Consider the following 51633-nt stretch of genomic DNA (forward strand, 5'->3'; position numbering starts at 1 on the left):
GTTGCCCGGGATCTCCATGCCGGAGGCGGTGGGGGCTTACCTGGTCAGCAGCCTGATTATCTTTCTGGTCGGGGTGTCCGGGGCATTTGACCGGATCATTGGCAAACTGCCCGCGGCCATTGCGGCAGCGATGCTGGCGGGGATTCTGTTCAGCTTCGGCACCGGGTTGTTCGTCTCTTTGCAGGGCAAGCCGTTGCTGGTGCTGGCGATGTTTGCCACCTACCTGGTCTGCAAGCGGGTGATGCCGCGCTATGCGGTGCTGATGGTGCTGCTGGTGGGGTGTTCGCTCGCCTTTGTCGGCGGTGATCTGCGCCCTGACGCGCTGTTGATCGGTTTTGCCACGCCGGTGTGGATCACCCCGACGTTCAGCCTGAGCGCGACCCTGAACATTGCCTTGCCGTTGGTGATGGTGGCGCTGACCGGCCAGTTTGTTCCCGGCATGGCAGTGCTGCGAGCCAGCGGCTACTCGACGCCGGCCGGCCCGATCATCGCCAGCAGTGCGTTGGGCACGGCGCTTTTGGCACCGTTCGGTTGTCACGGGCTGAATCTGGCGGCGATCACCGCGGCCATATGCACCGGCCGCGAGGCCCATGAAAACCCCGGCAAGCGCTATGTGGCCGGGGTCGTGGGTGGCCTGTGTTACCTGGTGTTGGGGATCTTCGGTGCCACCCTGGTTTCACTGTTTTCGGCATTCCCCAGGGAACTGATCGCGGCCCTGGCCGGGCTGGCGCTGTTCGCCGCCATTGCCGGAGCGTTGGCCGGCGCCATGGCCGTGCCCAAGGATCGCGAAGCGGCGCTGGTGACCTTTCTCACCACCGCGTCGGGTATGTCGTTGTTGGGGTTATCCGCTGCATTTTGGGGGCTGATTTTCGGCATGGTCACCCACCTGCTGTTAAACGCCCGTCGTCCTGTTCCTCGCAGCGAAACCGCTGCAGCTGAAGCACTTCAACCTGCCGATCAATAAAAACAAGAGAAAAAACGATGAAACAGATTCTCCCAACAACCGGTTCCGTGTTGTCCATGGCTGTTGTCTCGAGTTTGTCCGCCGGTGCAATGGCCGCCGAAGGCGGCTTCATCGAAGACACCACGGCGACCTTGCAAGCGCGCAATTACTATTTCAGCCGGGACTTTTCCGACATCGTCGGCGCCAACCGGCAATCGAAGGCCGAAGAGTGGGCGCAGGGCTTCATCCTCAACGTCAAGTCCGGTTACACCCAGGGCCCGGTCGGTTTTGGTGTGGATGTCATCGGCTTGCTCGGTCTCAAACTCGACAGCAGCCCGGACCGGGTCAATACCGGTTTGCTGCCGGTGCAGGATGACGGACGTGCGGCGAATGATTACAGCCGTCTGGAAGGGGCACTGAAGGTGCGCTATTCCAAAACCGAGTTGAAGGTGGGAGAACTGCAACCGAACGTGCCGGTGCTGGCCTTCAGTGATATCCGGTTGCTGCCGCCCAGCTATCAGGGCGCAAGTATCAGCTCGAACGAGATCAATGGCCTGACCTTGCAAGGTGGCCACTTGAAGTCCACCAGCCTGCGCAACGAGGCCGGCGACGAGAAGATGCAAGCCATGCTCGGTCATGTGCCGCAGCGCCAGGTCAGCAGTGATGGCTTCAACTTCGCCGGCGCCGACTACGCCTTCAACGACAAGCGCAGCTCGGTCAGCGCCTGGTTCGGCCAACTGGAAGATATCTACAACCAGCGCTTTATCGGCCTCAAGCACAGCCAGCCGCTGGGCAACTGGACCCTGGGCGCCAACCTCGGTTATTACGATTCGCGCGAAGACGGCAAAAAGCTGCTGGGCAATATCGACAACCAGGCGTTCTTCTCCCTGCTGTCGGCCAAGCGCGGCGGCCACACGTTTTATCTGGGTTACCAGGGCATGTTCGGCGACAGCGCCTTCCCGCGGGTCTTTGCCAACATCTCACCCTTGGGCAATGAAGTGCCGACCTACGAATTTGCCTACACCGATGAGCGCTCCTGGCAGGCGCGTTACGACTACGATTTCGCGGCCCTCGGCGTGCCCGGGCTGACCAGCACTGTGCGCTACATCACCGGCAACAATGTCGACACCGGCCTGGGGTTTGAAGGCAAGGATCGCGAACGTGATCTCGATCTGGGCTATGTGCTGCAGAGCGGCAGCCTCAAGGGCCTCGGTATCCGCGTGCGCAATGTGATGGCGCGATCCAACTACCGCAGTGACATCGATGAGAACCGTTTGATCCTCAGCTATACGTGGACGTTGCTATGAAGCGGCGATCACAGATTGCTCATGCAGTTGCCCATCACTTGGTATGTCACGCGATGGGTCTGGCCCTGATGATCGATGTAGACCATAGTCGCCGGCACGACATCGCAGGCGGTTGCGGTGTCGGACACTGAAATCACTTCGGCAATGTCCAGTGGCTGCGCCGGGTTATATGGGGTGGCGGCTGGCTCGTTGCCGGCGGCCATGGCCGAGGTGGCGACAAGGGTCAGAAACAGGCTGATCAGGGTTTTCATTTTTCCGTGCTCCGTGTTGAATCCGATACCTGAATTCTAGTCTTTGCCCTCGCCTGATAAAGAGGCCGGCGCTTGATGCAGCCTTACAGGAAACGTAACAATCTTCGCCCTTGGAGGGCCCATGGATCTGCTCAATAACTTGCGGGTGTTCGTCCGCGTGGTGGATTGCGCAAGTTTTACCGCTGCCGCCGATGCGCTGGACCTGTCGACCGCGCAAGTATCGCGTCTGGTGGCCGATCTGGAGCAGCACGTGCAGGCGCGCTTGCTGCAACGCACCACGCGGCGGTTGAGCCTGACCGAGGCCGGAGAACGCTTCCTGCTGCGCAGTCGGCAAATACTCGAAGAAATGGAGGAGGCTACGGCAGAGGCGCGCGGCGCTCATCTCAAACCGAGCGGACGGCTGCGGGTGCACAGCATGAATGGCCTGGGCGTGTTGATCACGCCATTGATCGCCCGTTACAGCGAGCTTTACCCCGATGTGGTGTTCGAACTGACCCTGTCGCAGCGCAATCCCGATCCGCTGGAGGAAGGGCACGATGTGGTGATTTCGATCGCCCATGAACTGGCCGATTCGCAATTGGTCGCCCAGTCCATCGGACAGATCTACAGCGTGCCATGCGCCTCCCCGGCGTACCTGCAACGGCGTGGCGTGCCCCATACTCCGCTGGCGCTGAATGAGCATCAGTGCCTGCGCATGCTCGACCCGTTGTACGGCGATGAATGGGTCTTCCAGGACGAGCATGGCGAACAGGCGGTCACTCCGGCGAAGACCTTCCAGTGCAACGTCGCCGAATCGATGGTCAAGGCATCCGAGGCCGGCATGGGGATCAGCCTGATTCCGTTCTATATCGCATCGCGCCCTTTTAGCGATGGCACCTTGTTGCGTTTGCTGCCGGCCTGGCGCCCACGTCAACGCACGGTGTATGCGCTGTACCCGTCACGGCGTTTTCTCGATGCCAAGGTCCGGACCTGGGTGGACTTTCTCAAGGCCGAATTACCCAGACTGTTTGCCGAGCACGAGGCGGTGATGGACGACCCCCGGCATTGGGCCTGAATTCGAAGGGCGCGCGAAGGGCGGTGTAGACTGAGGGCCTGTTCTCTTCCGGCAAGACAAGGGAGTGTGCCCAGCCATGATCGGCGCCGAGTTGCTGTCACCTGAATCCCTCACAGTGGGGTGGTTGATCTATGTGCCAGTGCTGATCTGGGCCGTAGCGCGAGCGCCGTGGGTCGAGCTGTTCACTGACCGCCGCCGCCAGCATCTGCTGTTCGGCACGGTGTTCGCGCTGTTCATGTTGTGGCTGGTGCGACGGGATTTCGATACCGGCGTCTCCTACCACTTCATCGGCATGACCGCCGTGACCCTGTTGCTCGACTGGCCGTTGGCGCTTGTCGGCGGGCTAGTCGCGCAAGCGGGGCTGGTGCTGCTTGGCCGCCAGGATCTGGCGGCGATGGGGGTCAATGGTGCGCTGCTGATACTGCTGCCGGTGCTGGTCACCGAGTGCTGCGCGATCCTGGTGGAGCGAGCGCAGCCGCGAAATCCCTTTGTGTATATCTTCGTTTCCGGTTTTTTTGCGGCGGCGCTCTCGGCGTTGCTGTGTTTGCTGCTGGCGCTGTGGTTGCTGTGGTTCGACGAACGTTTCGCCATGCCCTACTGGCTGGAAGACTTTGTCGGTTACCTGTGGCTGATTATTTTTCCGGAAGCCTTTATCAACGGCATGGTGGTCAGCGCGCTGGTGGTGTTCTGTCCCGAGTGGCTGGAAACGTTCAACCGCACGCGCTACCTTTCGGCGCCGTGGAAAGACGACGATCCCAAATCTTGATCCACATCAAATCCAAAAATCGTTGACGAATCCATGCTTCGGAAAACCTTCAGGAGCATCGAAATGAGTGTCTACGAATGGGCAAGGCAGGAGTTACGCCAGAGTGTGAACGCGGCGCAAGAGGTGGGGTTTGATCCGGGGCTGAGCCTGCGCGCCTTGCTCAGTGCGGTGGTGCAGCAAAGCAAGGCGGTGCGCAGTGTCGAGGATCTGGCGGATGAGCTGCAGTTTCTCGCCGAAAACCTCGATGAGGATCGCGATTACGGCTTCATGCGTCCCTGATGCCCGGGATCAGTGACGCGGTTCGAAATCTTCGCTGAACATTTCGTCTTCGGCATCCGGGCTCACCGGAATCTTGTGTTCTTCCGACGCCCAGGCGCCCAGGTCGATCAGTTTGCACCGGTCCGAGCAGAATGGCCGGAATTTGCTTTCGGGGCTCCACTCGACAGGTGCGCCGCAGGTTGGGCAATCGACGGTTGGGGTTTGGCTCATGACTGGCCTCCACGCAATGTAAGGTAAAAGTGATGCAGGCGTTCGACCTCGCTGTGCAGCCAGGCGAGGTCGCGGTCGTTGACCACCACATCGTCGGCATGGCTCAGGCGATCCTGGCGGCTGGACTGGGCCTTGAGGATTGCCTGGACCTGTTGTTCGCTGGTCTGGTCGCGCTGCAGGGTGCGTTCGATCTGTAGCTGTTCGGGCGCATCGATCACCAGCACCCGTTGGGTCATGGCGTACTGACCCGACTCGATCAGCAACGGCGAAACCAGAATCGCGTAAGGCGATTGTGCCTTGGCCAGATGATCGGCGATTTCTTCGGCGATCAGCGGATGCAGCAGTGCTTCGAGCCAGCGGCGTTCATCCGGCACTTCGAAGATCAGCTTGCGCAACGCCGCGCGATCCAGTTGCCCGTCGGCTTGCAGCACGCCGGGGCCGAAGTGTTCGGCGATCTCCGCCAGGGCCGGGCGCCCCGGTTCCACCACCCAGCGCGCCGCATGGTCGGCGTCCACCAGGTGCACGCCCAGATCGATGAAGTGTTGGGCCGCCGCGCTTTTGCCGCTGCCGATGCCGCCGGTCAGGCCGAGAATCCAGGGTTTTTCCACAAGGGTATTCATTTCAAACCGACAAACTGCCAATAGAAGTCGGTTATTTGACCACCCCAGAGCAAGGCAATCCAGCCGGCAATCGCCAGATAGGGACCGAAAGGGATCGGCGTCGAGGTTTTCGCGTTGCGCATGCGCAGCAAGATCACGCCGATAACGGCGCCCACCAGGGATGACAACAAGATAGTCAGTGGCAGGATCTGCCAGCCGCCCCAGGCGCCGAGCAGCGCCAACAACTTGAAATCACCGTGGCCGATGCCGTCCTTGCCGGTGATCAGTTTGAATATCCAGAACACCGACCACAGCGCCGTATAGCCGGCTATCGCGCCCCACAACGCCTCCTGCAACGGCACGAACAGGCCGAAACTGTTGACGATCAGTCCGAGCCACATCAGCGGTAGTACCAGCACATCCGGCAGCAGCTGGTGCTCGGCGTCGATCAGGCTCATGGCCAACAGGCCCCAGGTCAGGACGAGCACCATGCACGCAGGCCAACCGAACCCGAAGTGCCAGGCGATGAACGCCGACAGCAGGCCGCAGGCCAGTTCGGTCAACGGGTAGCGTTTGCTGATCGGCGTCTTGCAGCTTGAACATCGCCCTCGCAGCAACGCAAAACTGAGCACCGGAATGTTTTCCCAGGCCCGAATCCGGTGGCTACAGTGCGGGCACTGAGAGTGGGGCAGCAGCAGGTTATAGACCGGCTGGGGCGTTTCCTCAGGCAAACCCAGAATCTCATGGGCCTGCCCTCGCCACTCACGCTCGAGCATTTTGGGCAGGCGCCAGATCACGACATTGAGGAAGCTGCCGACCAGCAGGCCGACCACGGCTGCAATGACGACAAAGGCCAGCGGATACACAGTCAGAATGTCGTTCAGGGGCATGTCAGATCGCAGCGCCGAGTTGGAAGATGGGCAGGTACATCGCAACCACCAGGCCACCGACGACAACCCCCAGTACCACCATGATGAACGGTTCCATCAGGCTGGTGAGGTTATCGACCATGTTGTCCACTTCGTCCTCGTAGAAACTCGCGACCTTGTCGAGCATGTCGTCCAGCGCCCCGGACTCTTCGCCAATGGCCGTCATCTGGATCGCCATGTTCGGAAAGATGCCGGAGGAGCGCATGGAGAAATTCAGCTGCATGCCGGTCGCCACGTCCTGCCTGATGCGCAGTACGGCACGCTTGAACACGATGTTGCCGGTCGCACCCGCCACCGACTCCAGTGCTTCGACCAACGGCACGCCCGCGGCGAAAGTGGTCGACAGCGTACGGGCATAACGGGCCACGGCGGATTTGTACATCAGCGTGCCAATCAACGGCAGTTTCAGCAGCCAGGTGTCCGTCCGGTCCCGGAATCCCTGGGACGTCTTGAAGGCGTGTCGCAGGCCGAAGAATGCCGCGATCAGTACGCCGAGCATCACCCACCACCATTCCTGCATAAGTTCCGAGAGACCGATGACCATCACGGTGAAGGCCGGCAGTTCGGCGCCAAACCCCTCGAACACCGACTCGAACTGCGGCACCACCTTGACCAGCAGGATCCCGGTCACGATGATCGCGACGCATACCACGGCGAGCGGGTAGGTCATGGCTTTCTTGATCTTCGCCTTGAGGCTTTCGCTCTTTTCCTTGTAGGTCGCTACCCGCTCCAACAGGGTGTCCAAGGCGCCGGCCTGTTCGCCGGCATCGACCAGGTTGCAGTAGAGCTCATCGAAATATTGAGGTTTTTTGCGCAGCGCCGCGGCAAAGCTGTTGCCCGCCGCGACTTCCTGTTTCACCTCGTCCACCAGTTTGCGCATGGCCGGGTTATCGAAGCCTTCGCCGATGATATCGAACGATTGCAACAGCGGCACGCCGGCCTTCATCATGGTCGCCATCTGCCGGGTGAACAGGGCAATGTCATGGGCCTTGATGCGCTTGCCCAGGTTGAAAATCGAGGCGGATTTCTTGCGCACCTTGCCGGGATTGATCCCTTGTTTACGCAATTGCGCCTTGATCAGCGCCGGGTTCTGACCGCTGAGTTCGCCGGTCACTCTTGTGCCTTTCCTGTCCGTGCCTTCCCAGGCATACACGCTGATTTTCGCTGCCTTGACCGCCATGTTCAGTCCTTGGTGACCCGGTTGATTTCTTCAAGGCTGGTGATGCCCTGCATGGCCTTGATCAACCCGGAAGTGCGCAGGTCGTTGAACCCGTCTTTACGCATCTGAGTATCGATTTCCAGCGAGTTGCCTTCCGCCATGATCAGCCGTTGCAACGCGGATGTGTTCTTCACCACTTCATAAATCCCTACGCGCCCTTTGTAACCGCCGTTGCAGTGATCGCAACCGATCGGTTCATAGATCGTGAACGAGCCGATGCGTTCCGCGGGGAAACCCTCCTTGAGCAGTGCCTCTCGAGGAATCTCGATGGGTTTCTTGCAATGGCTACACAATTTGCGCGCCAGGCGTTGGGCAATGATCAGGCTCACCGAGGTGGCGATGTTGAAGCCCTGGATGCCCATGTTGTGCAGGCGCGTCAGGGTTTCCGCCGCGCTGTTGGTGTGCAGGGTCGACAGCACCAGGTGCCCGGTCTGGGCGGCCTTGATGGCGATTTCCGCCGTTTCCAGGTCGCGGATCTCGCCGACCATGATCACGTCCGGATCCTGACGCAGAAACGAGCGCAGCGCCTGGGCAAAGCCCAGGCCCTGCTTGGGATTGACGTTGACCTGGTTGATGCCTTCCATGTTGATCTCCACCGGGTCTTCGGCGGTGGAGATGTTGATGTCCACGGTATTGAGGATATTCAGGCCGGTGTAGAGCGACACGGTCTTGCCCGACCCGGTGGGCCCGGTCACCAGAATCATCCCCTGTGGCTGCTTGAGTGCGGCCATGAACAAGTCTTTCTGATCGGGCTCGTAGCCGAGGGCATCGATGCCCATTTGCGCGCTGGACGGATCGAGGATCCGGATCACCACTTTCTCGCCCCACAGGGTCGGCAGGGTGTTGACCCGAAAGTCGATGGACTTGCTCTTGGACAGGCGCATCTTGATCCGCCCGTCCTGGGGCCGGCGTCGTTCGGAAATGTCGAGGCTGGCCATGACTTTCAGCCGCGAAGCGATGCGGTTGGCCAGTTGAATCGGCGGTTTGGCGACTTCACGCAGCATGCCGTCGGTGCGCATCCGCACGCGGTAGGTTTTTTCGTAGGGCTCGAAATGCAGGTCGGAAGAGCCGCTCTTGATCGCGTCGAGCAACATCTTGTGAACGAAACGCACCACGGGCGCGTCATCGGTATCCTGTCCGGCGATGGCGTCCTGATTGTTGTCGTCGACCGACTCGATGTCCACGCCATCGAGGTCAACGTCGGCCATGTCTTCCAGGCCGGTACTGTGACTGTCGAAGAATTTCTCGATGGCGTCCGTGAGTTTTTCGTCTTCGACCAGAATAGCTTCGGTACTGAGCCCGGTGCTGAACTGGATGTCGTTGATGGCCTGGTGATTGGTCGGGTCGGAAACCCCCACGAACAGTTTGTTGCCGCGCCGCCACAGGGGCAGGGCGTGGTGCTGGCGGACCAGTTTCTCGCTGACCAGTCCTTTGGGTTGTGACTCTTTATCCAGGCAGTGGAGGTCCAGCAGGGCCATGCCGAAATGCTCCGAGGCAATCTCGGCGGCCTGACGACTTTTCACCAGTTTGTTTTGCACCAGGTAGCTGACCAGGGAAATCCGGTTGCGCTGGGCTTGCTGATACGCCTGTTGCGCGCTTTTGTCAGTGAGCAGCTCGGCCAGGACCAATTGCTTGGCCAGGCCGCTGAGGGCGATGTCATTCATGGGGATACCGGACGCAAACAATTGATGACTTATAGCCTAGTCAAGCCGCAGAGCCAAACCAGTGGGACCGAGGTGACAATAATTGTCAGAAAGTGCGGATCCTGGGGGTAGGAAAGGGCGCTGCATTGCTCTTGTTCCCCGACAACAAGGGATGACGTGATTGGCATGGGCTGTGCTGTGGCTAATTCAGATCATGAGATTTCGACTCATGCATGGAGCTTGTCTATGAATACTCAGAAAGGTTTTACGCTTATCGAACTGCTGATCGTGGTGGCGATCATCGGGATTCTGGCGACGTTTGCGATTCCGGCTTACTCGAAGTATCAGGCGAAGGCCAAGGTCACCGCCGGCCTCGCGGAGATTTCGGCATTGAAAGTGCCATTTGAAGAACTTATGAATAACGGGACCAGCCCGGCGAATGTGGCGGCAATTGGTGGGACTAGCCCAACTCCAAACTGCACGCTGACAGCGTCCGGTACAGCCGCAGATGGCGTTGGGACCATTGTTTGTACGATAGTCAACGCGCCTGCACCGGTTTTAGGCAAAACGATCACGCTGACGCGCTCGACGACTGGCTGGGTTTGCACCAGCACCGCGCAGCAGGACTTCTTGCCTAAAGGCTGCACCGGCGCCGCTTAACGCTTCATAAAGCTCTTGTACGCCCAAGCCCCGCCCTTAAAAGCGGGGTTTTTTGTTGGACAAACGCCCTCAAATCCCCAAAACCAAGAAAACCCCGACAATTCATGGCCTTAGGCCTGCGTCAAAACCCGCAACTTGCATGTAGAGAAATTCGAAGTCATGCATTTTGCATGATTCCGAAAATTGAGATAATTATTAAGTTATTGATTTATAAGGAGTTATTGATCGTCTCAAAGTTGGCACAGCGTTCGCAACATACCCAGTAACCCTGCTGACAAGACACGCAGCAGACTTTATGAAAAAACAGGAGTTACTCGTATGAAGAAGTTCGCTATCGCTGCCGCTACTGCTACCGCGCTGACCCTGACCCTGGGTAACGTTGCATTTGCCCAGACTCAAGCCACTCAAGCGCCAATGGTGCTGGCTGCCGGTGAAGTCACCGAAGCCAAAGAAGCTACTTCCGATACCTGGATCACCACCAAAGTCAAAGCAGACCTGGTCACCGAAAAAGGCATTCCTGGTACTGACATCAAGGTTGAAACCAACAAAGGTGTTGTTTCCCTGTCGTCTACCGTTGCCGTGACCGAGGCACAGAAAACCACCGCCGTGGCTATCGCCAAGAAAATCAAAGGCGTCCAAGCGGTCTCCGCTGACGGCCTGAAAGCCGAGTAAGGCAAGACTTCTCGCCTGGACCGGGAGAAGGCGCGGCAGACGGGCCGAGTCATACGTCTGCCGCAACTTGAGAGTTCATGCGAAAGGCCACAAGGACGTGGCCATTACAGGCCTCGGGCATTCGTGCCCGGGGCCTGTTCTATTGGAAAAAGCAAAAGATAGCTTCGACAAGTGTACGCCGATCCCCTGTAGGAGCCGGCTTGCCGGCGAAGGCGGCCTGTCAGTCAATAACAGTGTCGACTGACACACCGCCTTCGCCGGCAAGCCGGCTCCTACAGGTATTCAATCCACTTGGACGATCTTTTGATCTTCAGTTACCGCGTTTGCTGGTGATCTGCTTCAAGCGATTACCTTCAAACCGCAAATACTGATACATCCCGCCGTTTGGCCCGTAGGTCCATTCCTCGACCTGGAACTCTTCCCGTCGGTCGGGGCTACGTTTGTAGCCCAACACATCGCGGCTGACCGGTTCACCGCATTTGTGCAGCACCTCGCCGGACCTGTCCCCGACGCTGATCAGTTGACTGCCGCAGCGCAGGGTATCCGCGGCCGCCGCGTGACTCGCAGCCAACGCCAGGGTCAGGCCTGTCAGCCATGGCCTGAGCATCATTCGGCATCCAGATGCAGTGGGGTGATCACCCGACCGTCGCTTTCCGCCTGACCCAGGCTGGCGTCGACGAAGTACACGCGTTCGTCGGCCAACTGAGCCTTGTCGACCAGATAGTCCTTGATGCTGCTGGCGCGATCCTGACCCAGCTGCCGCAACAACACGTCGCTGGAACTCCAGAATTTGATCACGCCCTCACGCATTTTCGCGGTGCGTTCTTCCTTGCCCAGATCCTTCCATTCGGCGGGGGGCTGAGTCTTCAGGCGTGTGCGGTAAATGCCCTCCAGCAGCGGTCCTTTCTCGCTGTCCGGTACTTCCACCAGCGCGGCGTTGGCCGGCACCTTGTCACCACGGCGCTGCAGCATTTTGTAGTAGTTGTACTTGTATTCCCGTTCCAGACGTTGCTCGGCAATCAGCGGGCCATCACTGCTTTGCGCGGCAGTCCCCTCGATCTCGAGGCGCAGGGCCGGACGTTCCTTGAGCGCCTGGGACAGTTTGATCAACGAACCCTCGGCCTCCTTGCTCAGGTCGCTGGAACCCGGCGCAAACGAGACCGTGCCCAGATCTTGCGAACCACCGCCACTGACCAGGCCACCAATCATCTTGAATGGCGCAGCGGCGGCCTTGACGACCAGGTTGCGCAGGGTCTGCCAGATGATAGGCATGACGCTGAACTGTGGATTGTTCAGGTCACCGGTGACCGGCAGCTCGATGGAAATCTTGCCGTCCACGTCTTTCAGTAAGGCGATGGCGAGTTTCAATGGCAGGCTTACCGCATCCGGACTGTCGACTTTTTCACCCAGTTGCAGCTGTTCGACCACCACCTTGTTTTCGGCCTTGAGCTGGCCTTTGGTGATCAGGTAATGCAGGTCGAGATTGAGCCGGCCCTTGCGGATGCGGTAGCCGGCGAATTTTCCGGAGTAGGGCGTCAGGGTCGTCAGTTCCACCCGTTTGAAACTGGTGGCGATGTCGAGGCTTGCCATCGGGTCGAACGGGTTGACCGAACCCTTGATGGTCACCGGTGCATAGCGGTCGACCTTGCCTTTGATGTCGACACTGGCCGGTTTCGCCTGGCGACTGTCGATGGTGCCGATCTGTCCATTGAGCTGTTGGACGGCAGTGGCGAAGTTCGGCGTCAGGCTGAAGTCGGCGAAGTTGGCCGAGCCGTCATTGATGGCAATGCCGCCAATGTGGATGCCCAGTGGTTTGTCCTTGGCCGCGGGTTTGGCCGCGGCGGTCTTGGCACTGGCATCAGGCGGTTGCGGGATCAGCAGGTCATCGACGTTAGTGGTGCGGTCGTCGTTGATCATGAAGCGCGCATAGGGCTGGAACAGGTTGACCCTGTCGATCGACAGCCTGTCGCCATGCTGATAGTTCAGGCCTTCGAGCACCAGTTGCTGCCACTTGAGGAAGTCGCGGGTTTTCAGGGTGTCGAGGGTATGCAACTGATCGACCTGAGCGCGCCCGGTAACGCTGAACGCCAGCGGCTCGGTGCTTTTCAAGTCGACCGCCAGATCGCTGCCGAGCATGCCGCTGCGCAGTTCGAGGCGAATGAACGGGTTGATGTAGGACTGCGCGACCCGCAGGTCGATGTCCCTGGTTTGCACCTTCAGCCTGGCGCTGACCGGAGCCACGTTGACCTCGCCGTCCGCCATGAGTTTGCCTTGCTTGCCCACGCCCGTATCGAGCTTGAGGTTGAAGGGCGAACCATTGAGGCTGTCGAAATTCTGCAGGTCCAGGTTCAGCGGACCGACGTCCAGGGCCACGGGCGGTTGCGCCTTGCGGTCAGCCAGATGCACCTGGTAATCGCGCAGTTGCACGTCTTTGAGCAGCACCTGCCACGGTTTGCTCGGCGGAGCAGGTTCAGGTTTGGGCGAATCGGCGGCGGCTGGCGTACTCGCCGGTTCGGCTTTGGCTTTGACCGCCGCTTTGGACGGTTGGCTGGCGAACAGCTTCTGCCAATCGAGTTGCCCGTCCGCTTCCAGGGCCGCCCAGGTTTCCAGTTTCTGGCTGCGGATCTTGCCGACCACTACTTGCTGCCTGGCCAGGTCCACCGTGGTGTCGCTGACGTCCAGGCGCGCCAGTTTCGCCAGCGGCCGACCGTCCGGTGCCTTGATGGCAAATGGCGCGATACTGACCGCGACGTTGCTCAGCAGCAGTTCGGTTTCCTTGGACAAGTTAAGCTTATAGTCGGTGCTGAGGCTGACGACGCCGTCTTCGAGCACCAGTGGCACCGCGTCACGTACATAGGGCCAAAAGGATTTCATCTTGCCGTCGGTGATTTTCAGCTTACCTTCGGAGGCAAGCGGGATCAGGCTGAAGTTGCCGGTCCAGTCGAGCTGTCCTCCCCCCGGGCCGACGGCCATCAAGGTCATGTCGGCACTGTCTTCGGGCAGGGTGCTGAGGTTCTTCAGCTCAAAGTCGAGCTTGTCGTAGAGGAATTCGATGGGTTCGCTGGGGCGTGCATCCTGGAAGTGCACGTAGCCGCGGGCCAGTTTGATGCGCTCGACCCGCAGGGGGAAGGGTTTGGCATCCGGGTCGGCCGGCGTCGGCTCGCTGGCGGGCAGCTTGAACAATCCCAGCAGGTTGAGCTTGCCGTCCTTGCCGAAGAGGATTTCGGTCTTGGGTTTGTCCAGTTCGATATCGGACAGGTGCAGCGCCTTGGTCCAGAGGCTGTCGATCTGCAGATTGGCGTACAGGCGCTCGAAGCCGACCTGTTCCTTGCCCGGCTCACCAATGATAAGGCCCCAGAGGGTGACCTCAAGGCTGAACGGGTTGAGCTCGATCCGCGTAAGCGTGGCGGGCGTCGTGGCGTAGTTGGCCAACTGCTGGTTGGCCACTCGCAATGCGATGCCCGGTAAAATCAGAAACCCCAACAGGCTGTAGAGGGCCAGCGCGGTCAACAGAGCGCCAATGGCGCGAATCAATCCTTTGGACATGTGCGGCTTCATTTGTCTGAATCGGAGTGCCTTGGAGTATGGCACGCGATTCTGGTTCCGAAGCCACGGCGCTTTCGGGATTTGTTTTACCCTGTTGCTGAATGTCAGAGCTGCAGGATCAGCGTTTTCAGCGGTGGCTGTTGATCCATGGACGGAAAATCGCCGCCCGGTTTCATCACTGTCCACTCACGCACCGGACGCCCGGCTTTCTCGGCACACCGCAAAACCTGGTCGCGCCAGTCGTCCATGCTGACTTTCGCCAGGTTGTTGCAGCAGATCAGCACGCCATTGTCGGCGGTGGTCAAAAGCGCCGGTTTCAGCAGGCTCTGGTAGTCGCGCAGCAGGTCGACGGTGCCGAATGCACTCTTGGCCCAGGCTGGCGGATCCAGTAGCACCAGATCGTACTGGCGCGGTTCCAGGCGCGGATAGCTCGGCAGTTTCTGCCCGCGGCGCTGGCTGATAGGCAGGCCGGCAAACTGGCGGATCGCCGGGAAGTAGTCGGACTGGATGAACTGCATGCCGGGCAGCTGCGGATTGAGCAGCCCGTTCTCGCGACCGACCGCGAGGTTGCCTTCGGCGAAGTCCAGGTTGCACACCTCACGGGCGCCACCGGCTGCGGCGCTCAGACCAACGCCGCAGGTATAGGCGAACAGGTTCAGCACTGTTTTGTCCTGGCTGTGCGCCTTGACCCAGCCCCGGGTGTTGCGCAGGTCGAGGAACAGCAGTGGGTCCTGGCCTGCATGGCGACCGCGAACCCTGTAGTTCAGGCCCCATTCATGGCCGATCAGGTCTTGCAGGGCGGCTTCATCGGCGCGGTAGACGGTGTCTTCGCGGTCGATGCGCGAGTTGCCCCGGGAGCGGTCGTTGTACACCAGCAGGGTGGCGAGGCCGAGGCGCTGATCGATAGTGTCGCGCAGTTGCAGCAGGGCATCGCGCTCCAGGGACTGGTGAAAGCTTTGCACCAGCAGTTGCGGACCGTAGCGGTCGATTGTCAGGCCGCCGGCACCTTCCTGGCTGCCGTGGAACAGCCGATAGCAATCGGTGCCTTGCTGGTGCAGCTCGGCGAGCAGGTCCTGGCGATGATCGAGGGCGGCGCGCAGCGCCTGATTCAAGGAAGACATGCTGGGCGCCTTGCAGGAGGAATTCGGGCGCGGGAGTTTAACAGTTATAGGGAAGAAGAACCTGTAGGAGCGAGGCTTGCCCGCGAAGGGGCCGATACAGCCAACCCATATCCTGCGGCTGGAATAATGTCTTCGCGAGCAAGCTTCGCTCCTACAGGCCCATCCGTCGCCTGGCCTGCTGCACCGACCCATTACGCACCGCCCAGCGCAACATCGGCGCACTACGATTGACGCTGGCGCGGATCAACGTGCGTTGCAGCGGGCCCTGGTTCACGCCCAGCATGTCGCTGGCCCAGTCCGGCAGCAGGTCAATCCCGGCCTGCATCATCAAACCGCCAAAAGGCCTGGCCAGGCGGCTGGGGGCAGGAGCGTTCAACAGCAGTCGCAACACTTCCCGACTGCGCTCGTCGCACAGCAGTTGTGGGCGCATGTGCTCAAGGTAATCGGCAATGTCCTGTCGTGACCGGGGGACATCACATGCGCCCAGGCGCTCTGCGACCATGGCAATTTCGGCGTAATAGCGATCCTGATCGGCCAGGGACAGCTTCGGATTGCGGTAACGCAGGTGCGCGGCGAGGAAATTGCTGACCTCGGCCACGTGGACCCAGGTCAGCAGCCCGGGGTCGCTGGCGGCATAAGGCCGGCCGTCAGGGGCGGTGCCGGTCACTTGCAGGTGGATGGTGCGGACTTTCTCGATCAGCCAGTCGGCGTCCTTTCGCGAACCGAACGTGGTGCCGGAAATGAATTGCCCGGTACGCCGCAGGCGGCCGAGCATGTCCTGGCGAAAATTCGAATGGTCCCAGACGCCGGCCAGGGCCAGTGGGTGCAGGGCTTGCAGCATCAGGGCGCTGATGCCGCCGATCAGCATGCTGCTGAAGTCGCCATGCACTTGCCAGCTCACCGAATCGGGTCCGAACAGGCCGGGGTCGCCCTTGGGGTTTTCCAGGTCGAGCTTGCCCAGGGACAGACCGGTCAGGCTCATGATCTGGGTTTCGATGCGGGTGCGGATGAATTCCATGGCGACTCGGTGGGGGAAGATCTGGCGCGGGGCTGATGCGCCCCCCTGTAGGAGCTGGCTTGCCAGCGAAAGCGGTGTATCAGTTCATACATGTGTCGACTGACACACCGCCTTCGCTGGCAAGCCAGCTCCTACAAGGGCCCGCGCACACCTTACTGGTTCAGGCGTTGATCGACCAGCTCCTGCACCACGCCGGGATCAGCCAGGGTCGACGTGTCGCCCAACGTGTCCAGCTCATTGCAGGCGATCTTGCGCAAAATCCGCCGCATGATCTTGCCCGAGCGGGTTTTTGGTAACGCCGGGGCCCACTGGATCAAGTCCGGTTTGGCGAAGCTGCCGATTTCCTCGCTGACGTGCGCCAGCAATTCTTTCTTCAGTTCGTCGTTGGGCTCGGTGCCGTTCATGGGGGTGACGAAGGCATAGATGCCTTGGCCCTTGACGTCGTGGGGATAGCCGACCACCGCTGCTTCGGCGATGCTGTCATGCAGCACCAGGGCGCTTTCCACTTCGGCAGTGCCGATGCGGTGCCCGGAAACATTGATCACATCGTCGATGCGTCCGGTGATCCAGTAGTCGCCGTCCTCGTCGCGCCGCGCGCCGTCGCCGGTGAAGTAATAGCCGGGATAAGGCTTGAAGTAAGTGTCGATCATCCGCTGCGGGTCCCTGTAGACACTGCGAATCTGCGCCGGCCAGCTGGATTTGATCGCCAGCACGCCGCTGCCGGCGCCATTGATCTCCTTGCCCACTTCATCCAGCAGCACCGGCTGCACGCCGAACATCGGTTGCGTGGCGCAGCCGGGCTTGATTCGTTGGGCGCTGACCAGGGGGCTGAGCATGATGCCGCCGGTTTCGGTCTGCCACCAGGTGTCGACGATCGGGCAACGCTGTTCGCCGACGGCATTGAAATACCATTCCCAGGCTTCCGGGTTGATCGGCTCACCGACACTGCCGAGTAATCTGAGGCTTGCGCGGGACGTCTCCTTCAAGGGTTCGAGGCCTTCGCGCATCAGCGAGCGCAGGGCGGTCGGTGCGGTGTAGAAGATGTTCACGTGGTGCTTGTCGATGACCTGCCAGAAGCGCGAGCTGCTCGGGTAGCTGGGTACCCCTTCGAAGATCAGGGTGGTGGCGCCGTTGGCCAGCGGACCGTAGACGATGTAGCTGTGGCCGGTGACCCAGCCGACGTCGGCGGTGCACCAGAACACCTCGTCGTCGCGGTAGTCGAGCACGTACTTGAAGGTCATGGCCGCCTGCAGCAGGTAGCCGCCCGTGGTGTGCAACACGCCTTTGGGTTTACCCGTGCTGCCGGAGGTGTAGAGGATGAACAGCGGGTCTTCGGCGTCCATCGGCTCAGGCGGGCAATCGTCGCTGGCGTCGCGTAGCGCCTGGTGATACCACAGGTCGCGACCTTCGACACAGTCGACCTCGCCCTGGGTGCGCTCGACCACAATGACTGTGCTGACGTTCGGGCAACTTAGCAGCGCCTTGTCGACCTTCTGCTTGAGCGGCACGACCTTGCCGCCGCGCACGCCTTCATCGGCGGTGATCACGGTGCGGCAGTCGGCGTCGAGAATACGGTCGCGCACAGAGTCGGGGGAGAAACCCCCAAACACCACCGAATGCACCGCACCGATCCGCGTGCAGGCGAGCATGGCATAAGCCGCTTCGGGGATCATCGGCATGTAGATGCACACCCGATCGCCTTTCTTCACGCCACGGCTTTTGAGCACGTTGGCCAGGCGACAGACGTGGTGATGCAATTTTTTGTAGGTGATCTGAGTGGATTCGGCAGGGTCGTCGCCTTCCCAGATGATCGCGACCTGATCGCCGCGCTTTTCCAGGTGGCGGTCGATGCAGTTATAACTGACGTTCAACTTGCCGCCAGCGAACCAACTGGCCTCACCGGTTTTCAGGTTATAGCGCTGGACAGTGTCCCAAGGGGCACTCCAGTCGAGAAAGCGTTTGGCTTGTTCAGCCCAGAAGTCGCTCGGGTGCTCGATGGATTGACGGTACAGGCGCTGATAGTCGTCTTGACTTAACTGAGCGGCCTGGCGGACGGCATCGGCTTGGGGAAACGTGCTGATATCGAACATGACGGTTCCTTATTCTTGTTTGGCGACAAGAGGGGAGCTACACGACCCTCGTAGGAGCTGGCTTGCCAGCGAAGGCGGTGTGTCATTCAACATGTGTGTCGACTGATACGCCGCTTTCGCTGGCAAGCCAGCTCCTACAAGGTTAGCTTGCCAGCGAAGGCGGTGTATCATTCAACAAATGTGTCGACTGATACGCCGCTTCGCTGGCAAACCAGCTCCTACAAGGAATGGCGTCGGATCACCCGCGGTGACGACCGCGGAAGTAGTTGATCAGGCCTTGGGTGGAAGCATCGTCAGCCGGGGTTTCTTCTTTGCCGACCAGGCGGTTGTAGACGCCTTTGCCCAGCTCCTTGCCCAGCTCCACGCCCCACTGGTCGAAGGCGTTGATACCCCAGACCACGCTTTGCACGAAGACTTTGTGTTCGTACATCGCCACCAGCGCGCCGAGACGACGCGGGCTGATGCGCTCGACCACCAAGGTGTTGCTCGGACGGTTGCCCGGAATCACCTTGTGCGGTGCGATTTTCTGCACCTCTTCTTCACTCACGCCCTTGTCACGCAATTCGGCTTCTGCCTCGGTGCGGTTCTTGCCGAGCATCAGCGCCTGGCTTTGCGACAGGCAGTTGGCGTACAGCCACTGGTGGTGGTCGGACACCGGGTTGAAGCTGACGATCGGCACGATGAAGTCGGCCGGGATCAGTTGGGTGCCCTGGTGTAGCAATTGGTGATAAGCGTGCTGACCGTTGCAACCTACGCCACCCCAGATCACCGGACCGGTGTCGGTGGACACGGGAGTGCCGTCCTGACGCACGCTCTTGCCGTTGGATTCCATGTCCAGCTGTTGCAGGTGTTTGGTGATGTTGCGCAGGTAGTGGTCGTACGGCAGGATCGCATGGCTCTGCGCGCCCCAGAAGTTGCCGTACCAGACGCCGAGCAACGCCAGCAGCACCGGCATGTTCTGATCGAATGGCGCGCTCTGGAAGTGCTGGTCCATGGTGTAGGCACCGGACAGCAGTTCCTTGAAGTTCGACATGCCGATGGCCAGGGCAATCGGCAGGCCGATGGCGGACCACAGCGAGTAACGCCCGCCGACCCAATCCCACATCGGGAAGATGTTTTCTTCACGGATACCGAACGCCACGGCCGCCGCGTTGTTGCTGGAGACGGCAATGAAGTGACGATACAGCTCGGCTTCCGAGCCACCTTGAGCCAGGTACCAGGCACGCGCGGCCTGAGCATTCTTCAGGGTTTCGAGGGTGTTGAAGGATTTCGACGAGACGATGAACAGCGTGGTCTCGGCGCGCAGCTTCATGGTCAGTTCGTGAAATTCGGTGCCATCGATGTTCGCCAGGTAATGGCAGCGTACGCCTTTCTGCGCGTAGGACAGCAGCGCTTCGGAGACCAGCTCCGGGCCGAGGAAGGAGCCCCCGATGCCGATGTTCACCACGTCAGTGATCGGCTTCTCGGTGTAACCACGCCACAGACCATCGTGAATACGGCCCACAAGGTCGGTAATCTGGTTCAGTACCTTGTGCACTTCCGGCATTACGTTGACGCCGTTGACCGACAGCTTGTCGCCCACCGGGCGGCGCAGGGCGGTGTGCAAGGCCGGACGACCTTCCGATGAGTTGACGATTTCGCCGTCGAACAGCGCTTTGATCGCGCCCTGGAGGTCGACTTCGTTGGCCAGGCCCACCAGCAGATCGCGGGTCTGGGCGTTGATCAGGTTCTTCGAATAGTCGAGAAACAGACCACAGCTGCTGAGGGTGAATTGAGTAAAGCGCTGCGGATCGGCATTGAAGGCTTCGCGCATGCTGAAATCCTGCATGGCTTGGCGGTGATCTTTCAACGCTTGCCAGGCGGGCAGAGCGGTCACATCGTGAGGAGTGCGGTAGTACGCCATCGCTGCGGGTTTCCTTTTTACTTGAACGGCCTTTTGAACACTAAAAATCCCGGAGCGCTGTGGGTGGGCGGTCCGGTCAACTGCGTCGACACGATTTCATGGCGCAGGGCGAATACAGTAACTCCCGCGCGGTGATCTGTCTTGACTTTGTCTGACCTGTTTCCGGTACTTTTTTGACATCGAACCGGGAATAGTCCGACAGGCGGAGGAGGAAGCAGGACTCGGTTCGATCAATCGGACCGGACCGGCAACATGATCGAAGGTATCGAAGGCAGGAATACGGTTTTGAAATTGCCGCAGACCCCTGTAGGAGCTGGCTTGCCAGCGAAGACGGTGGGTCAGTGAATACATATGTCGACTGACACGGCGCCTTCGCTGGCAAGCCAGCTCCTACAGGGGGGGCGGTGTTTTATGCGGGGGCGTCGAGGTTCAGGTGCAGGTTGTCGATCAACCGCGTGGTGCCGAGGAACGCCGCCGCCAGAATCACCAGGTCCCGATCCTGCGCAGTCGCCGGGCGCAAGGTCTTGGCGTGGCGAATTTCCAGGTAATCCGGGCGCAGGCCAGCCGCTTCCAGCTGCTGGAGCTGCGCCGAGATCAACGCCGGGAAATCGCGGTCGCCTTGTTTGATGGCTTCGGCAATCGCCGACAGCGTGCGATACACAATCGGCGCAACCGCCCGCTGCTCTTCGCTGAGGAAACCATTGCGCGACGACAGCGCCAGGCCATCGGCCGCGCGCACGGTCGGTTCACCAATGATCTGGATCGGCATGTTCAGGTCATGGACCAGGGATTTGATCACCGCCAGTTGCTGGAAGTCTTTCTGACCGAAGATCGCCAGATCCGGCTGGACCATGTTGAACAACTTGCTGACGACCGTCGCCACCCCTTCGAAATGCCCGGGACGGCTGGCGCCGCACAAACCTTCGGAGAGTTGCGGAACACTGACCCGGGTCTGGCCGGCGGTGCCCTCTGGGTACATTTCTTCGACAGATGGCGCGAACAGCAAATGGCAACCGGCCTGGAGCAGTTTTTCCTGGTCGGCGGCGAGGGTGCGGGGGTATTTGTCGAGGTCTTCGCCGGCGCCGAATTGCAGCGGATTGACGAAAATGCTCGCGACGACGAAATCCACCCGTTGGGTGGCCTTGGTAATCAGCGCGACATGACCGCTGTGCAGGTTACCCATGGTCGGCACGAAGCCGATGCGCTTGCCTTCGCCGCGGGCACGGGCCACGGCGGCCCGCAGTTCGCGTACGGTTTTGACGGTGTTCATGCAGAGAATCCGTGTTCGATACCTGGAAAAGAAGCCGCTTTGACTTCAGTGACGTAAGCGCTCAAGGCCGCGTGAATGCTGGTTTGGCCAGTCATGAAGTTCTTCACGAACTTTGGCACGCGGCCGGTGATGGACAGCCCCAGCATGTCGTGCAGAACCAGCACCTGGCCATCGGTGCCGCTGCCGGCACCGATGCCGATCACCGGGATCTTCACCGCCTGGGAAATTTCTACGGCCAGTTCACTGGGCACGCATTCGAGCAGCAGCATTGCCGCGCCGGCCTGTTCGAGGGAGATCGCGTCGGCACGCATCTGCCGCGCCTGGTTTTCGTTGCGGCCCTGGACTTTGTAACCGCCAAGGATGTTCACCGATTGCGGCGTCAGCCCCATATGCGCGCATACCGGAATGCCGCGCTCAGCCAGCAGGCGGATCGAGTCCGCGAGCCACAAGGCACCTTCGACCTTGACCATATGCGCACCGGCCTGCATCAACAGCGCGCTGTTGGTCATGGCTTGTTCGGTAGTGGCGTAAGCCATGAAGGGCAGGTCGGCAAGAATCAACGCATCGGCGTTGCCGCGTTTGACGGCTGCCACGTGATAAGCCATTTCAGCGGTGGTGACCGGCAGGGTGCTGTCGTGACCCTGCAAAACCATGCCGAGGGAGTCGCCCACCAGCAGCACTTCGACACCCGCTTCATTGCAAGCGTGGGCGAAAGTGGCGTCATAGCAGGTCAGCATGGTGATCTTCTCACCTTTTTGCTTGAGACCTTGCAGCGTGGTCAGGGTGATGGCTGGCATGAAAAGTTCCTCATTCAGGCGCTGTGGAAACTACTGCGAGTAACGCGCGTGATTCTTCGTTAAATACAGGCGCACGGTCTGTTGTCGTGCTTTGAAGGCCTGGATTGCGCCCTTTAACGCCGTATTGGCGGCAGCGGGACGCCTATAGTCGTGAGGAGAACTCGGGAAGTCAATTGGGTGTGTTACCGCGTTGTTACGTGTGGGGTGTTACCGGGGAGGACTGATGCGTTTCAGCAGGCGCAGGTCTTGTATAAGACACAAACCCCCCTGTGGGAGCGAGCCTGCTCGCGAATGCGGTGTGTCAGTCAACAGGTGTGCTGAATGACACACCGCATTCGCGAGCAGGCTCGCTCCCACAAGGGATCTGCGTCAATTTTGGGGGAGGCGTTCCAGGCCGACGAACGGGCAGGCAGCGAGCAATTCCGGGAGTGTGCGGCCATCGGCCAGACGCAAGTCCGCTGGCGCCAGTTCGGCCAGGGGATACAGGACGAAAGCCCGTTCCTGCAGATGGTAATGAGGGACCTTGAGGCGAGGCTCGTCGATCAGCCGATCACCGAACAGCACAATGTCGAGGTCCAGCGTACGGGGCCCCCAACGTTCCAGGCGCTCGCGGCCCTGGCCATTTTCGATCGCTTGCAGCGCATCCAGCAGCTCCAGCGGTGGCAGCGTGCTATCGAGGGCGGCTACCGCGTTGGTGTATCGCGGTTGACCGGGCAGCAGCGAATCGCTTTGATAAAACGCGGAAACCCCGACCAGTTCGGTCTGCGGCAACTGCGCCAGCCCATCGATCGCGCTGCGCAATTGTTCGGCGGGGTCAGCCAGGTTGCTGCCCATGCCGATGTAGATGCGTTCCATGGCTTACTCGCCCGGGGCGCTCGGTGCGCCGGCTGCGCGTTTGCGCTTGGCGCCACCGCTGCGGCGACGTTTGCGCGGAGCGCCAGTACCGTCGTCCTTGCCGCTTAGGTCGCGGATCATGTCCCGCCGTTCGCTGTCGTTGGCGTCCTGATAGTCCGTCCACCATTCGCCCAGGCCATCGGTCTGCTCGCCGGCGCTTTCGCGCAGCAGCAGGAAGTCGTAACCGGCGCGGAAGCGTGGATTGTCCAGCAACAGGTCGGCACGTTTGCCGCTGCGGCGGGGCAGGCGCTCCTGCATGTCCCAGATCTCGCGGATCGGCATGGTAAAGCGTTTCGGAATCGCGATCCGCTGGCACTGTTCGGCAATCAGCTCATGGGCCGCTTCCTGCATGGCCGGAATGGGCGGCATGCCACGTTCCTGCAAACGCAGGACTCGCGCCGGCAGGGCCGGCCAGAGCAGGGCTGCAAACAGGAACGCCGGGGTCACCGGTTTGTTCTGCTTGATCCGCAGGTCCGTATTGACCAAGGCTTCACTGATCAGCGTGTGGGTGTACGTCGGGTTGTATTCCAGCGCTTCGGCACTGGCCGGGAACAGCGGATCGAACAACTGCAGGTCGACCAGCATCTCGAAGGTGTCCGCGGCATGGCCGGAGAGGAACAACTTGAGGACTTCTTCGAACAGACGGGCCGACGGAATCTCGCGCAGCATCGGCGCCAGTTCACGAATGGGCGCGGCACTGTGTTTTTCGATGCCGAAATTCAGCTTGGCGGCAAAACGAACGGCCCGCAACATCCGCACCGGGTCTTCCTGGTAGCGTTGCTTCGGGTCGCCAATCAGGCGGATCAAATGATTGCGGATGTCGTGTACGCCATTGGCGTAATCGAGAATGCGCTCGCTGACAGGATCGTAGTACAGGGCGTTGATGGTGAAGTCGCGGCGCTGCGCGTCCTCTTCCAGCGTGCCGTAGACATTGTCGCGCAGGATGCGTCCGCTCTCGTTGCGAGAAGACTGGTTGCTGTCTTCTTCCTCGTCGTTTTGCGGATGATTGGCACGGAAGGTCGCGACTTCGATGATTTCGCGGCCAAAGTGGATGTGCACCAGTTTGAATCGACGCCCGATGATCCGCGCATTGCGGAATTCGGCCCGGACCTGTTCAGGTGTGGCACTGGTGGCAACGTCGAAGTCTTTTGGCGTGATGCCCAGCAGCATGTCGCGCACGCAACCACCGACCAGATAAGCCTGGTAACCGGCGTTCTGCAGGCGTTCGACGATATTCACCGCGTAACGGCTGAACTGCGCCTTTTGCAGCGAATGTTGACCGCTGTTGAGCACTTCAGGCGTGCTGCGAATGTGTTGCGTATGACGCTTGGGAGAACGGAATGACTGGAACAGCTTCTTCAGCATGGGATGCACTGTTTGAAGGAATGTTCGGCCATAACGAAGAATGACCGCATGATGGGCGGGGATTCTAGCATTTAGTCGGGGGATGGTGTAGGAGACAGCAGATGTAGGAGCGAGCTTGCTCGCGAAAAACGTGAACGATAACGCGTTAAATCAGATACCCAGTGGTGTCCTCAGGTTTTTCGCGAGCAAGCTCGCTCCTACAGGAAGCGGGGTGGAGGGGATGTTGAATCGCGGAAACTACAAGGGGAGCCGAAGCTCCCCAAGAAAGTAGTTGCATGCTCTATTTTTATTTTTGATTCGGGCTTCTTGTTTTTGTTGAGTGCCCTCGCCATGAAGTTTTTCCTTCATGACCCTCCCAATCGGGAGCCAAGAGCAAACGGATTGCTTTGGTCGCTGTGTTGCAGTGATCTTGCGATCCAACCAGTTCAGGCACTGTCTGAAGACAGTTTTTATTGTTCTCGGCCTGGTCGTGGGGCATGCCCCAAATACAACGCCTCTCCAAAAGAATCAGTTAGCTGCGCCTCTCGCCGTCTTGTTTTTATTGTGCGTGAGTCGATTCGTCTTATTTTTATTGTCTTGTGCATTGCTTGTTATTGTTCTTGTACCAAACATATAGCAGGGTGCGTGCCAACTTTTGTGAGGCCCAGCAAAACAAGGGGTTAGGTGCTCTGGACGGGTTTTTCGAGGCCCAAAAAAACCGGGGCTTCGTTACCGTAAGCCCCGGCTTCTGTTACGTGAGAAAGCTGAGGTAACAGTTTCTTCACGTTTGTCAGGTGTTACCCGCACATCGGACAGCTGCGGTTCAGCTCTCGCTGGCCACGCCGGTCTTGCGCCGGGGAATGCCCAGGCGCTGACGGCGCTCCCACAGGCATTTGCGACTGACCCCGAGTTTGCGGGCCAGCTCGGTTTCGGTCATGTGGTCCTGATGTTCCAGAACGAAGTGCTGGAAGTAGTCTTCCAGTGACAGGTCTTCGGTCGGCTCATGGCTGTTGTTCCCGGCGCTGTTACCCTGTTGCGGCGCCAGGCCGATGAAGTCGTCTTCCTCCAGGTCGCTCAGCTCGATGTCGATACCCAGCAGTTCGGCGGAAATCTCCGGGCTCTCGCACAGGATGACCGCGCGCTCGACGGCATTTTCCAGCTCGCGAACGTTACCCGGCCAGGAGTAGTGACGAATCGCCTGCTCGGCGTCCGCGGCAAACCTCAGGTCGGTGCGATTGACTCGCGCGCTCTGCCGCGCCAGGAAGGCATTGGCAATTTCGTTGACGTCCGCGCCGCGTTCGCGCAGGGCCGGCAGTTTCAAGGCGATCACGTGGAGGCGATAGTACAAGTCTTCCCGGAACTGGCCGATCTTCGCCAGGCTCTTGAGGTCCCGGTGAGTCGCAGCGATCAGGCGTACATCGACCTTCTGCGACTGCACCGAACCCACCCGGCGAATTTCACCTTCCTGCAGCACGCGCAGCAGGCGGGCCTGGGCTTCCAGCGGCAGTTCGCCGATTTCGTCAAGGAACAGGGTGCCACCATCGGCCGCTTCTACGAGGCCGGCACGCCCGGCGCTGGCGCCGGTGAACGCGCCTTTTTCGTGGCCGAACAGTTCGGACTCGATCAGGCTTTCCGGAATGGCCGCGCAGTTCACCGAAATCATCGGCGCCTTGGCGCGCCTGGACAGGTTGTGCAGGGCACGCGCCACCAGTTCTTTACCAGTACCGGACTCGCCCTGGATCAGGACATTGGAGTCGGTTGGCGCGACTTTGCGGATCTTGCTGTACAGATCCTGCATTGGCGGGCATGAGCCGATGATGCCGATTTCACCGTTGCTGTTGTCGACACCCGGTTTTGCCGCGCCATTGGTGGCTTTGCCGACGACAGGTTCGCCGCTGACCTGCGCCGATTGCCGGTCACGCAGGATTCGCGCGACGGCCTGGAGCATTTCGTCATGATCGAAAGGCTTGGCGATGTAATCCACCGCGCCCATCTTCATCGAGTCGACTGCCGAACGCAGGCTGGCGTAGCTGGTCATGATCAGCACCGGAGTGCCCTGGCCGAGTTTGATCAACTCGGTGCCAGGCGCGCCAGGCAGACGCAGGTCGCTGACGATCAGGTCGAACGTGGGAATGGTGAAGCGTTCTTGTGCTTCCTGCACTGAACCGGCTTCGCTGACCTGGTACTGGTTACGTTCCAGCAGGCGGCGCAAGGCGGAGCGGATAATTGTTTCGTCTTCGACGATCAAAATGTGCGGCATTGATTCGATACTCTCGACGGTCTCAGTTCACAGCGGACGTCGCTTCGACATGACGCGGCAAGGTCACCCGGATACGGGTGCCGCGTTGGCTTTGAACATCAGCCGGGCTGTCGATGGTGATTTGTCCATAATGCTCTTCAACGATGGAATAGACCAGTGCAAGGCCCAGACCGGTGCCTTCGCCAGGATCCTTGGTGGTGAAGAAAGGTTCGAACAGTCGGTCCATGATGCTCGAGGGAATACCGCTGCCTTCGTCTTCGACGATCAAATCGACCGTGTGTTCGCCGGCTTCGCTCTTGACCCGCACCGCGCTGCCCGGAGGCGAGGCGTCACGGGCGTTCGAGAGCAGGTTGATCAGTACTTGCGCCAGGCGCTGAGGGTCGCCTGCGACCCAGTGGTCGGGGTCGCACAGGTTGTAGAACTGCACCTCGAAATTGCGCCGGTTCAGGGCCAGCAGGCCGATGGCATCCTGGGCCACTTCGGCCAGACAGACGGGCTCGTCACTGTGCTGATGACTGCCGGCGTGGGCAAAGCTCATCAGCGACTGAACGATACGTGACACGCGTTTGGTCTGTTCGAGGATCTGCCCGCTGATTTCCTTCAGTTCGCTGTCTTCTTCGCGCTCTTCGCGCAGGTTCTGCGCCAGGCAGGCGATGCCGGTGATCGGGTTGCCGATTTCATGGGCCACGCCGGCGGCCAGGCGACCGATGCTGGCCAGGCGCTCGGAGTGCACCAGCTTGTCTTCGAGCATCTGGGTTTCGGTCAGGTCTTCCACCAGCAGCACCAGGCCACTGTTACCCGGCGCCAGGGGTTCGTCGATCGCCGCCTTGTGCAGGTTCAGCCAGCGGGTCTGGCCATCGAGGGCCAGGTGCTGCTTGTGCAAGTGCTCGTCGGGCAGGTTGATGAAGCCCTGCAGCAGCGCTTTCCACGGGTCGGCGATGGTGCTCAGGCGCGAGCCGACCACACGTTGGGCGGCAATCCCGGTCAATTCCTCCATGGCTTTGTTCCACATGAGGATTTCCTGATCCTTGGCCAGGGAACAAACACCCATCGGCAATTCCTGCAGGGTCTGGCGGTGATAGCGGCGCAGGGCATCGAGTTCGGCGGCAAGCCCGGTCAGGCGCGAGTGGTAATCCTCGAGGCGACTTTCGATGAAGTGGATGTCTTCGGTGACGTAGTTTTCGCCGCCGGCCTTATAAGGCAGGAAGGTTTCGACCATGTCCTGGGCCACGCTCGGCCCCATCAGGCCGGACAGGTTGGCTTCGATCCGGTCACGCAAACGGCGCAGGGCGTAAGGCCGGCGCTCGTCGAAGGGCAGATAAAGGTCGCGCAGGGCTTGCTCGACTTCTTTCTGTGCAGCCTTGGCGCCCAAGGGTTTGGCCAGCTGCGTGGCGAACTCCTGTGGCGAGGCGGCGTGCAGTTCCCGGCGTTGCGGGCGACGCACGTTGTCCACGGCGCAGGCTTCGGCGGCGCTGGCCTCTTCGGCGCTGGCGTTGGTGAACAGCGAAATCAGGGTGAACATCAGCACGTTGGCTGCCAGCGAGGCGATGGCCGCCATATGCCAGCTGGTGTCGTCCAGCACGTAGATCATGTTCAGCAGCGGAATATAGAACCCCTGCAGATTGCCGACCAGCGGCAGCAGCATGGTGACCAGCCATACAAGAATCCCGGCGAGCAGACCGGCGATGAAACCGCGGCGGTTGGCGGTCGGCCAGTACAGGACCGACAGTACGCCCGGCAGGAATTGCAGGGTGGCGACGAAGGCGACGATGCCCAGGTTGGCCAGGTCCTGCTCGGCGCCGAGCATCAGGTAGAAACCGTAGCCAGCCATGATGATCGCGACGATCAGCGCCCGGCGGGTCCACTTCAGCCAGCGGTAGATATTGCCTTCGGCCGGCGGCTGGTAGAGCGGCAACACCAGGTGGTTCAGCGCCATCCCGGACAGCGCCAGGGTGGTCACGATGATCAGCCCGCTGGCCGCCGACAAGCCACCGATGTACGCCAGGAGCGCCAGGGCTTTGCTGTTGGCGGCGATACCGATGCCCAGGGTGAAGTATTCCGGGTTGGTGGTGGCGCCGAGTTTCAAGCCCGCCCAGAGAATCAACGGCACAGCCAGGCTCATCAGCAGCAGGAACAGCGGCAGGCCCCAGCTGGCGCTCACCAGGGAGCGCGGGTTGAGGTTTTCGGTAAAGGTCATGTGATACATGTGCGGCATGACGATCGCCGAGGCGAAGAACACCAGCAGCAGCGTGCGCCATGGGCCTTCCTGTAGCGGCGTATGCAGGGCCGCGAGGGCGGTCTGGTTTTGCAGCAGCCACAACTCCAGCTGTTGCGGGCCGTCGAACACGCCATACAGCGCATACAGGCCGACGCCGCCAATGGCGATCAACTTGATCACCGACTCGAAGGCAATCGCGAACACCAGGCCTTCATGTTTCTCACGGGTGGCGATATGACGCGAGCCGAAGAAAATCGTGAATAGGGTAATCAGCGCACAGAAGCTCAAGGCCACGCGATGCTGAACCGGTTCGCGGGTGAGGATGCCGATGGAGTCGGCCACCGCCTGAATCTGCAAGGCCAGCAACGGCAGCACGCCGATCAGCATGAAGATGGTCGTCAGTGCGCCGGCCCAGGTGCTGCGAAAGCGGAACGCGAACAAATCGGCCAGGGAAGACAGCTGATAGGTGCGGGTAATCTTCAGGATCGGATACAGCAACACCGGCGCCAGCAAAAACGCCCCGGAGACGCCGAGGTAGCTGGACAGAAAACCATAGCCGTACTGGTAGGCCAGGCCTACCGTGCCATAAAACGCCCAGGCACTGGCATAGACGCCCAGCGACAGGGTGTAGGTCAGCGGGTGGCGAATGATCGCCCGGGGAATCATACCCCGTTCGCTGACCCAGGCGACGCCGAACAGCACCGCCAGGTAGGCGGCGCTGATCAGGATCATCTGGGTCAGGCTAAAGCTCATCGGCATCTTTTTGGCTCTGCAGGATGAAGGTCACGACGATCAGGATCAGCCAGAGCAGATAGGGGCGATACCAGGCGCCAGTAGCGTCGATCCACCAATCCATGATGGCCGGGGAGAACAGATAAATCCCCACTACCAGGAGCAGGACCAAGCGATAGATGTACATCCCGGCCTCTCTTCTTTATGCGCGTGCCCGAAATCGTGCGGCGATGGTAACGGATGGGCGCGCTACTGCAAGTGTGATCACTGTAGTTGCGCTTCGGGCAGGTGGAGTGTGCGCGGGATCTTCAATGCATCCCAGTGGACGATGCCCCAGTCCAGCACTTCCCGTGGTGTGGCGTAAGCCAGTTCGGCGCCCGGGTTTTGCCCGAGCGCGCGCAACGCACGCAGCAACAAGGGCGTCGCCTGGTCTTCGCTCAACGGCGGCGAACGGTACGATTTGCCGAGCTTGTTGCCGTCGGGCTGGGTAATCAGCGGGATATGCAGGTAACGCGGCTGTGGCAGGCCAAGCAGCTCCTGCAGGTAGAGCTGGCGCGGGGTGGAGTCCAGCAGGTCGGCGCCCCGGACAATATCGGTGATGCCTTGCCAGGCATCGTCCAGCACCACCGCCAGCTGATAGGCGTAGAGCCCGTCGCGGCGGCGGATCACGAAATCGCCGACTTCCCGGCCCAGGTGCTGGCGGAATTCGCCCTGGACCCGGTCGATGAAGTGGTATTCCAGCTCGGGAACCCGCAGGCGAATCGCCGCATCTTCGGTGCCGTGACCGGCGTTGCGGCACAGGCCCGGATAAATGCCGTGATAGCGCTCCAGTTGTTTGCGCGAACAGGTGCAGGCGTAGGCGAGGCCATGATTGAACAGACGATTGAGCACTTCGGCGTAGGCCTCGTGCCGGTCGCTCTGTCGGACCATCTCGCCATCCCACTCGAAACCGTAGCTTTCCAGCGCCTTGAGAATGGCCGCCTGGGCGCCGGGTTCTTCCCGCGGCGGATCGAGATCTTCCATGCGCATCAGCCAGCGACCACCCACCGCACGCGCGTCGAGGTACGACGCCAGCGCGGCGACCAGCGAACCGAAATGCAGGTGCCCGCTGGGCGTGGGGGCGAAGCGTCCGATGTAGGTGGTGGCGATCATAAGGGCGATGTTACTTTTCCAGGCTTGCACCAGGCCCCTGTGGGAGCGAGCCTGCTCGCGAAGCGGTGTGTCAGTCAACATTGATATTGAAGCTGAGTTCCCCTTCGCGAGCAGGCTCGCTCCCACAGGTGCGCTGTCGGGGGCGAATTGCGGAAACAAAAACGGAGCGTTCGCACGCTCCGTTCTTTCGTTCAAGTCGAGATCACTTGCCGACTTGCTTTTCCTTGATTTCCGCCAGGGTCTTGCAATCGACGCACATGTCGGCGGTAGGGCGGGCTTCCAGTCGCTTGACGCCGATTTCGACGCCGCAGGACTCGCACCAGCCATACTCTTCGTCTTCGATCAATTGCAGGGTCTTGTCGATTTTCTTGATCAACTTGCGCTCGCGATCGCGGGCGCGCAATTCGAGGCTGAATTCTTCTTCCTGGCTGGCACGGTCTGCCGGGTCCGGAAAGTTGGCCGCTTCGTCTTTCATGTGATCAACCGTACGGTCGACTTCCTGCATCAAGTCCTGTTTCCACTTGTTCAGGATCTTGGTGAAGTGAGCGCGCATGGGCTTGCCCATGTATTCCTCGCCCTTCACTTCTTTGTAGGGTTCGAAGCCGCTGATCGACTGGTTTTGCTGCTTTGCTTGGGTGGGCATGAAATGGACCGCCTCTACTCTTGTAATCCATTGCGCAGGATTGCTCCATCACCGACACCTGCCGGCCCTGCGGCTGCAAGCGGGCGAACTTACCAGATCAAATCGGACCGCGCCACTCCCGGATGTCGAGGTCGTGGCCTTCGGTGCTCGCAAATGTATGCGAAGCTTTGTCTGGTGGTGCTGGAGACCTGATCAAATATTGATTTTAGCCAAACCTGGGGCATACGCTTGAGTCGTTTGAGACCAGCGTCATATGGCTCTGACAGCTTTAGGTTCTCGCTCGTTCCTGCGCTTGGGTAGAATCGATTCTTTTCCCTGTTGAAGGAAGGCCAATGGCTCAGCCCTACAGTGCCCGCAGTCGCGCGATCGAACCTTTCCACGTCATGGCGCTGCTGGCGCGGGCCAATGAACTGCAAGCCGCCGGCCACGACGTGGTCCACCTGGAAATCGGCGAGCCGGATTTCACCACCGCCGAGCCGATCATCCAGGCCGGCCAGGCGGCACTGACGGCGGGCAAGACCCGTTATACCGCTGCGCGCGGCATTCCTGAGTTGCGCGAGGCCATTTCAGGCTTCTATCAGCAGCGTTACGGGTTGAATATCGATCCGCAGCGGATTCTCATCACTCCCGGCGGCTCTGGCGCGCTGTTGTTGGCCAGCGCCCTGCTGGTGGACCCGGGCAAGCACTGGCTGCTGGCGGACCCGGGGTACCCGTGCAACCGGCATTTCCTGCGGCTGGTGGAAGGCGCGGCGCAGCTTGTTCCTGTCGGTCCGGACGTGCGTTATCAGCTGACGCCGGACCTGGTGGCCCGTCATTGGGATCACGACAGCGTCGGTGCGCTGGTGGCGTCGCCGGCCAATCCAACCGGGACCATCCTGACCCGGGACGAGTTGGCGGGCCTGTCCGCCGCCATCAAAGTGCGTCACGGCCATCTGGTGGTGGACGAGATCTACCACGGCTTGACCTATGGCACCGACGCGGCCAGTGTGCTGGAAGTGGATGACGACGCCTTTGTCCTGAATAGTTTTTCAAAGTATTTCGGAATGACCGGCTGGCGACTCGGTTGGCTGGTGGCGCCCGAAGCCGCGGTCGGTGAGCTGGAAAAATTGGCCCAGAACCTCTACATCAGCGCCCCAAGCATGGCCCAGCACGCCGCACTGGCCTGCTTTGAACCGGCCACCATCAGCATCCTGGAAGAGCGTCGCGCCGAATTCGGCCGGCGTCGGGATTTCCTGCTGCCGGCCTTGCGGGAATTGGGCTTCGGCATCGCCGTGGAACCGGAAGGGGCTTTTTACTTGTACGCCGATATCAGCAAGTTCGGCGGTGATGCCTTCGCGTTCTGCCGACATTTCCTCGAAACCGAACATGTGGCGATCACGCCAGGACTGGACTTCGGACGTTATCAGGCCGGGCATCACGTGCGTTTTGCCTACACCCAGAGTCTGGTGCGCTTGCAGGAAGCGGTCGAGCGGATTGCGCGCGGCTTGCGGAGCTGGCAAGGCTGATGCGCTTTGATCCCCCACTAGAAGAAGGCCGCCTGATCCGGCGCTACAAGCGTTTTCTTGCGGATATCCAGACTGTTGACGGCGAGCTGCTGACCATTCACTGCCCGAACACCGGTTCCATGCTCAATTGCCAGGTCGAGGGCGGAGAGGTCTGGTTCAGTCGTTCCAATGATCCGAAACGCAAACTGCCCGGCACCTGGGAGGTCGGGGAAACCCCGCAGGGGCGGCTGTTTTGCGTGAACACCGGGCGGGCCAACGGCTTGATCGAGGAGGCATTGCGGGCCGGCGTCATCACCGAGCTGAACGGCTTTACCGGACTGAAGCGTGAAGTGGCCTATGGCCAGGAAAGCAGCCGCATCGATTTCCGCCTCGACTACCCAAGTGGGCCGGCCTATGTGGAAGTCAAAAGTGTAACCCTGGGTTACGACGGCTCGTTGGTAGCAGCGTTTCCTGATGCGGTGACGCTGCGCGGGGCCAAGCATTTGCGGGAGTTGGCCCATCTGGCGCGGGACGGAATTCGCGCGGTGCAGTTGTACTGCGTGAACCTCACCGGAATCGATGCGGTGCGACCTGCCGAAGACATCGATTCAGCCTACGCCGCTGCGCTACGTGAGGCGGTGGCCTGTGGGGTCGAAGTACTGGCCTACGGGGTGCGGTTGAGTCACGAAGAGATGGTGGTCGATCGACGTCTGGAGGTGTTGCTCAACGGTTAAAGACTGACCCAGAGCCCTTGGTCGTCCTCGCGGCAGTCGACGCTGGCCAGGGATTGCCCGGCGCACGGGCCGGCGACGCATTCGCCGTCTTCGATCAGAAACAGTGCACCATGGGTGGCGCACTGGATCAGGCTGTTGCTGGGGTCGAGAAACTGGTTGGGGGTCCATTCCAGCCCGACGCCCCGGTGCGGACAGCGATTGATATAGACGTAAGCCTGACCGCCCCGGCGCACGGCAAAGAGTTTCTGGCCGTCGATCTCGAAACCGCGGCTGCTGTTATCGGCCAGTTCGGCGCCGGTACAAAGAAACTTCATGTCTATCCTCAAGTGCCGCGTCTAGTGACCGGATATGTCCGAGCTTGACGTTCAAATGCAAACAATTATCAAATGGCCGCTTCGCCCATCGGCTGGGCAGGTGCCGGATGCCGAGGATACTTGGCCTGTCATCTCGATGCCTGGGAAAACTTTCAAGGAAGCTGTTTATGCGCCTGAGTACCCGCGTTGCTGCGCTCTGTGTCGGACTTCTCGCCAGTTGTCACGCCGCAGCGGCCGAGTTGCCACAACGTTGGGTCAGTGCCGGTGGCGCGCTGTCGGAGTGGGTCAGCGCGCTGGGTGGCGAGTCGAAACTGGTGGGCGTCGATACCACGAGCCAGCATCCTGAATCCCTGAAGGCCCTGCCCAGCATCGGTTATCAGCGGCAGTTGTCAGCCGAGGGTATTTTGAGTTTGCGCCCGCAGATTCTGATCGGCACCGAAGAAATGGGGCCGCCGCCGGTGCTTTCCCAGGTTCGCAGTGCCGGCGTGCAAGTCGAGCTGTTCTCCGCCCAGCCGGACCTGCCGACCTTGCAGGCTAATCTGCAGCACCTGGGCAAGTTGCTTGGCGCGCAAGACCGGGCGGCGCAATTGCTGCAGGGGTATCAGCAGCAACTCGAGCAGCAGAAGGTCCGGGTCACCCGGGCGCAATTGAAGGAAAAGTCGCCGGGTGTCCTGATGCTGCTCGGCCATGCCGGTGGCAAACCGCTGATCGCCGGCAAGGACACCGCCGCCGACTGGTTGCTGCAAAAGGCCGGTGGGCACAACCTGGCAACACATTCCGGCTACAAACCTTTTTCTGTCGAATCGCTGGTCAGCCTGGACCCTGACGTGCTGGTGTTTGCCGATCGTGCGCTCAGCGGCGACGCCGCGCGGGCAGCGCTGTTCAAGGAAAATCCGATCCTGTCCTCGACCCGCGCGGCCAGGGACGGGCGAGTCATGGAGCTCGATCCAACCTTGCTGATGGGCGGCCTCGGGCCGCGGTTGCCCGACGCGTTGAAATCACTGTCTGACGGCTTCTTCCCCGGTTCTGCCGGCCAATGACCATCCTGGTTAAACCGCGTGCTTTGTTCATTGGCTTGAGCCTGTTGTGTTTGCTGGCGGTCTGGCTGTCGTTGGCGCTGGGCCCTGTCAGCTTGCCGCTGTTCGATACCTTGCGCGCGGCGTTGCGGCTGATCGGCTTGCCCATTGCGGCCGACGGGCTCGAGCAGGCCGAGCTGATCCTGGGACAGATTCGCCTGCCGCGCACGCTATTGGGGTTGGCGGTGGGGGGCGTCCTGGCATTGTCCGGCGTGGCGATGCAGGGATTGTTTCGTAACCCGCTGGCAGATCCGGGGTTGGTCGGGGTTTCCAGCGGCGCGGCGCTGGGCGCGGCGATCGCGATTGTCGGTGGTTCGATATTCGGCGGCCTGCCGGAAGCCTTCGGGCCTTATCTGTTATCGCTGTGCGCATTCATAGGCGGGCTCGGCGTCACGGCGCTGGTGTATCGGCTGGGTCGGCGCAATGGGCAGACCCATGTCGCGACCATGCTGCTGGCGGGTATCGCCTTGACCGCGCTGGCCGGTTCCGCAGTGGGGCTGTTTACCTACCTGGCCGACGACGCGACCCTGCGGACGCTGACATTCTGGAACCTGGGTAGCCTGAACGGCGCCAGCTATGCGCGACTCTGGCCGTTGTTGCTGATCACGGTGGGCGTGGCGCTGTGGCTGCCGCGCCGGGCCAAGGCGCTGAACGCGTTGTTGCTGGGCGAGTCGGAGGCCGGTCACCTGGGCATCGATGTCGAAAGGCTCAAGCGCGAGCTGGTGTTCTGCACGGCGCTGGGTGTCGGCGCGGCGGTCGCGGCGGCAGGGATGATCGGCTTTGTCGGGCTGGTGGTGCCGCACCTGGTGCGACTGCTGGCGGGGCCTGATCATCGCGTGCTGTTGCCGGCCTCGGTGTTGGCGGGCGGCAGCCTCCTGTTGTTTGCCGATCTGGTCGCACGATTGGCGCTGGCGCCCGCCGAGTTGCCTATCGGGATCGTCACGGCCTTCATTGGTGCACCGTTCTTTCTGTATTTGCTGCTCCGAGGGCGTGCCTGATGTTGCGAACGCAAAATCTGCAAATCCGTCGGGGTCGCAAGATCGTACTGACCGACATCACGCTCGAGGTCAAGCCGGGCGAAGTCCTTGGTGTCCTGGGGCCGAACGGTGCCGGGAAAAGCACCTTGCTCGGCGCCTTGTGCGGCGAGTTGCAGGCTGACCAGGGCAATGTCTGGCTCGATGAGCGCGAGTTGAGCCACTGGGCCGGGGCGTTGCGAGCCCAGCGCCTGGCCGTGTTGCCGCAGGTATCGACCCTGGACTTCGCTTTTCGCGTCGAAGAAGTGGTCGGTATGGGCCGCTTGCCCTATCAGAGCGGCCGGGTCCGGGATGATGAAATCGTCGCCGCCGCGTTGCAGGCTGCCGATGCCGGTCATCTGACTGGCCGCAGCTACCTGGCCTTGTCCGGCGGCGAACGCCAGCGGGTGCATCTGGCGCGGGTGCTGGCACAACTCTGGCCGGGTGAGGCGGGGCAGACCCTGTTGCTCGATGAGCCGACCTCGATGCTCGACCCGTTGCATCAGCACACCACCCTGCAAGCGGTGCGCGCGTTTGCCGATCGCGGCGCGGCGGTATTGGTGATCCTGCATGATCTGAACCTGGCGGCGCGCTATTGTGATCGCCTGCTATTGCTCGAAGGCGGGCGCCCGGTGGCACTCGATACGCCGGAGCAAGTGTTGCGTCCGGAACCGCTCAAGGCGGTCTTCGGCCTGGAAGTGCTGGTGCAACAGCATCCGGAGCGTGGGCATCCGCTGATCATCGCCCGCTGAGTGTCTGATAGGGGTGAGCCCATGCGAGTAATGTTGATTCTGGCAATCCTGGTGCTGAGTGCATGCCAGCATGTTTTGGCTCCGCCCCCGGTAGTCGGTGAGATCCGCGACTTGCGCAGCGGCCGGAGCCTGACGCCGCAAGAACTGGTTGCGCAATTGGCCAAGCCTTCTTGGCTGATCGTCGGCGAGCAGCATGACAATCGTGATCACCATGCGCTCCAGCTGTGGTTGTTACAGTCCTTGGGTGATCAGCGACCTCAGGGCAGTCTTCTACTGGAGATGCTCACGCCGGACCTGCAGCCACGCGTCGACGAGGTGCGCCACGCTTCGGCGCTGCCGGCGGATCTGCCCGGTGCGTTGGCCTGGCAGGAAGGCTGGGATTGGGATTTGTACGGACCGATCGTCCGTTTCGCCCTGAGCCAACCGTACCCGCTGCTGTCCGCGAATCTGACCACAGCGCAAATCCGGGCCATCTATGCCAACCCTCCCGCCTTGAGCGGCTCACGCTCCAACGCGTCTTCGGTCAAGGACGAACTGCTGCAGCAAGTCAGCGAATCCCATTGCGGCCTGCTGCCCAAAACACAGATGCCGGCAATGCTTGCGGTTCAGCAGCAGCGTGACCGGCGCATGGCTGAACAGCTGCTCGCCGCACCTGAGCCTTCAGTGCTTTTTTCCGGGGCTTACCATGCGCGCAAGGACGTCGGCGTGCCAATTCACCTGCTGGATCTGGGAGCACCCGAGGCGCCAACGGTGCTGATGCTGGCTGAACAGGGCAGTGAGGTTACGGCGGATATGGCTGATTACGTCTGGTACACGCCGGCTATGCCGACGCCGGATTATTGTGAGCAAATGCGAAAGCAGTTTGGTAAGTAGCCTCAGCTGAACAGCCACAACTCCTGCGCATGGGCGGGATAAACCTGCGTAATCGCAGGTGCACCCCGGCCCATGTAGGAGCTGGCTTGCCAGCGAAGGCGGCCTTAAGCCGTATAGCACCCATGAAGACGCCTTCGCCGGCAAGCCGGCTCCTACAGTAGGTCGGCCGGGGGCATACAAACCTTTCGCCCAAAAAAAGACCCGGCAAGAGCCGGGTCAAATAACCGTGATTAGCCTGATGAGGAGATATCTGAGAGTCCGAACCAAGGGCTTTTCAAATATCGACCAGTCTCGCGACCAGTTGTGATAATCATAGCGATTCTCATTACCATGTCAACAGCTGATTTTTCATTTACTTGAAATCGACTATCGGCGCATTGGAAAGCCTCTTATTCATGGGGCCGGGATACTTTCAGTTTTTGTGGCGCGATGAAATCGCTTCCAGCTGTCTGTTCAGGGCTTCCTTGCGCTCGGCGGGAATGTCGTTCCAGTGCACGTCCATCAAGGCGCCTTCAATCGCATACAACAACACCTTGGACGCCCGGAACCCGCGGGTGCGCACGGCCCGGTAAGCGTCCACCGCTCCCAGGCGACGCAAGTCCGAGGCGCTGTGGATGCCCACGGCATGCAGCCACTGCGCCGACGTCTTGCCAAGATTCTTCAGGTGCTGCAGTTCATCATTCATCAAGCCTCCTTGCGACGGCCGAACGGTGCGTGGGCGAGCTTCTCAGGAGTGTAGCCATCAGTAGGAAAAGCGTGATTGTTTGCTCGGTTTCGGTGCAAATGCTTCTAAGACAGGTGCGCTTGGCGCTGAAGGAAGGTTTACGAAACAGTAGAGCAGGGCAACGCAAAACCTTGTGGGAGCGAGCCTGCTCGCGAAGAGGCCATTACATTCAACATCATTGTTGACTGTTGCACCGCTTTCGCGAGCAGGCTCGCTCCCACAGTGGATTGCATTGTATCGGGGAGGTGATGCGGGCGTTAGCGAGTGCGGTAACGCAGGCGCGTCCCGAAATTCATCGACATCAGAATTTCATCCGCACTCAGCTCTGGCGGAAAGTAGGCGCCGGAGATCTGCGCATGGGCGAGGCTTGCGCCTACCAGGATCGAATGGCTGAAGTCGATGCCGCGCAAGTCGGCGGAGCGGAAATAGGCGTTGGTAAAGTCGATGCCGTCGGCATTCAGCTCACGCAGGTCAAGCCCCCGGAAATCGCCACCGACCATGTCGATGGTTCCTTCCAGGGGGCGTTCTCTATTGAAACCTGTGATGTCGTCTTTGTGCAGCAAGGCATAAAGCGGTGTGTCGAGAAGTCTGGGCTGGCTCATGTCACATCACCTCTTGGTTTTATGAGGCCAGTGTAGTGCCACTATTCGACAACCGTGAAGCCGGTGAGGGCTTCACGGTTGAAACGCAATTTACAGGCCCGGCAGGCGTTGGCGGATTTGCGCGACAACGGTGTCAAGGGTGCCGCTTTCGTTGGTTTGCACGCGCTTGCTGCAGAGAATCTCTGCTGGCGTCAATGGCTCGCGACTGGCTTGCTGCGCTTCGATAACGGCCAGGTTGGCGTCGGACGGGTCCTTCTTGTCTGCCTGGCGCAATGCCAGCCAGCTCTCGATCACCGCTTGCGGTGCATTGCAATCCAGGATCAGGAAGGGCGCACCGGTGCCCTCGGCGATTTTCGCTGCGCCGTCGCGCTGTTCGCGCTTGAGGTAAGTGGCATCGACCACCACCGGGAAGCCGGCATGCAGGATCACCGCGGCAATTTCATGCAGGCGGTTGTAGGTCGCGACGCTGGCGTCGGCACTATAGATGCCGGCCTGCGGGTCGTTGGCGACGGTTTGTTCGCCGAACAGGCGTTTGCGTTCTACGTCCGAGCGCAAGCGAATGGCGCCCAGGGCTTCGACCAGACGCATGGCTACCTGGCTCTTGCCGACCGCGGACACTCCATGGGTAATCGCCATGAAGCGCGAAGGGATGGTGCTGTAGCTTTCCGCCAGGTTCGCGTAGTTGCGGTATTGGCGCAGGGTAGTGGCGCGATGCACCGGGTCGGCGTCGGCCGGCATGCTGAACAGGCTGACCTTGGCGCGTACCAGTGCGCGATAGGCTTTATAGAAGTTCAGCAGCTCCAGGCCCTGGTAATCACCGGTCAGCTCCAGGTATTGGCTGACGAAACGACGCGCCAGGCTCTTCAGGCCGCGGTCTTCGAGGTCCATTGCCAGGAAACCGGTGTCGGCATAGACGTCGGTGAAACGGAACGGTTCGTTGAACTCGATGCAGTCGAAGATCACGACCTTGCCGTCGATTTCCGTGGCGTTGCCCAGATGGATGTCACCGTGGCATTCGCGGATGAAACCGTCCGCCTTGCGCTGGGCGAACAGGGGCTTGAGGCGTTCGAAGCTGCTTTCGGCCCAGGCGTGCAGGGCATCGAGTTGCAGCAGGTCAGCCTTGTCGCTGAGGAATGGACGGATCTGGTCGAAGTTCTGGCGCACCGGTGCCATGACGCTGTCCGGGGTGCCTGCTTCATGTTCGGCAGGCACTTTCGGCGCGCTGAGGTGGAATTGCGCGATCTGTGCGGCCATCTCGTCGATGTGCTGGGTGGTCAACTCGCCATTGGCCTGCAGCGTGCTGAGCAAACCGGATTGCGGGAACTGGCGCATTTTCAGCGCATATTCAATGACCGGGCCGTCGCAGCCCAGTTGTGGCGCTTCCGGGCTTCCGGTAATCGGTAACACTTCGAGATACAAATCATGGGTCAGGCGCTGGTTGAGACGCAGCTCCTCGCCGCAGAAATGCTCACGCGCGTCGAGACTGGTGAAGTCGAGGAAGCCGAAGTTCATCGGTTTCTTCACTTTATAAGCAAAGGGGCCTGTGAGAATAACCCAGGAGATATGCGTTTCGATGACCTGGAACCCATCCACGGGATGCGGGTAGAGGGCGGGGTTTTGCAGGGCAGCGATCAGGGACTGGCTCACAGGCATTCCTTCAAAGTCTGGGAAAATTCACGGCCGCCATTATGGCCGCAAGTCCGCCGGACGCAAACCTCGGAGGGCCTTCTGTCGAGTATCGATAAAGTGCGTATAATCCGCCGCCATGACTCGTACTCGATCCCCCCGCACCCCCAAAAAACCACCTTCCAGAGGCCTGAGCCCCTGGCTGGGCTGGGCCCTTAAACTCAGTCTGGTCGGCCTCGTGGTGCTCGCCGGATTCGCGGTTTACCTCGACGCCGTGGTCCAGGAGAAGTTTTCCGGCAAGCGCTGGACCATCCCGGCCAAGGTGTACGCGCGCCCGCTCGAGCTGTTCGTCGGACAAAAGCTCAGCAAGGCTGACTTTCTGACCGAGCTCGATGCCCTGGGCTATCGTCGCGAAGCCGTGAGCAACGGCCCCGGCGCGGCAGCGGTCAACGGCAACACCGTCGACTTGAATACCCGTGGCTTCCAGTTCTATGAAGGAATGGAAAGCGCCCAGCCCGTGCGTGTGCGTTTCTCCGGCGACTATGTGGCTGAGCTCTCGGGGGCCAAGGGCACGAAAGTTTCCGTGGTGCGGCTGGAGCCGCTGCTGATCGGCGGGATTTACCCGAAGAATCTCGAAGACCGCATTCTGATCAAGATCGATCAGGTGCCGCCGTATCTGCTGGAAACCCTGGTGGCCGTGGAAGACCGGGATTTTTATAGCCATTGGGGCGTGTCGCCCAAGTCGATTGCCCGGGCCGTCTGGGTCAACACCTCTGGCGGCAAAATGACCCAGGGCGGGAGTACCCTGACGCAACAGCTGGTGAAGAATTTCTACCTGACCAGCGAACGCAGCCTGACCCGCAAGCTCACCGAAGCCATGATGGCGATGTTGCTGGAGCTGCATTACGACAAACGGGAAATTCTTGAGGCTTACCTCAATGAAGTGTTCGTCGGTCAGGATGGCCAGCGCGCAGTGCACGGTTTCGGTCTGGCCAGCCAGTTCTTCTTCGGGCAGCCGTTGTCCGAACTGAAACTGCATCAAGTCGCAATGCTGGTGGCCATGGTCAAGGGGCCGTCTTATTACAACCCGCGCCGCAACCCGGAGCGGGCGCTGGAACGACGCAACCTGGTGCTCGATGTCCTTGAGCAACAGGGTGTCGCCAGCGCCGAGCAAGTCGCGGCAGCGAAAAAAATGCCCCTAGGCGTGACGACTCGCGGCAAGTTGGCCGACAGCTCGTTCCCCGGTTTCCTCGACCTGGTCAAGCGTCAGCTGCGCCAGGACTATCGCGACGAAGACTTGACCGAAGAAGGCCTGCGGATTTTCACCAGTTTCGATCCGATCCTGCAGATGAAAGCCGAGGCCTCGGTCAATGACACCTTCAAGCGCCTGTCCGGGCGCAAGGGCTCGGATGAAGTCGAAGCGGCCATGGTCGTGACCAACCCGGAAACCGGTGAGGTCCAGGCCATGATCGGCAGTCGTCAGGCGGGTTTTGCCGGTTTCAACCGGGCGCTGGATGCCGTGCGACCGATCGGTTCGTTGATCAAGCCGGCGGTTTACCTGACAGCCCTCGAGAAACCGAGCCAGTACACCTTGACCAGTTGGTTGTCGGACGATTCGTTCTCGGTCAAAGGTGCGGATGGTCAGGTCTGGAAACCGCAGAACTATGATCGCCGTTCCCATGGCACCGTTTTCCTTTATCAAGGCCTGGCGCACTCCTACAACCTGTCGACCGCACGTCTCGGTCTGGCGGTGGGCGTACCCAATGTACTCAAGACGCTGGCACGCCTGGGTGTGAGTCGCGAGTTCCCGGCGTTCCCCTCGATGTTGCTGGGCGCCGGTGGCCTGACGCCAATCGAAGTGGCGACCATGTACCAGACCCTGGCCAACGGCGGCTTCAATACGCCGATGCGCGGGATTCGCAGCGTGCTGACGGCCGAAGGCGAGCCGCTCAAGCGTTACCCGTTCCAGATTCAGCAGAGCTTCGATCCGGCGTCCATTTATCTGGTCCAGAATGCAATGCAGCGGGTCATGCGTGAAGGCACCGGCAGTTCGGTCTATAACGTGTTGCCCAAGACCCTGACGCTGGCCGGCAAGACCGGTACCAGTAACGATTCGCGAGACAGCTGGTTCGCCGGTTTCAGTCAGGACTTGCTGGCCGTGGTCTGGTTGGGGCGTGATGACAACGGCAAGACGCCCTTCACCGGTGCCACCGGTGCGTTGCAGGTCTGGACCAGTTTCATGCGCAAGGCCGATCCGCTGCCGCTGGACATGCCGCAGCCGGACAACATCGTACAGGCGTGGGTCGATTCGCGTACGGGACAAGGTTCTGATGCGAACTGCCCAGGCGCGGTGCAGATGCCGTATATTCGCGGCAGTGAGCCACCTCCCGGTGCACCCTGCGGTGGCGACAGCCCTGTTTCCGGCGAAACGGTGATGGATTGGGTCAAGGGCTGGATGAATTAAGCAAAGAGGGTTTCAAGTGAACAAGTGGTTGATTCCAGCGGTTACCGCCGTGGCTTTGCTCAGCGGTTGCTCCACCGTACAGCGCGGGTCGATTCCGGTGGTGGATTCCGGCAGCGCCGTTTCCAATAGCGAACGGATCCAGGCGAATGGCGGTTACCGCCAAACGACGGTCCAGCGTCCCGCGCAAAACCAGACCCAGGCGATTCCACAGGGCGACACCGGTGTGGTTGTGATGGTGCCGGGTGGCGGTGCAGTGACCTCGGCACCGATCAGCACCGCGCCGATCACGCCGGGGCCGATTACGCCCGGTCCGGTTTACACGGCACCGGTTCAGTCCGCGCCGATCAACCAGGGCAGCTACAGCATGCCGTCGACGCCAAGCGGGATCCCGTCGACCAGCTCAGGCGGCCTGTCCGCCGACGAGCAGCTGGACGGCCCTGTTCTGGCGTTGCTGACCACCGCTCAGCAGCAACAGGCAGGCGGCGATCTCAATGGGGCGTCCTCCAGTCTCGAGCGCGCCCAACGTGTCGCGCCCCGTGAGCCACAGGTGCTTTATCGCCTGGCTCAGGTGCGCATGGCCCAGGGCGATGCAGCGCAAGCCGAGCAATTCGCCCGACGTGGCCTGACCATGGCCAATGGCCGTCCGGCACTTCAGGCCAGCTTGTGGGAATTGATCGCCCAGGCGCGGGAGAAGCAGGGCGATTCCGCCGGTGCGGCATTGGCCCGTCAAAAGGCCAAGGTTGCCTCGTGATGGATGCACGTTTTCCGAAGATTGCCGAGCAGTTGCTGCTGATCGAGCGTGAACTGCGGGTTCAGGGGTGGTGGGACGATGTCCCGCCGTCCGTTGAAGCGCTGTCCAGTGTCGAGCCGTTCTCGGTCGATGCGCTGGATTTCGAGCAGTGGCTGCAATGGATCTTCCTGCCGCGAATGAAGACCATCCTCGAACAGGACCTGCCATTGCCCAATGCATCGGGGATTCAGGAGATGGCCGAAATGGTCTTCGCCGCCCGCAATGTCCAGGGCAGGGATCGGCAATTGCAGGTCTTGCTCAAAGAGTTCGACCTGCTGATCACCGCCTCCCGCTGACGCTGGGCCCCTGTAGGAGCTGGCTTGCCAGCGAAGAGGCCATCACATTCAACATCTATGTTGACTGTTACGCCGCCTTCGCTGGCAAGCCAGCTCCTACAGGGTTGGTAGGTGCCGGTGATTATTGGCAGTTCTGCTCAATCTGTTTCTGTGCCTCGGTAATGCGCTCCTGACGTGTCTCATCGGTCAGGCGGCGCATTTCACCGTCAATCTCTTCCCGTAGTCGTGGATTGTTCTGCAGTTGAGCAAGGTTGGTCCGCGCCTGCTCGCAGAACACTTTCAGTTGTGCCTGCTGCTCGGCGACCTGCTTTTTCACAGTCTTGTCGATGGCCTGCTGATCGCCGATCACATCGCTCTGCGGCAGTGTGGACGGCTTGCCGGCAGGTACGTTGGGGGTGACCACGCTGGTGGCTGCCTGGTCCTGGGGCGGCTGCGCACCGAAATGGGTAACACCCTGGGCGTCGACCCATTTGTAGATCTGTCCGGCCATGCATAAAGGGCTCATGCCGAGCAGCAGGCCGATGGCCAGGAAAAACGTTCGCATGCCATTTCCTTGTCTTGGGTTGCGCAATTGAAGCTAACACAGTGGCTGTTTAGCGGTTTTTTCTTGCTTTCTCATGGACTTGGTTCAATAAAGCACATAGACGACTTGACTTGCAGAGGACGAAACAGAAGAATCCAAAGTCCGCTGTAGAGGGACTGCCAGAAGCAGACCCACTCGGCAGATCATGAGGCGCACATCCGCGCCGACCTGTTACACCCGCAACGCGTTACCTCGCGCTGGGTGGGAAAGCCCCGCAACACTTGGGACGATCCCAATACTTGCTCAGTCAGTGCTGACGTAGTCGGCGACCACCGTCGCTCATGCTCTGCCGAGAAGTAAACCTATTAAGACCCGTCCTCTGTGAGTGGACGGTATTCTGGCGTTTTAGAGGTGAACAACGTGGAGCTTTTATCTGGCGGTGAGATGCTCGTCCGCTTTTTGCGTGACGAAGGCGTCAAGTACATCTACGGGTACCCGGGTGGTGCTCTTCTTCATGTCTACGATGCCCTGTTCAAAGAACCGGAAGTGACCCACATCCTGGTTCGTCACGAGCAGGCTGCGACCCATATGGCCGACGGTTATGCCCGTGCCACCGGTAAAGCCGGCGTGGTACTGGTAACCTCGGGTCCGGGCGCAACCAACGCCATCACCGGTATTGCCACGGCCTACATGGACTCCATTCCGATGGTGGTCATTTCCGGCCAGGTGCCTAGCACCATGGTAGGTACCGATGCGTTCCAGGAAACCGACATGATCGGTATCTCCCGGCCGATCGTGAAGCACAGCTTCATGATCAAGCACGCTTCGGAAATCCCGGAAGTCATGAAGAAAGCGTTCTACCTGGCGCAATCCGGTCGTCCTGGTCCGGTCGTTGTCGATATTCCGAAAGACATGACCAACCCGGCCGAGAAGTTCGAATACATCTTCCCGAAGAAAGCCAAGCTGCGTTCCTACAGCCCGGCCGTTCGCGGTCACTCCGGACAAATCCGCAAGGCAGCCGAAATGCTCCTGGCGGCCAAGCGTCCTGTGATGTACGCAGGCGGCGGCGTGATCCTCGGTGGTGGCTCCGCGCCGCTGACCGAATTGGCGAAGCTGCTCAACCTGCCCGTGACCAATACCCTGATGGGCCTGGGTGCCTACCCTGGCACCGACCGTCAGTTTATCGGCATGCTTGGGATGCATGGCAGCTACACGGCTAACCTGGCGATGCACCATGCCGACGTGATCCTTGCGGTCGGCGCGCGGTTTGACGACCGCGTGATCAATGGCGCGTCTAAGTTCTGCCCGAATGCCAAGATCATTCACATCGACATCGACCCGGCTTCGATTTCCAAGACCATCAAGGCGGACGTGCCTATCGTCGGTCCGGTGGAGAGCGTCCTGACCGAAATGGTCGCGATCCTCAAGGAAATCGGCGAGACCCCGAACAAGGAGTCCGTTGCCAGCTGGTGGAAGCAGGTCGATGAATGGCGCGGTGATCGCGGCCTGTTCCCTTACGACAAGGGCGACGGCAGCGTCATCAAGCCGCAGACCGTGATCGAAACCCTGTGCGAAGTGACCAAGGGCGATGCCTTTGTTGCCTCCGACGTGGGCCAGCACCAGATGTTCGCCGCGCAATACTACAAGTTCAACAAGCCCAATCGCTGGATCAATTCCGGTGGCCTGGGCACCATGGGCTTCGGTTTCCCGGCGGCCATGGGCATCAAGCTGAGCTTTCCGGATGACGACGTCGCCTGTGTCACGGGCGAGGGCAGCATCCAGATGAACATTCAGGAACTGTCGACCTGCCTGCAATACGGTTTGCCGGTAAAGATCGTCATCCTGAACAATGGCGTGCTGGGTATGGTTCGCCAGTGGCAGGACATGAGTTACGGTAGCCGTCACTCGCACTCCTACATGGAATCGCTGCCTGACTTCGTCAAGCTGGCAGAGGCCTATGGTCACGTCGGCATGCGCATCACCGACTCCAAGGATTTGAAGTCGAAGATGGAAGAGGCATTCGCCATGAAGGATCGCCTGGTGGTGATCGATATTTCGGTCGACACCAGCGAGCACGTCTACCCGATGCAGATCAAAGACGGCTCCATGCGCGATATGTGGCTGAGCAAGACGGAGCGTACTTAATCATGCGGCACATTATTTCCTTGCTTCTGGAAAACGAACCCGGCGCTCTGTCTCGTGTAGTCGGCCTGTTCTCGCAGCGCAACTACAACATCGAAAGCCTGACCGTGGCGCCAACCGAAGACCCGACTTTGTCGCGTCTGACGCTGACCACGGTGGGTCACGATGAAGTGATCGAGCAGATCACCAAGAACCTGAACAAGCTGATTGAAGTGGTCAAACTGGTCGACTTGTCGGAAAGTGCTCACATCGAGCGCGAACTGATGCTGGTCAAGGTCAAGGCCACCGGCGCCCAGCGCGCCGAGATCAAGCGCACCACCGATATTTATCGTGGGCAGATCGTCGATGTCAGCGCTAGCGTGTATACCGTTCAATTGACCGGTACCAGCGACAAGCTCGACAGCTTCATTCAGTCCATTGGCACCGCCTCGATTCTGGAAACCGTCCGCAGCGGCGTAACCGGCATTGCCCGCGGCGACAAAGTACTCAGCATCTAAACCAAATTAGCGAATGGCCTGAACGGCCTGGATATATAGGGGAATTTCATGAAAGTTTATTACGAAAAAGACTGCGACCTGTCGATCATCCAGGGCAAGAAAGTTGCCATCATCGGTTACGGTTCCCAGGGCCACGCTCAAGCGTGCAACCTGAAAGACTCCGGCGTTGACGTTACCGTTGGCCTGCGTAAAGGTTCGGCCACCGTGGCCAAAGCCGAAGCTCACGGCCTGAAAGTGACTGACGTTGCTTCCGCTGTAGCCGCTGCCGACCTGGTCATGATCCTGACCCCGGACGAGTTCCAGTCCGCGTTGTACAAGAACGAAATCGAGCCGAACATCAAGCAAGGCGCCACCCTGGCCTTCTCCCACGGCTTCGCGATCCACTACAACCAGGTTGTGCCGCGCGCCGACCTCGACGTGATCATGATCGCGCCGAAGGCTCCAGGCCACACCGTACGTTCCGAGTTCGTCAAGGGCGGTGGTATCCCTGACCTGATCGCTATCTACCAGGACGCCTCGGGCAACGCCAAGAACGTTGCTCTGTCCTACGCTGCCGGTGTTGGCGGCGGTCGTACCGGCATCATCGAAACCACCTTCAAGGACGAGACTGAAACCGACCTGTTCGGCGAACAAGCCGTTCTGTGCGGCGGTACCGTCGAGCTGGTCAAAGCCGGTTTCGAAACCCTGGTTGAAGCTGGCTACGCGCCGGAAATGGCCTACTTCGAGTGCCTGCACGAACTGAAGCTGATCGTTGACCTCATGTACGAAGGCGGTATCGCCAACATGAACTACTCGATCTCCAACAACGCCGAATACGGCGAGTACGTGACCGGTCCGGAAGTGATCAACGCCGAATCCCGTCAGGCCATGCGCAACGCCCTGAAACGTATTCAGGACGGCGAATACGCCAAGATGTTCATCAGCGAAGGCGCTACCGGCTATCCTTCGATGACCGCCAAGCGTCGCAACAACGCCGCTCACGGTATCGAAATCATCGGCGAGCAACTGCGCTCCATGATGCCGTGGATCGGTGCCAACAAGATCGTCGACAAAGCCAAAAACTAAGTCGCGCACTTGTACGGAAAACGCGGCCTAGGCCGCGTTTTTTCGTTTGGGAGGCCGGTTCTGGTATAAAGCTGCATCGTTTGCGGCCGAACCCTCGTCCCAGACACCTGTCAAAACTTTCCACACCGTTGCAAGGTAATGTCCATGAGCGAACGTCCCGAAGAGCCAAACCAGGCTTCTGACGCCGAAAGCCTGCTGCCCATCGATGAACATATCGAGGAAGGGCATGACGCTGAAGGCCGTAAAGTCCGGCATCGTGGTATCTATCTTCTGCCGAATCTGTTCACCACTGCGAACCTGTTCGCAGGGTTTTATTCCATCATCAACTCGATGAGCGCCCAGAGCGCCTTGAGTGCCGGTGATGCGATCGGCGCGAGCAAGTATTTTGCCTTTGCCGCGATCGCGATTTTCGTCGCCATGGTGCTCGACGGCCTTGACGGTCGCGTTGCCCGCATGACCAATACCCAGAGCGCCTTCGGTGCCGAGTACGACTCGCTGTCGGACATGGTTGCCTTTGGTGTCGCGCCGGCTTTGCTGGCATTTGGCTGGGCCTTGGGCGACATGGGCAAGGTCGGCTGGATGGTGGCGTTCATCTATGTCGCAGGCGCGGCCTTGCGCCTGGCGCGTTTCAACACCCAGGTCGGCACCGCGGACAAACGCTACTTCATCGGCCTGGCCAGTCCGGCAGCCGCGGGTGTGGTCGCGGGCATCGTCTGGGCGTTCAGCGACTACGGCATCCAGGGTTCCAAGATGTCCTTCCTGGTGGCGCTGATGGTCGCGGCCGCGGGCATGCTGATGGTCAGCAACATCAAGTACAACAGCTTCAAGGAGCTGGACTTGAAGGGGCGGGTGCCGTTCGTGGCGATCCTCGCCGTGGTCCTGGTGTTTGCCGTCGTGTTCAGTGATCCGCCGCGCATTCTGCTGCTGGTTTTCCTCGCTTATGCAGCTTCCGGTCCGGTGCAATATCTGTTACGACTTCGTCGGCACAAGAACCTGTAATTTCCCCCATACTCCGCAGTCTATTGGTGCATAGGTCCTCCAATGCTGCGGAGTTGTCATGCTGATCAAAGTCCCCAAGGCGTCTGACTGTCATGAGTCGGACGTCACGCCCGAACCCTTCTATCTCTCTCGACGCAATGTGCTAGGTGCCGCCGTCGCCGGTCTGGCTGTGAGCAGTCTGCCACGGTGGGCGAGCGCCGCCGATGCTGCGCGGTATCCAAACGTGGAGCCTGGCAAGGCGCCCTCCTGGTTTGCCGAAAAGCTTCCTGCTACGAAGTGGGGGGCGGTCAACGTCAAGGATGAAGCGGTCACGCCCTTCAAGGATGCAACCCACTACAACAATTTCTACGAGTTTGGCGCCGATAAAGGTGATCCGGCGGCGAACGCCGGGGCGTTGAAGACCGAACCCTGGAGTGTGGTGGTGGACGGTGAAGTGGGTAAGCCGGGGCGGTATGCGCTGGAGGACTTCATGAAGCCCTATCAGCTGGAAGAGCGCATTTATCGACTTCGCTGTGTGGAGGCCTGGTCGATGGTCATCCCGTGGATCGGTTTTCCCATCTCGGCGTTGCTCAAGGAAGTCGAGCCGACCTCCAGGGCCAAGTTCATTCGTTTCGAAACCCTGCAGGACCCCAAGACCATGCCGGGGCAGCGCTCGGGTTTTGCCTTGATCGACTGGCCCTATGTAGAAGGGCTGCGACTGGACGAGGCAATGAATCCCCTGGCCATTCTTGCAGTGGGCATGTATGGGCGTGAGTTGCCTAACCAGAACGGCGCACCGCTGCGTCTGGTTGTACCGTGGAAGTACGGCTTCAAGAGCATCAAATCCATCGTGCGGATCAGTCTGGTCAGCGAGCAGCCAAAAACTACCTGGCAGAGCATTGCCTCGGATGAATATGGCTTCTATGCGAACGTCAATCCCACCGTCGATCACCCGCGCTGGACCCAGGCCCGTGAAAGGCGGTTGCCCAGTGGCCTGTTCAAGCCCAACGTGCGTGACACGCAGATGTTCAACGGCTACTCGGATGAAGTCGCTTCTCTATATACAGGGCTCGATCTGCGGAAGAACTACTGATGCGATATCCGTTCTGGCGAATCGGGGTCTTCATCGCTGCCGCGGTGTGGCCACTGCTTTGGTTGTATCAGGCCTGGGAGGATGTGCTGGGGCCTGATCCGGGCAAAGTGCTGGTTGACCGCCTGGGCTTGGGGACGTTGATACTGCTGCTGATTACCTTGAGCATGACGCCGCTGCAGAAGCTCACCGGTTGGGCGGGGTGGATTGCTGTTCGGCGACAACTGGGATTGTGGTGTTTCGCCTACGTGGTGTTGCATCTGAGTGGTTATACGGCGTTCATCCTCGGCTTCGACTGGTCGCAGCTGGGTGTGGAGTTGCGCAAGCGGCCGTACATTATTGTCGGGGCGTTGGGCTTTCTCTGTTTGCTGGCGTTGGCGGTGACCTCCAATCGATACAGTCAGCGGCGTTTGGGCGCGCGTTGGAAGAAACTGCATCGACTGGTGTATGTGATTCTCGGGCTTGGTTTGTTGCATATGCTATGGATCGTGCGTGCCGACCTGAAGGAGTGGGCGATCTATGCCTCTGTAGGTGCATTGCTGGTAGTGCTGCGGTTACCCCCGGTAGCCCGACGAATCCCACGGTTAATCGCTAAAAAGACACCTTCTGCACGAAAGGCGTAATTAAAGGTTGACGGCAGATTCTGGAAGTCTATAATTCGCCCCACTTCCGGCGCAGTCGAAACGGAAAACTCCTTGGTAAACAAAGAGTTACGCAGTTTTCGGCAGCGAGTTGCTTCAGTTCATCGAAGCCCAGAAGGAGTTGATCAGGCAGTGTGTTGTCGCCTTATCAACGGTTCGATCTTCTCGGTCGAAAGCGGAGAAAAAGAGGTGTTGACAGCAGCGACTAACGCTGTAGAATTCGCCTCCCGCTGACGAGAGATCGGAAGCGCCAAGTGGTTGAAGTTGTTGAGGATTTCCAAGCGAAACTTTGAAAACTTCTGAAAATAACCGCTTGACAGCAGCAGAGGAAAGCGTAGAATGCGCGCCTCGGTTGAGACGAAAGATCTTAACCAACCGCTCTTTAACAACTGAATCAAGCAATTCGTGTGGGTGCTTGTGGAGTCAGAC

At 60.2% G+C, this 51633-nt stretch carries 48 protein-coding genes and 1 pseudogene (1 of these 49 running past the window's edge); 22 read left to right on the forward strand and 27 right to left on the reverse strand.

The window, feature by feature from the left end; translation table 11 throughout:
* Positions 1-964, forward strand: the 3' portion of a protein-coding gene (locus F8N96_RS07270) for a benzoate/H(+) symporter BenE family transporter (RefSeq protein ID WP_150797228.1). Its footprint begins 257 nt before the window's first position; the window shows 964 of its 1221 coding nt (coding positions 258-1221); its start codon lies off the left edge, out of view; it ends in the stop codon at positions 962-964.
* A gap of 17 nt (positions 965-981) precedes the next feature.
* A complete protein-coding gene (locus F8N96_RS07275; RefSeq protein ID WP_150797229.1) occupies positions 982-2250 on the forward strand; it encodes an OprD family porin in 1269 nt (422 codons plus the stop codon).
* Positions 2251-2258: 8 nt separating this feature from the next.
* On the opposite strand, the gene F8N96_RS07280 is transcribed toward F8N96_RS07275, so the two are convergent.
* Positions 2259-2501, reverse strand: coding sequence for a DUF2790 domain-containing protein (locus F8N96_RS07280; RefSeq protein ID WP_150797230.1), 243 nt, complete (start codon positions 2499-2501; stop codon positions 2259-2261).
* Positions 2502-2622: 121 nt separating this feature from the next.
* On the opposite strand from F8N96_RS07280, the gene F8N96_RS07285 reads away from it, so the two are divergent.
* The 3 genes from F8N96_RS07285 (at position 2623) to F8N96_RS07295 (ending at position 4600) form a co-directional block, all read left to right on the forward strand.
* A complete protein-coding gene (locus F8N96_RS07285; RefSeq protein ID WP_150797231.1) occupies positions 2623-3555 on the forward strand; it encodes a LysR family transcriptional regulator in 933 nt (310 codons plus the stop codon).
* A gap of 76 nt (positions 3556-3631) precedes the next feature.
* Positions 3632-4321, forward strand: a complete 690-nt coding sequence (locus F8N96_RS07290; RefSeq protein ID WP_150797232.1) for an energy-coupling factor ABC transporter permease — start codon at positions 3632-3634, stop codon at positions 4319-4321.
* Positions 4322-4384: 63 nt separating this feature from the next.
* Positions 4385-4600 carry a hypothetical protein gene (locus tag F8N96_RS07295; protein ID WP_150797233.1) on the forward strand — a complete coding sequence of 72 codons (216 nt, stop codon included), beginning with the start codon at positions 4385-4387 and terminating at the stop codon, positions 4598-4600.
* A 9-nt stretch (positions 4601-4609) separates the two neighbouring features.
* Here F8N96_RS07295 and yacG read toward each other — a convergent pair whose 3' ends face one another.
* From yacG to pilB, 5 genes are read right to left on the reverse strand one after another with little or no spacing between them, the layout of a single operon-like run.
* On the reverse strand, positions 4610-4810 hold the full coding sequence (gene yacG / locus F8N96_RS07300) for a DNA gyrase inhibitor YacG (protein WP_150797234.1): 201 nt from the start codon (positions 4808-4810) through the stop codon (positions 4610-4612).
* Positions 4807-5430 (reverse strand): dephospho-CoA kinase, encoded by a 624-nt coding sequence (coaE, locus tag F8N96_RS07305; RefSeq protein ID WP_150797235.1) that lies wholly within the window; start codon positions 5428-5430, stop codon positions 4807-4809. The genes yacG and coaE overlap by 4 nt, the downstream gene beginning before the upstream one ends.
* Positions 5427-6299: a prepilin peptidase gene (locus F8N96_RS07310; RefSeq protein ID WP_150797236.1), complete on the reverse strand. Its 873-nt coding sequence runs from the start codon at positions 6297-6299 to the stop codon at positions 5427-5429. Before F8N96_RS07310 ends, coaE begins: the two co-directional genes overlap by 4 nt.
* A gap of 1 nt (position 6300) precedes the next feature.
* Positions 6301-7518, reverse strand: coding sequence for a type II secretion system F family protein (locus tag F8N96_RS07315; RefSeq protein ID WP_150797237.1), 1218 nt, complete (start codon positions 7516-7518; stop codon positions 6301-6303).
* 2 nt (positions 7519-7520) lie between these two features.
* On the reverse strand, positions 7521-9221 hold the full coding sequence (pilB, locus tag F8N96_RS07320; protein WP_150797238.1) for a type IV-A pilus assembly ATPase PilB: 1701 nt from the start codon (positions 9219-9221) through the stop codon (positions 7521-7523).
* A 225-nt stretch (positions 9222-9446) separates the two neighbouring features.
* Here pilB and F8N96_RS07325 point away from each other — a divergent pair, with 225 nt between their 5' ends.
* Both F8N96_RS07325 and F8N96_RS07330 read left to right on the forward strand, forming a co-directional pair.
* Complete coding sequence (locus F8N96_RS07325) at positions 9447-9860, forward strand: pilin (protein WP_150797239.1); 414 nt, start codon at positions 9447-9449, stop codon at positions 9858-9860.
* A 318-nt stretch (positions 9861-10178) separates the two neighbouring features.
* Complete coding sequence (locus tag F8N96_RS07330; RefSeq protein ID WP_150797240.1) at positions 10179-10532, forward strand: BON domain-containing protein; 354 nt, start codon at positions 10179-10181, stop codon at positions 10530-10532.
* 310 nt (positions 10533-10842) lie between these two features.
* Here the strand turns inward: F8N96_RS07330 and F8N96_RS07335 are convergent, their stop codons facing one another.
* The 15 genes from F8N96_RS07335 to dksA all read right to left on the reverse strand — a co-directional run bounded on the left by F8N96_RS07335 (position 10843) and on the right by dksA (position 31520).
* On the reverse strand, positions 10843-11139 hold the full coding sequence (locus tag F8N96_RS07335) for a DUF2845 domain-containing protein (protein WP_150797282.1): 297 nt from the start codon (positions 11137-11139) through the stop codon (positions 10843-10845).
* On the reverse strand, positions 11139-14078 hold the full coding sequence (locus tag F8N96_RS07340) for a DUF748 domain-containing protein (protein WP_150797241.1): 2940 nt from the start codon (positions 14076-14078) through the stop codon (positions 11139-11141). The genes F8N96_RS07335 and F8N96_RS07340 overlap by 1 nt, the downstream gene beginning before the upstream one ends.
* 104 nt (positions 14079-14182) lie before the next feature.
* Positions 14183-15199 carry a class I SAM-dependent rRNA methyltransferase gene (locus F8N96_RS07345; protein WP_150797242.1) on the reverse strand — a complete coding sequence of 339 codons (1017 nt, stop codon included), beginning with the start codon at positions 15197-15199 and terminating at the stop codon, positions 14183-14185.
* Between the two features lie 151 nt (positions 15200-15350).
* Positions 15351-16217 (reverse strand): oxygenase MpaB family protein, encoded by an 867-nt coding sequence (locus F8N96_RS07350; RefSeq protein ID WP_150797243.1) that lies wholly within the window; start codon positions 16215-16217, stop codon positions 15351-15353.
* 152 nt (positions 16218-16369) lie between these two features.
* Positions 16370-18307: an acetate--CoA ligase gene (gene acs, locus F8N96_RS07355; protein ID WP_150797244.1), complete on the reverse strand. Its 1938-nt coding sequence runs from the start codon at positions 18305-18307 to the stop codon at positions 16370-16372.
* Between the two features lie 238 nt (positions 18308-18545).
* Complete coding sequence (pgi, locus tag F8N96_RS07360; protein ID WP_150767936.1) at positions 18546-20210, reverse strand: glucose-6-phosphate isomerase; 1665 nt, start codon at positions 20208-20210, stop codon at positions 18546-18548.
* Positions 20211-20619: 409 nt separating this feature from the next.
* Positions 20620-21480 carry a pantoate--beta-alanine ligase gene (gene panC / locus F8N96_RS07365; protein WP_150797245.1) on the reverse strand — a complete coding sequence of 287 codons (861 nt, stop codon included), beginning with the start codon at positions 21478-21480 and terminating at the stop codon, positions 20620-20622.
* Positions 21477-22277: a 3-methyl-2-oxobutanoate hydroxymethyltransferase gene (gene panB / locus F8N96_RS07370; RefSeq protein WP_150797246.1), complete on the reverse strand. Its 801-nt coding sequence runs from the start codon at positions 22275-22277 to the stop codon at positions 21477-21479. The genes panC and panB overlap by 4 nt, the downstream gene beginning before the upstream one ends.
* A 369-nt stretch (positions 22278-22646) precedes the next feature.
* On the reverse strand, positions 22647-23132 hold the full coding sequence (gene folK, locus F8N96_RS07380) for a 2-amino-4-hydroxy-6-hydroxymethyldihydropteridine diphosphokinase (protein ID WP_150797247.1): 486 nt from the start codon (positions 23130-23132) through the stop codon (positions 22647-22649).
* 3 nt (positions 23133-23135) lie between these two features.
* The gene (locus F8N96_RS07385) at positions 23136-24536 is read right to left on the reverse strand and encodes a polynucleotide adenylyltransferase PcnB (RefSeq protein WP_150797248.1); all 1401 of its coding nucleotides are present in this window, start codon (positions 24534-24536) and stop codon (positions 23136-23138) included.
* An 802-nt stretch (positions 24537-25338) separates the two neighbouring features.
* Positions 25339-26775: a sigma-54-dependent transcriptional regulator gene (locus F8N96_RS07390; protein WP_150797249.1), complete on the reverse strand. Its 1437-nt coding sequence runs from the start codon at positions 26773-26775 to the stop codon at positions 25339-25341.
* Positions 26776-26797: 22 nt separating this feature from the next.
* Positions 26798-29752, reverse strand: coding sequence for a sensor histidine kinase (locus tag F8N96_RS07395; protein WP_191630715.1), 2955 nt, complete (start codon positions 29750-29752; stop codon positions 26798-26800).
* Positions 29736-29912 (reverse strand): hypothetical protein, encoded by a 177-nt coding sequence (locus F8N96_RS07400; RefSeq protein ID WP_003176118.1) that lies wholly within the window; start codon positions 29910-29912, stop codon positions 29736-29738. The genes F8N96_RS07395 and F8N96_RS07400 overlap by 17 nt, the downstream gene beginning before the upstream one ends.
* A 77-nt stretch (positions 29913-29989) precedes the next feature.
* Positions 29990-30877, reverse strand: a complete 888-nt coding sequence (gene gluQRS, locus F8N96_RS07405; protein ID WP_150797251.1) for a tRNA glutamyl-Q(34) synthetase GluQRS — start codon at positions 30875-30877, stop codon at positions 29990-29992.
* A gap of 202 nt (positions 30878-31079) precedes the next feature.
* Complete coding sequence (gene dksA, locus F8N96_RS07410; RefSeq protein ID WP_007902025.1) at positions 31080-31520, reverse strand: RNA polymerase-binding protein DksA; 441 nt, start codon at positions 31518-31520, stop codon at positions 31080-31082.
* A gap of 332 nt (positions 31521-31852) precedes the next feature.
* On the opposite strand from dksA, the gene F8N96_RS07415 reads away from it, so the two are divergent.
* Positions 31853-33025 carry a pyridoxal phosphate-dependent aminotransferase gene (locus tag F8N96_RS07415; protein ID WP_150797252.1) on the forward strand — a complete coding sequence of 391 codons (1173 nt, stop codon included), beginning with the start codon at positions 31853-31855 and terminating at the stop codon, positions 33023-33025.
* Positions 33025-33738, forward strand: a complete 714-nt coding sequence (sfsA, locus tag F8N96_RS07420; protein WP_150797253.1) for a DNA/RNA nuclease SfsA — start codon at positions 33025-33027, stop codon at positions 33736-33738. Before F8N96_RS07415 ends, sfsA begins: the two co-directional genes overlap by 1 nt.
* Here the strand turns inward: sfsA and F8N96_RS07425 are convergent.
* Positions 33735-34052 carry a Rieske (2Fe-2S) protein gene (locus tag F8N96_RS07425; RefSeq protein ID WP_150797254.1) on the reverse strand — a complete coding sequence of 106 codons (318 nt, stop codon included), beginning with the start codon at positions 34050-34052 and terminating at the stop codon, positions 33735-33737. The genes sfsA and F8N96_RS07425 overlap by 4 nt on opposite strands.
* A gap of 167 nt (positions 34053-34219) precedes the next feature.
* Here F8N96_RS07425 and F8N96_RS07430 point away from each other — a divergent pair, with 167 nt between their 5' ends.
* Genes F8N96_RS07430 through F8N96_RS07445 form a run of 4 tightly spaced genes read left to right on the forward strand, consistent with a single transcriptional unit; the run spans position 34220 to position 37766 of the window.
* Positions 34220-35092, forward strand: coding sequence for a heme/hemin ABC transporter substrate-binding protein (locus tag F8N96_RS07430; RefSeq protein WP_150797255.1), 873 nt, complete (start codon positions 34220-34222; stop codon positions 35090-35092).
* Between the two features lie 50 nt (positions 35093-35142).
* Positions 35143-36126 (forward strand): FecCD family ABC transporter permease, encoded by a 984-nt coding sequence (locus tag F8N96_RS07435; protein WP_167355127.1) that lies wholly within the window; start codon positions 35143-35145, stop codon positions 36124-36126.
* On the forward strand, positions 36126-36893 hold the full coding sequence (locus tag F8N96_RS07440; RefSeq protein ID WP_150797256.1) for a heme ABC transporter ATP-binding protein: 768 nt from the start codon (positions 36126-36128) through the stop codon (positions 36891-36893). Before F8N96_RS07435 ends, F8N96_RS07440 begins: the two co-directional genes overlap by 1 nt.
* Positions 36894-36914: 21 nt before the next feature.
* Complete coding sequence (locus F8N96_RS07445) at positions 36915-37766, forward strand: ChaN family lipoprotein (RefSeq protein WP_150797257.1); 852 nt, start codon at positions 36915-36917, stop codon at positions 37764-37766.
* A gap of 412 nt (positions 37767-38178) precedes the next feature.
* On the opposite strand, the gene F8N96_RS07450 is transcribed toward F8N96_RS07445, so the two are convergent.
* The 3 genes from F8N96_RS07450 to F8N96_RS07460 form a co-directional block, all read right to left on the reverse strand.
* Positions 38179-38451: a TfoX/Sxy family protein gene (locus tag F8N96_RS07450; protein ID WP_008020494.1), complete on the reverse strand. Its 273-nt coding sequence runs from the start codon at positions 38449-38451 to the stop codon at positions 38179-38181.
* A gap of 296 nt (positions 38452-38747) precedes the next feature.
* A complete protein-coding gene (locus F8N96_RS07455) occupies positions 38748-39092 on the reverse strand; it encodes a pentapeptide repeat-containing protein (protein ID WP_150797258.1) in 345 nt (114 codons plus the stop codon).
* A gap of 90 nt (positions 39093-39182) precedes the next feature.
* Entirely contained in the window at positions 39183-40739 is a 1557-nt protein-coding gene (locus tag F8N96_RS07460; protein WP_150797259.1) for an AAA family ATPase, read from the reverse strand.
* A 118-nt stretch (positions 40740-40857) separates the two neighbouring features.
* On the opposite strand from F8N96_RS07460, the gene mrcB reads away from it, so the two are divergent.
* The 3 genes from mrcB to F8N96_RS07475 are packed head-to-tail and all read left to right on the forward strand — an operon-like array spanning position 40858 to position 44268.
* Positions 40858-43182, forward strand: a complete 2325-nt coding sequence (gene mrcB, locus F8N96_RS07465) for a penicillin-binding protein 1B (protein WP_150797260.1) — start codon at positions 40858-40860, stop codon at positions 43180-43182.
* Positions 43183-43198: 16 nt separating this feature from the next.
* Positions 43199-43933 carry a tetratricopeptide repeat protein gene (locus F8N96_RS07470; protein WP_150797261.1) on the forward strand — a complete coding sequence of 245 codons (735 nt, stop codon included), beginning with the start codon at positions 43199-43201 and terminating at the stop codon, positions 43931-43933.
* Complete coding sequence (locus tag F8N96_RS07475; protein ID WP_150797262.1) at positions 43933-44268, forward strand: YqcC family protein; 336 nt, start codon at positions 43933-43935, stop codon at positions 44266-44268. The genes F8N96_RS07470 and F8N96_RS07475 overlap by 1 nt, the downstream gene beginning before the upstream one ends.
* A gap of 121 nt (positions 44269-44389) precedes the next feature.
* Here the strand turns inward: F8N96_RS07475 and F8N96_RS07480 are convergent, their stop codons facing one another.
* Positions 44390-44812, reverse strand: coding sequence for a DUF4124 domain-containing protein (locus F8N96_RS07480; RefSeq protein WP_150797263.1), 423 nt, complete (start codon positions 44810-44812; stop codon positions 44390-44392).
* A gap of 399 nt (positions 44813-45211) precedes the next feature.
* Here F8N96_RS07480 and F8N96_RS07485 point away from each other — a divergent pair, with 399 nt between their 5' ends.
* The 6 genes from F8N96_RS07485 to msrQ all read left to right on the forward strand — a co-directional run bounded on the left by F8N96_RS07485 (position 45212) and on the right by msrQ (position 51186).
* Positions 45212-46936 (forward strand): acetolactate synthase 3 large subunit, encoded by a 1725-nt coding sequence (locus F8N96_RS07485; RefSeq protein ID WP_150797264.1) that lies wholly within the window; start codon positions 45212-45214, stop codon positions 46934-46936.
* Between the two features lie 2 nt (positions 46937-46938).
* A complete protein-coding gene (ilvN, locus tag F8N96_RS07490; RefSeq protein ID WP_003176102.1) occupies positions 46939-47430 on the forward strand; it encodes an acetolactate synthase small subunit in 492 nt (163 codons plus the stop codon).
* A gap of 48 nt (positions 47431-47478) precedes the next feature.
* Positions 47479-48495: a ketol-acid reductoisomerase gene (gene ilvC, locus F8N96_RS07495; RefSeq protein WP_122540428.1), complete on the forward strand. Its 1017-nt coding sequence runs from the start codon at positions 47479-47481 to the stop codon at positions 48493-48495.
* A gap of 144 nt (positions 48496-48639) precedes the next feature.
* A complete protein-coding gene (gene pssA, locus F8N96_RS07500; protein ID WP_150797265.1) occupies positions 48640-49494 on the forward strand; it encodes a CDP-diacylglycerol--serine O-phosphatidyltransferase in 855 nt (284 codons plus the stop codon).
* A gap of 58 nt (positions 49495-49552) precedes the next feature.
* Positions 49553-50566: a protein-methionine-sulfoxide reductase catalytic subunit MsrP gene (gene msrP, locus F8N96_RS07505; RefSeq protein WP_150797266.1), complete on the forward strand. Its 1014-nt coding sequence runs from the start codon at positions 49553-49555 to the stop codon at positions 50564-50566.
* Positions 50566-51186, forward strand: coding sequence for a protein-methionine-sulfoxide reductase heme-binding subunit MsrQ (msrQ, locus tag F8N96_RS07510; protein ID WP_150797267.1), 621 nt, complete (start codon positions 50566-50568; stop codon positions 51184-51186). Before msrP ends, msrQ begins: the two co-directional genes overlap by 1 nt.
* Positions 51187-51329: 143 nt before the next feature.
* On the opposite strand, the pseudogene F8N96_RS35320 reads toward msrQ, so the two are convergent.
* A pseudogene (locus tag F8N96_RS35320) lies at positions 51330-51633 on the reverse strand (hypothetical protein); the annotation flags it as partial.

Origin of the sequence: Pseudomonas fluorescens (genome assembly GCF_902497855.1) — a bacterium.
GTDB classification, from domain to species: Bacteria; Pseudomonadota; Gammaproteobacteria; order Pseudomonadales; family Pseudomonadaceae; genus Aquipseudomonas; species Aquipseudomonas fluorescens_BI.

Excerpts from the sequence above, each read along its gene's own strand:
- F8N96_RS07340 (WP_150797241.1), bottom strand. The coding sequence starts at position 14,078 with ATGTCCAAAGGATTGATTCGCGCCATTGGCGCTCTGTTGACCGCGCTG.
- F8N96_RS07330 (WP_150797240.1), top strand. The coding sequence starts at position 10,179 with ATGAAGAAGTTCGCTATCGCTGCCGCTACTGCTACCGCGCTGACCCTG.
- F8N96_RS07275 (WP_150797229.1), top strand. The coding sequence starts at position 982 with ATGAAACAGATTCTCCCAACAACCGGTTCCGTGTTGTCCATGGCTGTT.
- F8N96_RS07455 (WP_150797258.1), bottom strand. The coding sequence starts at position 39,092 with ATGAGCCAGCCCAGACTTCTCGACACACCGCTTTATGCCTTGCTGCAC.
- F8N96_RS07400 (WP_003176118.1), bottom strand. The coding sequence starts at position 29,912 with ATGTACATCTATCGCTTGGTCCTGCTCCTGGTAGTGGGGATTTATCTG.
- F8N96_RS07440 (WP_150797256.1), top strand. The coding sequence starts at position 36,126 with ATGTTGCGAACGCAAAATCTGCAAATCCGTCGGGGTCGCAAGATCGTA.
- F8N96_RS07290 (WP_150797232.1), top strand. The coding sequence starts at position 3,632 with ATGATCGGCGCCGAGTTGCTGTCACCTGAATCCCTCACAGTGGGGTGG.
- dksA (WP_007902025.1), bottom strand. The coding sequence starts at position 31,520 with ATGCCCACCCAAGCAAAGCAGCAAAACCAGTCGATCAGCGGCTTCGAA.
- folK (WP_150797247.1), bottom strand. The coding sequence starts at position 23,132 with ATGGAACGCATCTACATCGGCATGGGCAGCAACCTGGCTGACCCCGCC.
- F8N96_RS07475 (WP_150797262.1), top strand. The coding sequence starts at position 43,933 with ATGGATGCACGTTTTCCGAAGATTGCCGAGCAGTTGCTGCTGATCGAG.
- F8N96_RS07390 (WP_150797249.1), bottom strand. The coding sequence starts at position 26,775 with ATGCCGCACATTTTGATCGTCGAAGACGAAACAATTATCCGCTCCGCC.
- F8N96_RS07345 (WP_150797242.1), bottom strand. The coding sequence starts at position 15,199 with ATGTCTTCCTTGAATCAGGCGCTGCGCGCCGCCCTCGATCATCGCCAG.
- sfsA (WP_150797253.1), top strand. The coding sequence starts at position 33,025 with ATGCGCTTTGATCCCCCACTAGAAGAAGGCCGCCTGATCCGGCGCTAC.
- F8N96_RS07385 (WP_150797248.1), bottom strand. The coding sequence starts at position 24,536 with ATGCTGAAGAAGCTGTTCCAGTCATTCCGTTCTCCCAAGCGTCATACG.
- F8N96_RS07310 (WP_150797236.1), bottom strand. The coding sequence starts at position 6,299 with ATGCCCCTGAACGACATTCTGACTGTGTATCCGCTGGCCTTTGTCGTC.
- panB (WP_150797246.1), bottom strand. The coding sequence starts at position 22,277 with ATGCCAGCCATCACCCTGACCACGCTGCAAGGTCTCAAGCAAAAAGGT.
- ilvC (WP_122540428.1), top strand. The coding sequence starts at position 47,479 with ATGAAAGTTTATTACGAAAAAGACTGCGACCTGTCGATCATCCAGGGC.
- F8N96_RS07445 (WP_150797257.1), top strand. The coding sequence starts at position 36,915 with ATGCGAGTAATGTTGATTCTGGCAATCCTGGTGCTGAGTGCATGCCAG.
- gluQRS (WP_150797251.1), bottom strand. The coding sequence starts at position 30,877 with ATGATCGCCACCACCTACATCGGACGCTTCGCCCCCACGCCCAGCGGG.
- F8N96_RS07280 (WP_150797230.1), bottom strand. The coding sequence starts at position 2,501 with ATGAAAACCCTGATCAGCCTGTTTCTGACCCTTGTCGCCACCTCGGCC.
- F8N96_RS07295 (WP_150797233.1), top strand. The coding sequence starts at position 4,385 with ATGAGTGTCTACGAATGGGCAAGGCAGGAGTTACGCCAGAGTGTGAAC.
- F8N96_RS07425 (WP_150797254.1), bottom strand. The coding sequence starts at position 34,052 with ATGAAGTTTCTTTGTACCGGCGCCGAACTGGCCGATAACAGCAGCCGC.
- F8N96_RS07285 (WP_150797231.1), top strand. The coding sequence starts at position 2,623 with ATGGATCTGCTCAATAACTTGCGGGTGTTCGTCCGCGTGGTGGATTGC.
- pssA (WP_150797265.1), top strand. The coding sequence starts at position 48,640 with ATGAGCGAACGTCCCGAAGAGCCAAACCAGGCTTCTGACGCCGAAAGC.
- msrQ (WP_150797267.1), top strand. The coding sequence starts at position 50,566 with ATGCGATATCCGTTCTGGCGAATCGGGGTCTTCATCGCTGCCGCGGTG.
- F8N96_RS07450 (WP_008020494.1), bottom strand. The coding sequence starts at position 38,451 with ATGAATGATGAACTGCAGCACCTGAAGAATCTTGGCAAGACGTCGGCG.
- panC (WP_150797245.1), bottom strand. The coding sequence starts at position 21,480 with ATGAACACCGTCAAAACCGTACGCGAACTGCGGGCCGCCGTGGCCCGT.
- yacG (WP_150797234.1), bottom strand. The coding sequence starts at position 4,810 with ATGAGCCAAACCCCAACCGTCGATTGCCCAACCTGCGGCGCACCTGTC.
- F8N96_RS07315 (WP_150797237.1), bottom strand. The coding sequence starts at position 7,518 with ATGGCGGTCAAGGCAGCGAAAATCAGCGTGTATGCCTGGGAAGGCACG.
- pilB (WP_150797238.1), bottom strand. The coding sequence starts at position 9,221 with ATGAATGACATCGCCCTCAGCGGCCTGGCCAAGCAATTGGTCCTGGCC.
- F8N96_RS07325 (WP_150797239.1), top strand. The coding sequence starts at position 9,447 with ATGAATACTCAGAAAGGTTTTACGCTTATCGAACTGCTGATCGTGGTG.
- F8N96_RS07415 (WP_150797252.1), top strand. The coding sequence starts at position 31,853 with ATGGCTCAGCCCTACAGTGCCCGCAGTCGCGCGATCGAACCTTTCCAC.
- coaE (WP_150797235.1), bottom strand. The coding sequence starts at position 5,430 with ATGAATACCCTTGTGGAAAAACCCTGGATTCTCGGCCTGACCGGCGGC.
- ilvN (WP_003176102.1), top strand. The coding sequence starts at position 46,939 with ATGCGGCACATTATTTCCTTGCTTCTGGAAAACGAACCCGGCGCTCTG.
- F8N96_RS07395 (WP_191630715.1), bottom strand. The coding sequence starts at position 29,752 with ATGCCGATGAGCTTTAGCCTGACCCAGATGATCCTGATCAGCGCCGCC.
- msrP (WP_150797266.1), top strand. The coding sequence starts at position 49,553 with ATGCTGATCAAAGTCCCCAAGGCGTCTGACTGTCATGAGTCGGACGTC.
- pgi (WP_150767936.1), bottom strand. The coding sequence starts at position 20,210 with ATGGCGTACTACCGCACTCCTCACGATGTGACCGCTCTGCCCGCCTGG.
- F8N96_RS07480 (WP_150797263.1), bottom strand. The coding sequence starts at position 44,812 with ATGCGAACGTTTTTCCTGGCCATCGGCCTGCTGCTCGGCATGAGCCCT.
- mrcB (WP_150797260.1), top strand. The coding sequence starts at position 40,858 with ATGACTCGTACTCGATCCCCCCGCACCCCCAAAAAACCACCTTCCAGA.
- F8N96_RS07350 (WP_150797243.1), bottom strand. The coding sequence starts at position 16,217 with ATGGAATTCATCCGCACCCGCATCGAAACCCAGATCATGAGCCTGACC.
- F8N96_RS07335 (WP_150797282.1), bottom strand. The coding sequence starts at position 11,139 with ATGCTCAGGCCATGGCTGACAGGCCTGACCCTGGCGTTGGCTGCGAGT.
- acs (WP_150797244.1), bottom strand. The coding sequence starts at position 18,307 with ATGTTCGATATCAGCACGTTTCCCCAAGCCGATGCCGTCCGCCAGGCC.
- F8N96_RS07430 (WP_150797255.1), top strand. The coding sequence starts at position 34,220 with ATGCGCCTGAGTACCCGCGTTGCTGCGCTCTGTGTCGGACTTCTCGCC.